Origin of the sequence: Synechococcus sp. BMK-MC-1, from assembly GCF_014279955.1 — a bacterium.
In the GTDB taxonomy this organism is placed as follows: Bacteria; Cyanobacteriota; Cyanobacteriia; order PCC-6307; family Cyanobiaceae; genus Synechococcus_C.
Genome location: NZ_CP047939.1, coordinates 1,615,892 through 1,669,922 on the forward strand (window position 1 = coordinate 1,615,892; position 54,031 = coordinate 1,669,922).

The window sequence follows — 54,031 nt, forward strand, 5'->3', positions numbered from 1 at the left end:
AGCCTGCGGGCCCTGCTGGCCGGTGCGGCAGGCGGAGCACTAGCCGCCGTGGTGGTGTGGATTGTCCTGACCCTGCAGGGATGGGTGTGGGGTTCGGCAGTGCTGGAGGGGTTGCCATCACAGCGTCCCCTGCTCTGGTGTCTGCTCTGGTGCAGCGGAATCGGCCTGGCCATCAGCCTGCTGCAACGGCACCGCCCCGCCAGCGCCCTGCCGGAAATGGTGGAGACCCTCACCGAGCTGCGCCAGTCTGATGGCCTGCAGACCAACGAGGGGGCACGCCAGCTGCTCGGCGGAGGGTTGGCGTTGATCGGCGGCGGCACCCTCGGCCCGGAAGCACTGATGACCCGGTTGATTGCGGTGGCCAGCCATCGCATCTGGCGGGGCGCGGACCGTGACCTGGTGGCAGCGGCGATGGCCGGGACGCTGGGGTTGTTCCATTCCCCCCTCGTGGGCGGGGCAGCGCTGGCCGGCCGGCGCTGGCAGCTGCTCTGGCGCTGGCTTCCAGCCACCCTCGGCGGTGTGGCTGGCTTCGTGGCATTCAGAGGATTGAGCGATCTAGGCGGCGGCCTGCGCGGGGTGCCCTACGACTGGCCCGTGGATCAGGAGCAGTGGCTCGGGGCCCTGGTCGCCGCAGTTCTGGCCGGACTCGTGGGTTGTTGCAGCGGTGTGCTGCTGGGTCGTTGGCGCCATTGGCTGCGGTCACTGTCTCTGCAGGAACGTGTTTGGTTCACCCCGGTGCTGACCGGTGCGATCCTCGGCTTCAGCCTCTGGGCCCTGCCACTGTCGGTGTTCTCCGGAGAGAACCAGCTCAAGCCTCTGGTGCTTGGCGCCTGGTCGCTGAGCACGGGCATGCTGCTGATGTCCGCGCTTTTCAAACTGCTGTTGGTGGGCCTTTGCCTGGAAACCGGCTGGAAAGGCGGGCAATTCTTCCCTGTGATCCTGGCCAGCAGCGCCCTGGGCATGGGGCTGCACGAATGCCTGCCCTTTCTCGGAGGCCTGCAGAGCTGGAGTTCCGGCGTTGTAGGCGGCAGCTTGTCTGTTCTGCTCAACTCGCCCCTGCTGGGATTGGTGCTTGGCCTCACGCTTCTTCAAGGCCATGGAGCCGGAGCGCTTGTGATCGGCTTGCTCGTGGGCCAGCTACTCCAGCGCAAACGCTGAATGGGTGTTGTTGCCGGGCTTATCGCAGCATTGGCCTGGACCCTGGCCAGCAGCCTCTGGCGGGGACTGGCCACATCCCTAAGCGCCCTGCAGCTCAATGGCCTCAAGAACGCCATCGCTTGCTTGGCGCTGCTGCCCGTGCTGATGCGTCTCCCTTGGCACCAGGAAGTCCCCGGCTTGTTGCTGCTGCTGATCAGTGGCGGGATCGGGATCTCGCTTGGGGACAGCTTTTACCTGGCTGCATTGCGGCGTCTGGGTACCCGCCGCACCCTCACCCTCGAATCACTGTCTCCTCTGGCCGCTGCCAGCGGTGGTCTGCTGGTGATGGGGGAACGGCTCTCAAGCCTGGCCTGGCTCGGCACGTTGATGGTCACCGTGTCCGTGGTGCTGGTGGCCCGGCAACAACCCCCGGATGGCACCAGCCAAAACGACCGAAGCACGCGCGCACAGATCACCGGGCTGACCATGGCCCTGGCGGCGGTGATCTGCGGCGTGACCGGAGCAGCGGTCTCCCGCAACGTACTGCTAACCACGGATCTGAACCCGATCCAGAGTGCCTCCGCCAGGCTGCTCGGTGGCTTGCTGCTGCTGCTTCCCTGGTTGCGATTCAATCGGGCGTTTCCGCAGCCACGCCCCAAAATTGCCCGTTGGCCACGGGTGCTCCTGGCCACAGGCCTGGGCACCATTCTGGGGATCCTTCTGCAGCAGGTGGTGTTGCAACGCCTGCCCTTGGGTATGGGCATCACCGTGCTCAGCACCGCACCAGTGATGGCGCTGTTGGTGGCCCGGGCGGAAGGCGATCATCCCCGCACCTCAGGATGGTTGGCCTCAGCGCTGGCGGTGGCGGGGGTGGCTCTCGCCGTGAGGGGTTAAGCCCCTACGGTTTTCGTAGATGACGAACCACCCATGACCGCAACAGCCACTTACCTCGGCGCCAATGGCTGGTGTCTCGATGTTGCAGGGTTTCGCGTGCTGGTGGACCCCTGGCTGGTTGGCCCTCTGGTGTTCCCCCCTGGCCCCTGGCTGCTGAAAGGTGAAATGCCCACGATGCAGCCTGTGCCTGAGTGCATTGATCTGCTGCTGCTCACGCAGGGCCTTCAGGATCACGCCCATCCGGAAACACTCTCGATGCTGAGCAAAGACCTGCCCGTGGTCGGGTCGGCCGCTGCGGCCAAAGTGGCGAAGCGGCTGGGCTTCACTTCCGTGGAAGCGCTCAACCCTGGAGAAAGAACAGAACGGGGCCCCTTGCAGATTCGCGCCACCGCCGGCGCTGCTGTTCCGGCCGTAGAGAACGGATACTTGCTCGACTGGCCTGGTGGGTCGCTCTACCTCGAACCCCATGGAGTGCTGGATTCCTCCGTGGACGAGCGCCCCGTGCAGACGGTGATCACGCCAGTGGTCGATTTAGGCCTGCCCTTGGTGGGCAACTTCATCACCGGCGCCAGCGTGATGCCGGATCTGATCAGCCGCTTCCAGCCGCAACAGGTGCTGGCAAGCACCACAGGCGGAGACGTGCGCTTCACTGGCCTGATTAGCAAAGCGCTGGAAGCCGGCGGTGTATCAGAAGCCAGCCCCGAGGTCACTGAAGGCTGCGCGCTGATCACCCCCACCGTGGGTGAAGCCATTCCCCTCGCCCCGAGCCCTGGCTAGAGCGAGAAGAACCGGAACAGAACGTCAATGGCGCTGGATCAAGCGCTCAGCCGACTGGAGATCCAAACCCAAGGTTCGGGCTTCACCCGCATCGATGGGTCGCTAAGCGAATGGATCCGCAGCACCCGGATGCAATGCGGCGTTGTGCATCTCAGTTGTCTGCACACCAGTTGCAGCCTCACCATCAATGAAAACGCCGACCCGCGGGTGCTGCTGGATCTCGCGGCCTGGATGGACGCGATCGTTCCCCAGGATGGCGCAGGACCTCTTGACGCCGACGGCCAACGTCGACGTTACCTGCATGACGACGAAGGCAACGACGACATGCCGGCCCACATCCGCACCGCGCTCACCCAGCAAACCCTGAGCCTGAGTGTGGAGAACGGCCAACTGCTGCTCGGAACCTGGCAGGCCGTGTATCTCTGGGAACACCGCTCGGCACCGCACCGGCGCACGATCGCCTGCCACCTCATCGGCGAGATGCAAACCAACGTGAGAGCCGTTGCCGACACCAGCACCAACCTGCAACGGCGTAACGGCGAAAAGCTGAATGAATTGGTGCAGGCCAAACACGTCCCGGAAGCCTGGGCGGAAGACGGCGGCGTGGACACTGACGTGGACCTGCTGATCGACCGCTTGCACGACATCGCCGACGACCCGCAATGACGACAACGAAGCCGACAGCCAACGCCACCCGCGTGCTCCTGGCCGGCCTGATCGGCAACGTGATGGAGTGGTACGACTTCGCGGTATACGGCTACTTCGCCACGGTGATCGGCCGTGAGTTCTTCCCATCCAGCGACCCTGCCAGCTCTTTGATCGGAGCCTTTGGTGCCTTTGCCGCAGGCTTTCTGGTGCGTCCCCTGGGCGGTGTGGTGTTCGGCCGCATCGGCGACCTGTTCGGTCGTCGCCGCGCCCTCAGCCTCTCGGTGATGGCGATGGCGATCCCAACGGTGCTGATGGGCGTGCTGCCAACCCATCAACAGATCGGTGTGGCGGCACCGATTGCCGTGGTGGTGCTGCGGTTGATCCAAGGGCTGTCCGTTGGCGGCGAATACACCAGCTCGATCATCTTCCTGAGCGAACAGGCACCCCAACGCCAGCGGGGGTTCTACGCGATCTGGGGCCTGTGGGGCTCCGTGCTGGGCATGCTGCTGGGATCGGGCTTCGGGGACTTACTCGCCCACACCCTGACCCCCGATCAGTTGGGGAGTTGGGGTTGGCGATTGCCCTTCCTGCTGGGGGCACTCGTGGCCTTCACCGGCATAGTGATTCGCCAGGGAATCGGTGCTGAGGTGATCGAACCGCAGGTGAAGGCACCGGTGCGGGAGACATTCGGACGGTACCGATTGCAGGTGTTGCAGGTGATGGCCCTGAACATCGCCAGCAGCGTGGGCTACTACGCCGCCTTCGTGTATGCCGTGAGCTATCTGGAAGACATCGACAAGCTCAGCGACGCCACGGCACTGAGCCTTAACACCGGCGTTCTTGGCGTCTTGCTTCTGCTCTACCCGATCGCAGCCTGGCTGTCGGATCGCATCGGGCGCAAACCGATGCTGATCAGCGGATCGGCCTTGATGTGTTTCGGTGCCCTGTCGTTTTTTGATCTGATGCACAGCGGGGATCCGCAGCTGGTGCTGCGCGGAGAACTCGGCCTCACCGTGGCGGTCGCCCTGCTCGCTGGCGGCAAGAATCCAGCCAACGTGGAACTGATGCCCGCCGCCGTGCGCTGCACCGGTCTGGCCGTGGCCTTCAACCTTGCCGAGGGTTATTTCGGAGGCACCACGCCCTTGATCTCCACTTGGTTGATCAGCCGCACCGGCAATCCCCTGCTGCCAGGCGCCTGGGTTGCGCTGGCAGGGCTGATCACCTTGATCACAGCAGTGTTCTTCACCCGCGAAACAGCATTCCGGCCCCTGGAGGGGACACGTTGAAAAGAGCCTGCTAGAAGAAAGCTATCCGTGGTTAGTGGCCATGAACCCCGATGGTGAGATCTGGCCGGTGGTGTTGGTGGCGGCGAGCGTGGTGGTGCTCTGGGTGATTCTCTCGGTCACCAGCAGCGGCACGTTTGAAGTGGTGGGTGCCGGCTGATGTGCCTTCTAGCTGCACTGGGATTGCTTGCGCCAAGGCTGATCCTGATTCTGCTGTGGGTATTCAGTCCGCTGTTTGTGCTCGCACCGTTCGCAGATCTGCCGATCCCCAACCCGATTCTTCCCCTACTGGGTGTGTTGTTTCTCCCCACCACAACCCTAGGTGTGTGCTTTGCGCAGGCCTCATTCGGAGGACTGGGCAGCTTCAGTGGCCTGCTGGTGGTGGCCATCGGCTTGGTGATCGATGCCGGCTTGATCGGCAACGGTCGGGGATTGGCCAAACGCTGAGCGAGCTCAGTTCGACCCCTGCCCGTCATCCATTGAGCGTCGCACCAGAAACTGCGTCAGCGACAACATGGCGATCAAGGCACCGGCAGCAAACAGAAGGGTCAAGGCTTAGGAACGCTCACGCATGAGTTGATTCAAGCGTGAGCGCATGCGCATGAATTGGGAACGCTCCCGTTCTTTGCGATCCACCCGACGCGATGACACCCACAACACCGTGCCTGTGGAGGCCAGGCCCACGGCAAACAGAGCGAGGGAAACGGCATCGGGATGATCGAGCACCGATCGTTCAGATATCAGACCATCAGCCTTGCATGAACATCTGGCGAATGGCGGTGAATACTCATTGACGAAAACGCCTTGGATTTGAAGGGTGTGCACAGTGATCGTGATCACCCATGGCGACAACGAACACGGGGCCGCGCAATGCCGGCTTGAAACCAAGTAGCAAGCCAGCTCGAAGAGCACAACAGGAGTACATCGAAGCCTGGATGCGCGACGACGACATCCAGCGACGCGAGCGCCTCCATCACATCGAGTACGACTGCTGATCAACAGCTACCCAAAGTCGCCAATCGCATAAAGGTTCATCTCCCATGCTCAAGCTCCAACGAATCCTTCCCTTTTTTTCAGTCTTTTTTCTGGCTTGCACAACAGCACGCACTGCCCACGCGGGATCAGCCACAGTCCAATCGGTGGATCAGGATGTGGCCATCAATCGCGCCATGGGCAAGGTTCCGGAGGGGAAAACAGTGACGGACACCTCCTGCCAAGACACTCAGGCCGGAGGGATCGGTGGAGAAACGCTGTACCGATGCACGGTGACCTGGGAGTAAAGGTCAAGAGGAAGAGTCGCTGATCCAGTGGAGTTGGTGCGATTCACAACTGCCTGTGCGCGCCAAAACAAGCATGGGAACGCTCATCACACCGCGCACAAACCGCTCCCGATACGCCCCCACAAGCTCTCGGTATCGGCTGGCAGTCCAGCCATGGTGATGACACTCCTGGCTTTGCCAGTAGTCGTGCAGAGCTCGCTGGCAGTCCTCCATGCCGAAGTCATGCCAGCAGAGCTGCTGTGCAACCAGCGGGTTCACACCATCGGCCAAAAGCCGGCGGTAGTGCATCAGCTCTGGAGCCTCCTCACGAGCATCGGGGGGAAGGACCGTTTGCAGCTGCCGAAGGGGGATGCGGTCGAGACGCAGCCAGCAGCGATCTCTCAAAAGCACAGGGAAACTCCATGACCACTCCGTCGCAGCTCGTCTCTCAGCCAGCACTGCTTGAAGGCCAAGTGCCTGAGCCTCCGTGAGACCGGCCAAGGGATTCTCCGGTGTCGTGCGTCGCCTCAAGCGTGAAGGCATGGTTGGAATGCAGTCGCCCTTGCGCTGTGGACCACAGCCCAGTGTGCTCCCAGGTCGCCGCAACCGTTAAGGGTTCGTTGGCAACAGCACGGCAAACCAGCGAGACGTGCCATTTGTCATGGTCACGGGGCAGGTGCGCACAACTTGAGCACAAACCACAATGGACTAACTTTCTACCCAGACTTGTGAACCTTGCTTCGCAAGAATGAAAGCCTTGCTCGCTATTGCACTCTCCCTCATATCCTTCGCACTAACCATGACCACACGAGTGAAGGATTCAAATGCATACACGACACACGTCGGCATGCGAGTCCCCCCGATGGAGACCAAGTGCATGAAAACAGGACAGTTTCAAACCGATGAGGGCAAGCTGCTAAAGGTTTTTCAGTGCCCGACACGAGCAGCCTAGATTGACAAGAGTCCCACCGAAAAACAAAGTCCAAAAAACACGAATCAAAAGGATGCGCTCAAAGAAAATGAGCTTTTGCAATGAATTTGCACTTTCGAAGCATGCCCAAGAATGGCAAAAAACTTAAATCATCCGGCATACATTTCGCGTCGGCATCCACACTTACTGGAGGCTAAGACTAGGCAGCAAAGACTGACATATCGCAATCATCATCAGCAGACAGGTCAGCAAACAACTGCTGTTCACCGACAGTATCGAGCTTGTAAAGAGCCATTGAGGCCTCATCCCAGCGACCGCCCTCAACCGCATCAATAAATTGCTGCATAACGAGCAAAGAAATCACGTCTCGGTCGATTGCTTGCATGGCCAGTTATCTGGTGACTGCGCCACTTTAACGATGACGCAAAAAAGAAGCCACAAGCAAACCGAAAGAAAATGGGCAAAACAAAGAGGTATAAAAACTACGCAAAACATACAACAGACAATGAATTCACCGGAATACGAACAAAGACCAAGCCAGTAGCAGCATGAAACAACTGCCACGGAAGCTTGACACATCTTGAACAAGGCAGCGAGTAAACTGTCTGAACTGATCTTGAGGTCATGAATTTAAAGCTTGCTGTGTTGAGCCTTCTTTGCTGCAGTACGACCACCAATAATCTTCTAGCTAATGAACTCAATGTGGCCTATCAATGCTTTGAGCGTGCAACCAACAAACCGGTGGCTGCAAGCAGCGTCGACTTAAGCACAGAAGAAGTGAGTTGCAAAAAAATCTCGGAGGAAAACGTCGACACGAAGGCTATAGAGCCAAAGGAGACCAGAAATGCAACAAACTATAAGAAAGAGCCGTGGGAAGACTTAGCGAAACAAACCCAAGAACAGGTCAATGTGTATCCACGCAACAATCCACTGGCAGCTCGCCGTGCCATTAATCTGGCTCGCGGATCCGTCATATCGTTCAACGGTGGTTTGAGAATTTACAGGCCAGGATTATGCATGTTTACGAGTGCAGTGGATAACCCATGCCTTACGCACGCCAGTGTTGAAGGATTCCAATTTCAAGTACCAGGCGGAGAGCCAGGATGGGAACAAATGAATCAAGAGCCAAAAACGATCACAAGAGTTTGGATCTCGGGTGATGGCAGAAGCATTTTAAACACGAGCACTATCACAAAAAAACAAGTCAATGAATAGTTCACGATACAGCGGGCATTAACTCAAAAAGCCAAGACAATCAGAAACAACAATCACATACTTTTACTACTCAGACTTGTCATACAGAAAAAGATCTAAATCAAAGTCTTCTCGCTCAAGCTTTAGCAAAGCAATGACCCAACCTTGTGCTGCGTCATACTCTAACCAGTCAATCATCTCTTGCTCGGCCTGAGTCTGCGGAGACCAGAGAGGTGGGGTGTAATCCGACATATTAGTAACCATTAGTGGTTCATTTCAAGGGTAACGAGAAAGAATCAATCACTACATTTAAACTAGAGACGATCGCTTTTGGAACAATCCGCGCACTAGCCAGACAAATTCATTATTACGACATAACAACTAAAAACTGTTGAAAACATGATGCACTCAACAGCATCCCTTCATGACTTTATTGGAGACCGATCATCGAGTAGTCGAAAAATTCAAAAGCGTCAACCTCAGACTCGAGTAATCTGCGGTACTCTTCAATCCATATCTGAATCTCGGTTGCGGCAACAAGAAGCTCGCCATACTCGAGATTAAAATCTTCTGAAGTCGACATGACAATCAGCTTTGTAGTCAGATTGTGACAACACCTAAAAAGACAGACGAAGACGCGAGCAAAACTGCGCTTATCACACAATGCGCAGCCAAAACCAGACAAAATCAAAACGAACAGCATAAGTTAATGGGCATACATCTAAAAAACAGCTAAACGACAGCATATAAAGCGCTGAAAACAACTCTTACAAAACAAAGAGTCCACGAGCGCATAAAAAAGTTGTAGATGATGAGTTTCCATCAAGCTACTATTTAGCAGAGGCTAGAATCCAATCAAAGGCAACGATGTCTAAAAACCAACAGAATTCCTTGAACTCATTGGTAGTGGCGCTTTTAGCGGTCGCTGTTATCATACTTGCAATCAAAGAGCCACGATGCGAAGAGACACCATCAAAAGATAGCGGTCCAATTCAGCAGAAAGACGAGAGGGTTAGACAACGCAGTACCCAACGCGAGTTACGAAAGTTTTGAACCAATCATTTTTTCAAACTCTGGTCAATAACAAGCGGCCTGCATAGGCACAATCGCAAAATTTTCTTTCATAGCTAAAAAAGAAGCAAGCCAAAGCGCTTTAAACTATGAAATATTACGCAAAAAAATATGGCTATTGCTATCTATAGAGCAACTCGTCACGATTTTTCGATGACAAAATCAATCCCCCTTTTCATCGCTTTCAAGGAATTTATCAGCAAAGGAAATGTTGTTGATCTGGCAATCGCAGTCATTGTTGCAGGCGCTTTTAAGGAAGTGGTCAATTCTGTTGTGACATTGATCATGACGAATGCATTAGAGCCGGCACTAGAAAAAGCGAATGTCTCTTCCATCGCTGAGCTCCCTGCCGGTCTGGTCCTTGTGGCTATCATCAATTTTATTGCGATTGCATTCGTTTGCTTCATTATCGTCCAAGCCATTGAAACTGCCAATCGCAAAAAGAAATCGGTGGAACCAGCCAAACCCGATCCTCAAGCACAACTAGCGTCTGCTATGACACATCTGACAGAGGTCATTGAAAGCAAAACCCTATAAGGCATGACGGGACTTGAACCGTCAATGAAAGCTTGATCGCAACCGTCAAAGCCGCAAAGGCAACACAAAACACAACTGCTACCAAAGGGTGACACTCAGCCCCTTGATCCATCTATTGACAAGACTCGTCGCCGGACCAATCAAGCAGCGCTATTGAAGAGATTCATGAGCTGATAACCTGCAAAGGTTTTTAACGCCAGAAGCAAGAAAACCAATCAGTGTCACCATCCATTCTTATGTTGCAATTAAAGCAGACTGAGAAGATAAGTTTCGGAAGGTTTGTGATCAATTCAACGCAATAAAATCCCAGGCAATAGGCTACCTGAATGAAATATTTTCGTTGACCAGAACAACATCTTTTTTGCCGAGAAGCCTCTGTAGTCGCTCAAGCAGCACGTTTTCACCTCAATCACATGGCAGACAAAAGCCAGTTGGGCAAGCAGGCAACGCCGCCATCTGCTCACCATTGTCTTTGACTCTTCTCACTGAATATTAACAATTCCAGTAGATGTTTTGACCAATATCCTTGTCAGAGATTGATCGTGTCGTGACAAGTGCATTGAAAGGGTTCGATCACACCAAATCCAGCTCAATGACTTTTCCTATGATGTTGATGCATCTGGTTGCTGTCAGCGTCATTGCTCCATGCCTGATAGCAGTTGGTCTCAGCCAAAAAGTGCATCGATGGCCTCCTAACGCTTCTGCATTCAAGCTTTGGTGAGCCTGCCGCTCTGCTAACGAGAAAGCAAGATAAAAAGGGTCTGATTGAAGTTGCGACTGCCTTTGTCGATCTCAGCGAATGGCCTGGAATAGTGATCCTTAGCTTTGACCTTCAGGGTGACTGAGCTTAGTGTTCATGTTCACCATCCTCAGGGTTTGGGCTTCCGACCGGATTGGTAGATGGTCAGGGTGTATTGGCCATCTCGGTAGAAGCGAAGGAAATCTTCTGTGGCCTGGCGCCTGAAGGTCTTGCCCTGCTCGGCGTAGGGGAACTTGAAAGCCCAGCGATTGGAATCGATATAGGCATTGCCTTGGAACTGGGAGAAATCGCAGCGGAATTCTTCAGTAGGGATGGAGGTATCAGCGCGGCTGAGTTCGCAGAGGGCGTCTTTGACTGTGTCGGCCTGAGCCGGCGTGTGCAGAACCATCAGGGCCAATGCTGCGGCTGCGGTGGTGACTGTGGTGCTGATCATGGGTGAGTGGGGCAATGGTGCGGGAAATTAGCGGTTGTTGTGTCATTGGATTGGTGCGGCCAGACACCAGCTGTGCTTGCAAGGCATCAAAGTTGTTGGCACACAGGGCCAGCACCAGCTCAATGAGCTTGCTCCCGCCTCGATGGTCTGGTCGAGCCTGGTGAGCGAAAAAGAGAGCAAACCATCAAGGGAAATAATCCTTTTGCTCTCAACTTGCTCCACCTGGGGTGTTGGGGTGTCCCACTGGCTGAAAACCGAGTGGAGCCAAGGAGACTCGAACTCCTGACCCCCTGCCATGCCATGCAGTCTTTTTAATCACTGAGACTGACTGCGATATCTAGAAAAAGCCCAGTCACACTAGCGATTCTCAAGGAACACCGCACAACTTGCGACAGCATGCTGGGGCAAGCAAGGGCAGAAAACACACTTGCGAAACACACTCATGACCGGCAAGCTCTGACCACCTGCAAAACCAGAAGGGGTTCATGGCGAAGGCGGCTCCGTGGCTGAAGAATCTGCGCTCCGTCGTTCGACGCAGCAATGGTCCTGGCTGGGTGCTGGAGGACCAGTACGGGCGCTTCAAAATTCAGAAAATTGAAGGGACGCGGCGCTCTGCCAGACGGCCGTCGATATCGACACCGTTACCCTTCGCACCCAGCAGCTCCGATGCCGTCACCGCACTAGTGAAAAAGCTGCGGGAAACAATGGCCGACCAAAACATCGGCCTCAAGGACGCCTATCAGCTGATTTCAGATAGTCCTGAGCTGACTGGTGAAGCCACCAACTGGAATGTGGTGGCGGATCGATACCGCAGCTTCCGGGTTGATTCTGGGACCGTGTCGGAGTCGAACTACAACACGAACGAGGCATACCGCATCAGGCGTGCCGTCGACCTCATAACGGCTCGCGCTGGTGCTGCGCATGATGCTGGCGCGCTGCTTCGCCTGTATACCGAACACCACCTCAGCACTGTTGCACCAGGGTCATCAGGCCGTAAACGCAACCTGCTGGATATCTGCCGCTTCCTGCGTTTTGCGGTGAAACGATGCGCCGCCGACAAGCTTTGGCTGCCTCCTGATGAGGAGGAGGTGAGACTCCTCATTGGTGTCCGGACAACGGCGAAGGAAGACACACCACCAGTGAAGCCAGAGGCACTGGTCAGGCTGCTGGACAGCCTTGAGGGCAATCCTGAACTGCACTTAGCCGTTGGGCTGGTTGCCTTCTATGGATTGCGTCCTGCTGAGTTGATGGTGTTGAGCTACGAGGACGGCAAGCTCAAGGTCGGCAACACAAAGCGGAACAGCAGAACAGCGGCAACACCTAAGAAGCCCCGAACCGCTCGTGCCCTCAACCTGAAAGAGCTACCCGGTGAAGGTGAACGCCTGGTGCAGCTGTGGCACAGCGGACTTGTAAAACTGCCGACCAGCATCCGCAACGCCAAAAATTTCAAGGACTGCGGCGCAGCCTTTGGCCAATACCTCGATCGGCATCCCTACTGGGGCGAAGTTCTCAAGGCAGAGGTCACAGGATTGAAGCCCTACAGCCTTCGTCATGGCTTCGCTTGGCGCAGTGCTCTCTACACGCCGATCGCCATCCGTACGGCAGCAAGGCTGATGGGCCATGACGTTCGCACTCATATGAAGCACTACGGCCAGTGGATCGACGACCAGGACATGGAAAAGGAGGTTGATGCAGCCAACATGGCCATGGCAATCAACTAATTAGTCAACTTAAAAAGTCAATCAGTAAAGTTTGTCTTTTGACTTCATCTAATTACTTTGACGTGGCCCCTGGAAATTGGTCCAGGGTGAATGAGAGTCCTCATCCGGCCAGACTGGGCCGGGGACTTCACCATGAAACGCATCCGCCACACAGCCGAGCAGATCATCCGCAAGCTCAAGATCGCTGAGCAGTTGATCGCCCAGGGCAAGACCGTCGCCGACGTCTGCCGCGCCATTGAGGTCACCCAGCCGACCTACCACCGCTGGAAACAGCAGTACGGCGGCATGCAGGCTGAGGAAGCCAAACGGCTGACTCAGCTGGAGAAGGAGAACGCCCGTCTCTAGCCGAAGGCTTCTCCGAAGGAGTAGAAGCTTCTGGCCGAGGCTGAGCTGGAGAAGGCAATGCTCAAGGAGTTAGCCGAGGTAAACTTCTGAGCCCGGATCGACGCCGCAGGGCTGTTGAGGCCCTGCGCGCCATGTTCCGGGTATCTGAGCGGTTCGCCTGCAGGGTGGTGGGTCAACACCGCAGCACTCAGCGACATGCCACCAAGGTTGTCGACATTGAGGAGGCCAAGCTGCGGCGGCGCCTCCGGGAGATCGCGGCCGAGCACATCCGCTGGGGCCTGCGGATGGCGTATCGCCTGCTCAGGCGGGAAGGCTGGCTGGTGAACCACAAGCGGGTGCACCGCCTCTGGCGAGAGGAAGGGCTGCAACGCCCGACTCCCCGCAGACAGAAGCGGGCCAGGCCTACCGATGGCTCAGTGCATCGTCACCAAGCCGAACACCCCCACCAGATCTGGGCCATGGATTTCCAGTTCGACGCCACCGCTGACGGCCGCCGGCTCAAATTTCTCAACGTGATCGACGAGCACAGTCGTCTATGCCTGGCGATCCGTGTCGGCCGGCGCTGCAAGGCCAAGGACGTGGTGGCGGTGCTGGAGGAGCTCACCAGCCTCTACCCCGCACCGACATACATCCGCAGCGACAACGGTCCTGAGTTCAACTGCTTCGCAGAAGCCTTGCGGCTACGCTCACGCCCTCAGGAAGTGGTGCCAGAGCAGCGGCACTAGCACCGCCTACATCGAACCAGGAGCACCGTGGCAGAAGCCCAGGGCTTGGCCAATCGCTGGCGCTGGGAGTACAACACACTCAGGCCTCATTCGGCCCTCCAGGGGCGTACGCCCCTGGAGGCAGCTCAACAAGGAGCTGCAGCATGATCACGACCACCCACTCTCATAAGCACTGGACCGATGAAGGGGGTCACGTCAGTTGTGCGTCGCCTCAAGCGTGCAGGCATGGTTTGAATTCAGCCGCCCTCAAGCTGTGAACCACAGCCCAGTGTGCTCCCAAACCGCCGCAATCGACCAGTTTTCCGCCCAGACTTTTGGACCTTGCATCGAAACAATGAGAGCCCTGGTTGCTTTTGCTCTCTCCCTCACAGTCCTCGTACTCACCCTGAGCACAGGCGTGAGGGGTTCGAATGCATACACAACACACATCGGCATGCGAGTCCCCCCGATCGAAGCCAAGTGCATCAAAACAGAACCGTTTCAAACCGATGAGGGCAAGCTGCTGAACGTTTATCGGTGCCCTCCTCGCGCAGCCTAGTTTGATGAGGAATCATGATTTGCCGAAAGTCAACGTTGCGAGCCATTTCTTCGGCGTAGGCATATCAGCCGCAATCTCACTCGTTGGCATTAACAACGCCCATTCAACGCCAGGTGAACAATGCAAAGGGACAAGGGGCATGACTGAATGCATCACCCCCTCCTCACCTGCAATGGAAAGTGAAGACATAGACGATGAACCATGCAGAATCTCAGAATAAGGAGGCTGGCATCAAGCGCTTCAGCCTCCCCGCTGTGACATCAACCGTTGCGCTGGATTGGCTCTCACCTCAATGTGATTGGCCGTCGACGCCCAGTTGGCAGCACGGCGGGTGTGAGGTGGATGGCTTTTATTGGACAGTTCTTGTCCCTGACATCGTTAACTCCGGGCGGGAGGAACAGGGTTCGATTTTAGTGTAGACCTCTTGGGGAGTTTTGCCTCCCAGAGAGCTGTGTGGCCTTACATGGCAGTACCTCCAAAGGAAGCGGGCCAGGTTGACTTCAGCCTCCCAGCCATCGTTGTAGGCATGCAGATACACCTCCTCATAGTTGAGGGTTCGCCACAATCTCTCCACCAGGATGTTGTCGTAGCAGCGCTTTCTACCTGACCAGCTGATCTTGATTGTCTCTTCCCGCAGCCTGGCCACGAAGTCAGAAGAGGTGAACTGGCATCCCTGATCAGAGTGGAAGATCTCCGGCTTACGGCCACCACTGAGGGCCATCTCCAATGCTTGCAGACAGAATTCCGTGTCAAGGCTGTTCGACAGCTTCCAGCTGAGTACGTTTCTGGAGAGCAGATCCACGATTGCCACCAGGTAGAGGAATCCTCTCTGCAGCGGGATGGTGGTGATATCGGTCGCCCAGATCTGGTCCGCTGCCCTGACTTGCTTGAGGTCCACCAGGCAGGGAAATCGCTCGGATGGCTCGCCTGGCACGGTGGTGCGGGGTTGTTGGTCAATCGCCTGTCAAACCTTGGCGGCGCATGAGCTTTCGCACCCGATCGCGGCTGATCGGGATGCCTTCTCTGGCCAGGTACTCGACCATCCGGCGGCTGCCACTGCACGGATCGTCCAGATAGAGAGCATCGATCCTGGCCATGATCCGCAGCGTCGATTCCCGCACCGGTGTCGGCCGGTAGTAATGCGTCGATCGGGGTAGGCCCAGCAGTGCACATTGGCGGCTGATGCTGAGCTCAGGGTGGTCTGGATCAACCAGCTTTCGCAGTTCACGGGCATCAGAGCAGCTGAGATTTTTTTTGAGCCACTCCAGTTCCATCTGGAGCTTGCCGATCTGCTGGAACAGCGCAGCTTCCTTGGCCTGGGCCTCCTCCTTGTCCTTGCTCTTCTTGCCTCGCGTCAACAGCTCACTGGCACCATCAGAGCAGCTGCTTCTTCCACTGGCTTACCTGAATGGGGTGGATCGCGTGATCCGCAGCGATCTCCTGGATTGTCTTGCGGCCACTGATCGCCTCCATGGCGACTCGAGCCTTGAATTCAGGACTGTGAGTGCGGCGCTTGCTCATGAGTGGGAGCCCCGTTTCAGGGGCGGTACCCCACCTCAGAGGTTAACGATGGGACCTGTCCAGAAAAACCAGACCAGCTCACTTGGCAGCGAGAGGCCTTTCTGAAACTGGATGCTGCTGCGCGCCATGACCAGGCTGGTATTTGTGTACCACTTTACTCCCCCCGGGCCGCCCGCTGCGGAGCGAGCTGGGTAATCGAGTCCCCGCAAGTGTTGACCATCTCCACGATCCAGGTGCTGAAGCGTCCCACGTACTTGACAATCAGGTTAAGTAGCAAAAGATGGGGGCACCCACCCAAAGGGTTGTCCTCTTCCATTTCTCAAATGAGATCACAATTGCTTTCCATTCGTTTTGGTACGTCAAAGCCTGTTCTCGTTCTCAGCTTTCTTCTTTGTTCGGTTTGTTCGGCTTTGCCTGCTCATGCTGAAATTGTCGGTGGCCCCAGTACTGTGCGCTACCGGGCCGGAGTGATTGCTTCGATCTGTACCATCACCGCGACAGATGGTGAACTTGGTGCTTCCACTAATCGCAGTGTGATCAGCTCCTCTGCTTCAGAGCTTTCCGGAGGCTTCTTTGGCAATCCAACGTTTGCCGCCATTGACGTGACCAGCAACATGGGTGCAACAGGAACATTGATTGCAACGACACCCACATTGACAGGGCCTACGGCGGCGACGACATCCCAGCTCCGGTTTCGCAATCTTTCCTTTGCTACCAACGCAACGGAGAATCTTGCGGCTGACGGAAGCCTGAAAACGACCCTGGACGTCAGGTTTGATGCTCCCGCTGGAGGGTTTAACAATGGTACTTACACTGCCACAGCTGTTGTAACTTGCAATCAGTAGTCAATTCTGCCGTGTTTCCATCATCCCCCGTGCGATTCCCTGCTGCTCTCATAGCCTCGGTGTGCACGAATTTATTCGTCTTTCCATCAGTCAGGGAAGCACGGGCTTTCTCTCTTTCGCCCATGACAATGGAAGCGGCTTCGGGAATCGTTCAGGTTGCGAACAAATCCAAGCGCTCTATTCAGGTTGATATCAATGTTTTTCCTGTCGTCATGGTCGATGGCAAGAAGACTGCGGCGTTAGAACCTTTACCGGAGAGCGAAATTCAGAGATTGATCCGGTTCAGACCGCATGGAGCTCGCGTGAGATCCAGTGCGACTCGCAACATTAAGTACACCATCCTAGACAAATCTGCGCCTTTCTACTTATGTGCCAGCACTCGACAAAACACCCTGCTGTTGCGCATCTGCTCTGCGCGGCAGGCGTTGCAGTAGCTGCAGTAGCGGTTTCGGCTTCCCCCGCTGCAGCTCAGATTTATCTAAATCCCCTTCAGCAGAACATGACCCGCTCGCGCGTCTCCATCGATATGGGTGACGGTCTGCGCTGCACATCGGATGGTGGATCGGTGCCTACTCTGTCCCTCTCGATGGGGGCTTATCCCGATCAATTTGGATCGGACAACACATTCTACGACCGCAGCACCGTAAGCCAGAGCTCGCTCCTTGGGCTTGTCAGTGTTCATGTGCCACTGAATGGTACTAGTCAGAAGTTTGACTGCAACGCCTTGTTGAAAGATGCCAAGATCCGCGCGAGGCTCGACAACCTCCGCGAGTTAGTGGATGAAAACATCATCTCTGACCAGCAATATCGCGCTGCTGTGCGCCAGCTCTACCAGCCGATTCTCGAGCCAACGCAGAACAAGGAGGATTCAACTGAGCTTTTAGGCGTCGGCAAGCGCGGGAGTCTGCGTGTCTCTGGGCGTGCCGAGCCGCCGCGCCGACTGACTGAGGTTGTGGCCACCTCTGGCGATGCTGAGCCTGTTGGCATCGCATCGGCCGAACCGGCGTCTTTGTCCTCTCCGCCCCCGTTGCCGCCATTGCCGGATGCAGTCACCACCCCTCCGCTCAATCGGATGAGGGATGCCCCTGCGATCGCTGCCAGTGAGTAAGCCCTGCGGCGTGGCAGCGGCGCTCACTCAATCCTGCTTCCTAGCGAATGCTAGGAACCCCTGTTAGGCCTCCTTATGCGGCTCCGCCTCGGCTGGCTGCTCACCGTTCTTCTCCAGCTCCGCAACCCGTCTCTCCAGTTCATCGAGTCGGTCCAGCACCGAGGCTTCTAGCTCTCGTGCAAAGAACTGCTCCAGCGCCTGGGCCACCAGAATGCCCGGAGGACAGTGCTGCGCGTCGGCGTGTTGCCGGAGCTGCTGGATCAGGTACTGATCGATCCGGACGTTGAGCTGTCCTTTCTTGCTCGTGCTCATGGCTTCAGGCTCCGATGGCGTCGAGCAGCTCGCTTTCACTCGCCTGAAGGTATTCGCCCAGGGAGCCAAGACTCCGGTGGCCGGTCAGAGCCTGGACCACATGCAGGGGGAGGCCGCGACCAACGGCATCCTGAGCCGCAGTGCGCCGGAAGGAATGCCGGCTCACCTCGCTGAGGCCGATCCGCTTACAGCTGACGCAGGGCTTTGTCGGCGGCCTGCCGGCTGAGCGGGCTGGTGGTGGTGTTCTGCCCCGGGAACAGCACACCTCGCTGGGCTTGGGCGCATGGCCGTGGATCGCGATCCAGGCTTGCCGGTAGGCGACAAGTTCGGCCTGGAGGCTCTGGCCTGGCGGCACCTGGCGGGTCGCCCGGGTTTTGGTGTTAGCGCGGCGATAGGTGATCTGGTTGCCGGCGACATCAGCCCAGGTGAGGCTGAGGGCTTCGTTGATCCGGGCTGCGCTCCAGCGCTGGATAGCCCAGAGGGCCCGGTAAGCCGAGGAAGGGGCGGCAGCAAGCAGGGCCTCGAATTGCTCCGGGGTGAGCGGAGCGGCTTTGCCATGGCGGTCGATCTTCACGGGGATTCCAGGCAGTAGCGCTAGTGAATGCTGGCAGGTGCTAGAGGTGGTGCGGTTGCGCTTTCGGCGGAAGAGCAACCGTTCAGTTCTGGCCTGGTTTGTTCCTGCTGCAATCTGGATCCGGCGCCTTCTTGATTCTCAATAATCGCCCCTTGTTGCGAGCGGCCTTGGTTGTTGGTGTGAGCCGTGGGCGGGGTGTCGAGGCTTCCGGGCTTTGGGCCCCAGTGGCCCCTGGCGGACTCTCTGGGGCCTGCTGGCCTCTGGTGCCACTCCAGGCTCTCTGGGCTTTTGCAAGGCCTTGTGGCCGATCTGATCGGCCTTGCGGCGTCTCCCGGCTTTCTGCCCCGCGCCTCGCTGTGAAGGTGGGCGTTTCTGGCCTGCCTTGTCAGGGGTGCCCCTGGATGGTTCGCCGTGGATCTGCGCCCAAAGCGCGCCTGCGGGGCTGGTGGCTGAAAAGTGCGCCCAAAAATGCGCCCGCGACCGTCTGAGGGTCCCTGGCGGTCTGACTTCCAGACACTAAAAAACCCCTCCTGGAGAGGGGTTTCACTCATGGAGCCAAGGAGACTCGAACTCCTGACCCCCTGCATGCCATGCAGGTGCTCTACCAGCTGAGCTATGGCCCCAATCCGCAAAGAAAGCCTTAGCCATCCCTACGTTGTGTCGAAGCTTACAACGCCACGAGGGCGAAGGGTTCCGCGCTACACCTGCCGCCACACGGCAGCCAGCTTTCCTTGCACCTGCACTTGATCAGCAGGCAGCTCGATCGGCTCATAGGCAGGATTGGCCGCCTCCAGCCGAACCACCGCACCATCACGGTGGAAATGTTTGAGGGTGGTTCCGCTGCCCGGCACCAATGCGCTCACGATCGTTCCTTCACGCAAGCGGGATGGCTCCGTGACGGGCTCCATCAGCACCACATCACCATCGGCGATGTGCGCATCCACCATCGAGTCACCGTTCACCGTGAGAGCAAACAACCCGCGGGTTTCCAGAACAGGAGCCAGGTCTAGCCGCTCCTGTACGTCATCAAAGGTTTCCACCAATCCACCAGCCGCGACAGCGCCCAGCACGGGAATGCCTGACGCCACACCCCCTAGCAACTGCAACGTGCGTGCCTGCCCCTCCTGCCAGGTGATCCATCCTTTTTGCTGAAGGTGACGCAACCGGCTCTGGACCGGCGCAGGCGAACGCAGGCCCATGGCCTGCATCATCTGACGGATCGAAGGGCTGTGGTGATGACTGCCGATGTAGTCAGCAAGCCATTCGTACAACTCCTGTTGAGCAGACGTGAGCGGCTCGGGGGATCCAGCGGGCACCGGCAATGCAAATGTTCGTCAATACATGTGTACCGGTGCGAAGCGAATCGCGCAAGGGCTCACCCAGGCGGCCGCAATGCACAGATCCACTGAACCTTGGCCGCGGTGCCATCCCGGCCCACGTAATCCACCCAAGCCCCCTGAGCAGACAAACGCTGCAAGCGTTGCTGGTTGCAGAGGGCACGCATCCGCACCAAACGAACCGTCCAGTTGTCGGCATCTTTTTTCTGGATCAATAACGCGCCATCAAATGCAACCCCCAGGCGCGTACGCGTGGGATCAGCGAGGTACTCCGCAGCGCGCAGCGCAGGGGTGTGCAATCCCTCCATGAACAGCCAGGGACGTGCTGGCAAGTCGCCGGACTGTGTGAGCTGCTCACGCGTTGCCGCCCACATCGGCGATTCCGTCTGGGGCTGCCAGGTTTCAGCTGGAGCTGGTGCGCCGAAGGCCAAAGCTGCCACCAGGGACGCAGCACCAACACGCAACATTGGCATCATCAAGGCACCTCTTGGTCTGGGGACGACTCGGTCCGTTGACGGATCAGCTCCGCCAGCATCTTGAGCTTGGCATTTTCCGACTCCGACGCCCGCGACGCCATCCAAGAGCTGGCAGCCTTGAGCTGGGCGAGCTGCTGAAGTAGCGAAAGGGCAGTTTCGCGCAGGGTTTCGAGGTCGTCGCACTCCCGAATGAAGCGGCCCCATTTCTCGGTTTCAAACGACTGTTCCAGGCCGCGCTCGAGGGGGTCGATGCTCACGGCTGCGACTCCATCTCCAGCATCGGATCAGGCTCTCCCTCACTGATCGCTTTCGCCCGACGGTAGAAGGCACTTTCGGTGTCACCGGAAGCCTCCATGGCCTCCATGATCCGCTTCCAGTTGTCCCGTTCCTGCTGGTCCATCACGAGCGCAGAGAGTGCCCAGACCCTAAGCCGATTCAAGTCGCCTGATGAACTCTGCGGTCACAGCGGCCACGGTGTGCCATTCCGCGTCTGTGGTGATCAGGTGACCGCTGTTCTCCAACCACTGCAGCTGCACAGAGGGAGAGCTGACCCGCTCACACAAACGATTCACACCGCGCACCGTGATCACCCGATCAAGACGACTGGCCATCACCAGCAAGGGTTGCCTCACTTCCGCCAGATGGCGGCGAGTGTCAGCAATCAGCTCCAGAACCTTCACGCTGCAGCGAGATGGCCAGCGGTTGTAGGTCCAGATGCGCTCAGCGGTGGTGGGATCCACGAAGTCATCAGCGGGCCGCGGAACCGAAGCCAGAACCTTGGCCAGCAACGGTGCGATCAGAGCACGGGGATCAGCGCTGATGATCGGTGGTGAATAGGTGATCACCCCTTGGATGGACGGTCGCCGCCGCGCCACTTGCAACGCCAGGATCGCCCCCAACGACAAACCACCCACCACCACGTTCTGGCCTTGCTGCTGCAAGCGATCGACCACGGCGTCGAGCTGATTGAGCCATTGGACGGGATCCACCGGCATCAGATCCTCGAGGCAGGTGCCATGCCCAGCGAGCAAGGGGCACTCCACCCCATAGCCCTCGCGCTGCAAAGAGTCGGCCAGCAGACCCATCTCAGCAGGTGATCCGGTGTAGCCATGAATCAACACCACGGTGGTGGACCCACCGGGCAAAACGATCGGATCGGGTGAGGCGCCCACGCCGTCAGAGTCCGCCCAGCAGGGCCGCCAGCAGCGCCTGCTGGGCATGCAAACGGTTTTCGGCCTGATCGAAGATCCGGCTTGAGGGGCCCTCCATCACACCGGCACTGATCTCTTCGCCGCGGTGTGCCGGAAGGCAGTGCAATACGATGGCGCGGGGATCAGCCTCTGCCAACAGATCCTCGTTGAGGCAGAAACCTTGGAAGGCCTGCTCACGCTCGGCCTGTTCCTGCTCTTGGCCCATGGACGCCCACACATCGGTGTAGAGCGCCTGCGCACCGCGCACGGCCTCCACCGGATCCGTGATCACACTGATCTGCGCACCGCAAACAGACAACGCACGCGCCTGGTCCACGACCCCAGGGAGTGGCTCAAATCCCTGCGGGCAACCAATGCGCACATTCACGCCGAGCAGGGCTCCACAGAGCATCAGTGAGTGGGCCACGTTGTTGCCGTCACCCACATAAGCCAGCGTCTGACCCTGCAGATCGCCGAACGCCTCCTGCATCGTGAGGAAATCAGCGAGGGCCTGGCAGGGGTGCTCGAGGTCGGTGAGCGCATTGATCACCGGAATCGAAGCCCAGTGGGCGTAATCCGCCAACTCCTGCTGGGCGAAGGTGCGGATCGCCAGCACATCGCAAAAGCGGCTGAGCACACGTGCGGTGTCTTCCAGAGGCTCACCACGTCCGAGCTGGGTGACCTGGGGATTGAGGTCAACGGTTTGACCACCAAGGCGAGCCATCGCCACCTGAAAGCTCACCCGGGTGCGTGTTGACGCTTTGGTGAAGATCAACCCAAGCACCCGATTGCCCAGATCAATGCGGCGGTCGCCGTGTTTGAGCTGAACGGCCAACTGGAGCAAAGCCGCAGTCTGCTCGGCAGAAACATCGGCCGAAGAAAGGAAGTCGCAGCCGCCCAACGCGGTAAGAGCTGCGGCGACACTGGTGGAGGCAGACGCCATGGCTGGACTTCAAACAGCTGTTATCAGGGACAAGTGGTGGATCCGTCAAGCCTCAGGCCGCAATGGCCTCAGGCATCACGCTGGCCGCCAGCATCTCCTTGAGGTCGTCGCCTTCGATCACTTCTTTCTCGAGGATCTTCTGGGCGATGGTTTCCAGAAGCGCCATGTTCTGACGAAGGATCGCCAGAGCCTGGTCATGGGCGTTGTCCACCAGGGCGCGCACTTCGCGATCGATCGCCTGGGCCGTGGCATCACTCACCGTGCGGCGCGGGTTGTTGCCACCACCAAGGAAACGCCCACCACCCTGTTTGTCGTAGGCCAGAGGCCCAAGGGTGTCACTCATGCCGTAGGTGCCCACCATCTGCTCGGCGATGTCCGTGGCCCGCTGGAGATCGTTGGCCGCTCCGGTGGTGATTTTGCCGAACACAATCTCCTCAGCAGATCGTCCGCCCAGGAGGGTGGCGATTTGTCCTTCCAGGTCTTCGCGAGAATTGAGGAAGCGCTCTTCGGTGGGAAGTTGCAGCGTGTACCCCAAGGCACTCATGCCGCGGGGAACGATGGAGATCTTCGCCACCTTGCTGCCCCCAGGCATCAGGTGACCCACGATCGCGTGGCCAACTTCGTGGTACGCCACGACCTTCTTCTCGTCGTCCTGCATCACCCGGCTCTTCTTCTCAAGACCGGCGACAACACGCTCGATCGCCTCGTTGAGGTCCCCTTGCTGCACTGAGGTCTGCTTGTTGCGAGCAGCGAGCAGAGCCGCTTCATTCACCAGATTGGCCAGGTCGGCACCGGCAAATCCACTGGTGGCCTGAGCGATGCGGTCGAGATCCACACCCTCAGCCAGCTTCACTTTTTTGGCGTAGATCTCGAGGATCGTTTTACGACCGGACAGATCCGGACGGTCCACGAGCACCTGGCGATCAAAACGTCCGGGACGCAACAACGCCGCATCAAGAACCTCGGGCTGGTTGGTGGCCGCCAGCACAATCACGGGCTTGTCCTTGGAGGCAAAACCATCCATTTCAGTGAGCAGCTGATTAAGGGTCTGCTCGCGCTCATCGTTGCCGCCGACCACACCCATCGAGCCCGAACGGCTTTTACCGATCGCGTCGAGTTCATCGATGAAAATGATGCAGGGTGCGTTCTTTTTGGCCTGCTCAAACAGATCGCGCACCCTGGCCGCGCCAGCGCCCACGAAGAGCTCAACGAATTCTGAACCGCTGATGATGAAGAACGGCACACCGGCTTCGCCGGCGACGGCCTTCGAAAGCAGAGTCTTGCCTGTTCCAGGAGGACCAACCAACAGCACACCCTTGGGAATCCGAGCCCCGATCTCCGCATAGCGCTCAGGGGTCTTGAGGAAGTCGACGATTTCGGTGAGTTCGTCTTTGGCCTCATCCACACCCGCCACGTCGGCAAAGGTGACCCGGGATTGCTCATCGGGCACGTACACCTTGGCTTTGCTCTTGGTGAAATTGAGCGCTCCCTGGGCCCCGCCAGCGCCCATGGAACGGCGGGCAAAGAACTGCAGCACCAAGATGAAGATCAGCGGCGGCACCACCCAACTGAGGATCGTGGTGAAGATGTTGGGTTTCTTCGGCGGTGCTGCTGCGAATTCCACGCCCTTGCTCTCCAGGCGCTGAGGAAGATCCATGTCGAAGATCGGCGTCGTCGCCAAAACAGACGGTGCACCTTCTTCGGCTTCGGCCAGCTCGTAGCGGATCTGATCCTGCGTGATGTAAGCGCGCTTCACGGCGCCATCATTCACTTGATCAATAAACAGTGAGTAAGGAACCCGAGGCACCTGCTGCATGCCCTGGTTGGGCAGGAAACTGCTGATCAGCAGAAGCACCCCGAAGCCGATCAACACAAGGTTGATGATTCCAAAGCGGCGGTTGGGGCGATTGTCGTCCTCGCGGATCGGCATGTTGCGGGTCCCGATGATGCACCCAAACTAAGGCTCACTTTTGATCAGCGTCCGTCCGAGTGGGTTGGGAGAACCGTACGAGGGATGAGCGTCAGAGGCTCGCCTGCGCGAGCGATCCGGGCCATCCTCGGCCTGAGCAACCCCAAACACGATGCGATCGGAGTGGCGGAGCAAGCGACGGAGGGAACGGATTTATGAACTGCTGCTGGGCCTCTGCCTGCTGGTGCTGACCAGCTTTGCCTTTCCCAGGGTCACCTGGCTGGGAAGCCTGGGCTATGCCCTCATCGCCCTGCTGCTGACGCAGTTGGTGATGATCCGCAAGCCAGTACTCACCCTCCAGGACCGCCTGTACCAAGGGCTGGGGCTCGTGGCGCTGTCGGCTTTGCTGCTGTGGCTGCTCACCCCGGTGCGCTGGGAAACCAGCGGCGTGCCGCTGGTGTTGAGCTGGGGAGTCCTGGTGGGGTGGAGTGTGATCCGCCTGGTGGAACGCCTGGCCAGCGAACGGCGGGTCACCGCCGCCATGCTGATGGGCGCTGCCGCGGGCTACCTGTTGCTGGGGCTCACAGCAGGACTGGTGATGAGCGCAGTGGAAACCATTCAGCCAGGCAGCTTCGAACCCCTCGACATTCCAATCACAGATGCCGCTGGCCAGAACAACACGGTGCTTGTGTCAGCGCCGGTGTTTGCTCAGATCAATTACTTCGCCTTCATCTGCCTCACCACCGTTGGCTTTGGAGACATCAACCCCGAGCTTCCCCTGGCCAGGATGCTCGCCGTCACCACAGGCATTGCCGGACCGCTCTACCTGGCGGTGGTAATGGGGGTGCTGATCGGGCGTTACGCCGGTGACCGCGAAATCGAAACCCGCCTGGAACAACACAATCCCGATCGACGTTGAAGACAAACAGCTGCGCTGTGGTGAGACTTCCAGAAGACCGACGCCGACCGTGCCGAGCTTTCCGTCTTTTCTGCTGCAGCAACGCAATGGTCCCGGCCAGCGGGATTACCGGGTGCTGCTGGCTCTGACCCTGCTGGTGCTGATCAGCTTCGCCTTTCCGCCCCTGAACTGGCTGGGCGCTCCCTGCTACTCCCTGATCGCCCTCTGGTTCACGCGGGTGCTGGGCAGCAGCGGCAACGCCCACCCCTGGAGCGACCGGCTGTATCAAGCGCTGGGGCTGTTCGCGGTGGTGTCGCAGTGGATGTGGCTGATCACACCGGTGAAGCTGGAGAGCAGCGGCATCCCCCTGGTCACCAGCTGGTGCCTGCTGGTGGGCTGGAGTGTGATCCGGCTGGTGCGGGCCCTGGCCAGCGAAACCAAGGTGAATGAGCGGGTGCTGATGGGAGCCGCTGCGGGATATCTGCACCTGGGCCTCACCGCCGGTCTGGTGATGGGGGCTGTGGAAACGATTCAGCACGGCAGCTTCAGGCCGCTGACCATGGCCTCGATGATGGAACTCAGCTCCGACAGCGTGCTGATGGTGAGCAGCTCGTTTGCGGAGATCAACTACTACGCCTTTGTGTGTCTCACCACCGTGGGCTACGGGGACATCAATCCCGTTCTGCCACTGGCCCGAATGTTGAGCATCGCCACAAGCATCATCGGCCCCCTCTATCTGGCGGTGGTGATGGGCGTGCTGATCGGTCGCTTCAGCACGGATCTGAAAGGGGACTGAAGGTCGCCTGCAGCAACAGATCGTCGGCAAGGCACTGCTGCTGTAGGCCCTGCAGCTCAAGCACCTCGTTCATGGCCTGGAAGCCCAGAGTCCCCAGAGGGGTGCGCGCCGGCTCACCGCCCAGCAGCTTGGGTGCAATCACCGCCGCGATGTCCTGCACACAACCCTGCCGGATGGCGGCAGCGGCAAGCCTCGGGCCGCACTCCCAGAGCACCCGATTGCAGCCCCGTTGGGCCAACACGGCCATCAGCGCATCGGGCTCGCAGGCCTGCAGCTCCTGCCGCTGCACACCGACAGCGTCCAGACGGCTCCTCGCGTCCGCCGGCGCGTCCAGGCCGTGCACCACGAGGGTGGGAGCAACGGATTGATTCCAGAGCTGAGCCTGATCGGGCAAGTCCAGGCTGCGGCTCAGCACCACCCTCAGCGGTTCGGGGCTGCGCAAACCCCGGCTGGTGAGCAGGGGGTCGTCGGCGCGCACGGTGCCGCCTCCCACAATCACCGCATCACACTGAGCCCGCAAACGATGCACCCAGCTGCGGGCGCTGGGACCGCTGATCCACTGGCTGGCGCCATTGGGCAAGGCCGTGCGGCCATCGAGACTCATCGCCCACTTGAGAAGCCCCCAGGGCCAACCGGTGCGCACGCGGTGCACGAAGGCACGGTTCTGGTGGGCCGCTTCAGCCTCAAGCACCCCGGAGATCACATCCACTCCGGCATCGCGCAGCCGTTGCAAACCACCGCCGGCAACACGAGGGTCGGGATCGGTGAGGGCCACCACCACCCGCGTAATGCCGGCTTTGATCACCGCGTCGGTGCAGGGCGGGGTGCGGCCGTGATGGCAGCAGGGTTCCAGGGTGACGATGATCGTGCCACCGCTGGCGGCAGCACCGGCCTGGGCCAAAGCCCCCACTTCGGCATGGGGTTGACCGGCCCGGGCATGAAACCCCTCCCCCACCAGCGCGCCGGAGGAATCGAGCACCACGGCGCCCACCAGGGGATTGGGGCTGGTGTGGCCATCGGCCAAGGCCGCCAGCGCCAAGGCCCGGCGCATCCAGGGAATCCAGCGCTGATCCGGATCAGCGACCGCCCTCATGACCCAAGAGGCTCCATCTGCACCTCACGCCACTCGCCCACCACATAGGGGGGGACGGGCATTTCGTTGAACACACCGGGAAGGAACAAGCGCAGCGGGCGGTTATTGCTCAGATCGTTGAGCAGGGGGTCGAGCGCAAATTCCGCCGCAGCCTCCCGTCCGTCAGTGGCCAGCGCAGGATTGTCGAGGGTGATGTCGTCGAGCTGCCACTCCTTCACGCCGGCCTGCACGAGCAGGGGGGAGGGATGCTCGAGGCGCAGTTTGCCGGGGTAGCCCACGATGCGCAGCACCACAGGGTTGCCGGGCTGGCCGGTGCGATAGGCCACCGCCTGCCAACTCTGATAATCGAGATCGCGCAGGCTTTCGAGGCTGCGCAGCATCGGTGCCCCGTTCTCATCCTGGTGTTCATGCACCTGGGCATTCACCGCCGTGGGTGTGAGCAGCAACAGCGTTACGGCAACCAGCAGCGTGCAGAGCAGACGACGCAACGCGAGCATGAATCAAGCGCGAACAGTGCTTCCATGATCGAGCATCAGCCCCTGAAAGCGGGATCCCTGCTGGACCCACGCCTGCCCGCCTGCGGCACGGCCTTGCGCGAGGTGGACGACATGACCTTGCCCGGGGAGCAGGACGCGCAGCTCAGCTTCGGGCCCGGGACACTGCGTTACTACGTGATGCGCATCCCCCGCAGACCCCTGCGGATTACGGCGATGACCCGCCATGTGAACGCCACCCAATGCCTGAGTTCGGCTGAAGCACGCCCCTTCTGGCTGCTGCTGGCTCCACCAGACACTGAAGGGCCTCTGCTCGATGCCTCAGCGGCCTGGCTGCTGCGCATCGAAGCCGGCGAAGGCATCAAATTGCATCTGGGCACCTGGCATGCCGGACCGTTGTTTGCTGCCGACGCCGCCTCCTTTTTCAACCTGGAGCTGAGCGACACCAACCAGAACGATCACGAAACCCTGAAGCTCGATCGCCCCTTGCAGGTGTCGTTGAACTGACTACCCCCGCTCCGCCCCAGGAATCCGTTGCCAGTCGGTGTGCGTCGCCCACAGTCCCCAGATCGCCATCGCCCGCAGGTAGTGGCAAGCCCGGAAGGTGTTCACCGCGGTGATTGCCTCTGGCGTGCGGAACTGCAGACCACCGCTGTACACCTGATCCACCACCGCTGAGCAGATCGCCTCGGCGGTTTGGCCTTCACCCATCAGGCGGTAGTAGCTGGCAAGGCCGAAATTGATGCCCGTCCACACCTCCAAGGGGTGGGTGCCATTGGGATCCAGGGGCGTGCCATCGCGGCGCAGGCCATTGGCCACCCCGAGGCTGCCGCCTTGGAACTTCTCAAAGCAGCTCTCCTTCACGGCCTTGAGCGTGCTGCGGCTGTTGGCCTCACTCACCACCGGCTCCAGCCCCAGCAGGCGCGCATAGAAATCACCACAGAGCTGATCGGCCATCACCACCGGCGTACCGCTTTCGGCATCGATGTCGTAATACTCGCCATTCCAGAGCAAACGATCGAAGTTGCTGCGCGATTGCTCAAGCCAGGCGCTGAAGGTGTGCTGATCGCTGCCCGTGTCCAGCCCCAGCTCCTGCTGCAATCGTTGGGCCATGGCCAGAGCGGCTTCCAGCGCAGCGATCCACAACGCCCCGCAGTAGGCACTCACCCCCTTCAGCGGCCAGTCGTCGAAGGTCTGATCAGGAGCACCTCCGTTGTCGGGCAAGCCGTCGTTGTTCACATCAAAACGCTTCAGATAGTGCAAGGCCTGCACCGCCGCAGGCCAGCAATCGGCCAGGAATGTGAGATCTTCGCCGGTGGGTGCCAGCTTGAAGGTGCGCCACACCTGGAGCACAAAGTCACTGGCGAGGTCTTTCCAGAGATTGCAATCCTGATACGCCGTGTAATTGGTGGCATCAAAGGGCACTTCGTTGGGAGCCCCCAGGTCGTGCGGCGTGGCCCCCTCCACCTTGCGATCGGCTTCCACACGGCCGCGCCCCTGGGTGAAATACCAACCGATCGGCCGCTGGGTAGCATCCGCCGCCGGGATCGCTCTGGCGAAACTGCGCAGCACGGCCTTGTCGAGCTCCGGCCAGAGCTGCAGCAGGGCAAAAGAACCGTAGAGCCGCACATCCAAACTTTCATACCAGGCGTAGTCGAGGCACTCGAGCACGCCGAAGCGGCCGTGGGGATCCTTGCTCGATGCCGCGGTCCAGAGGCTTCCGCCACTGGCCAGGTCGTAGAGCTCATTAAACAGAGCCATACGCAAGGCTTCCGGCAGCTCCTTGCGCGCCAGCACCGGTGCCTGCCAGGCCTCGATCTGCTCACGCCACTGGCGCCAGTCGCGCAGCGCTTCCGCTGCCAACGCCGCAGCATTGCGACCATCGGCTCCGAAGAAATCGGTATAGCGGCGCAGATCACGCACACCGGTCGCGAAGGCGGTAACCGGCAGATCCCAGCTGATCGCAATCGGGATGTCGCGCGATTCCCCAGGGGCCAGGGTGAACGTCAAAGCGATCGCTGCGCTGGCTTGCTCGCCCGCACGGCTGGAGCGATCGTTGTTGCTGTTGGGAATGCGGCCCTCCGCAGCGAACGATTGCCAGAGCTCCTGGCCATCGCCCGTGGGGTCCCAGCGGCTGCAGCGCAGCACTTCAACGCCCTCCAGGGCGTCCGGCACCGCCAGACACCACTGACCCTGGCCCTCGCCGATCGGCTCACTGCGCTGGCCCTCCAACACGATGCCGCGCACACCCTCTTGATCCAACCAACGGTTGCGTTGTCCTTCGCCCTGGCCGATCGCCGGCGCGTAGTTGTGCTCCGGGCTGCCGTCGTCGCGGAAGTGCACCTCTGCCGAGGGGTCGGTGTTGAAGAACCAACCCACGGTGTTGCGCCAACTCAGCAGCAACGACAGATCCAACGGTTGATCGCTGGGATTGCGCAGGGTCCAGCGGAACACGGCCACCGGGTAACTGGTGCGTTGGTAGTCACCTGGAAGAATCGGGCTGAACGCCTCGCAACTCACCTCGGCGTCGTACACGCCCTCGTAACGGGTCCAGCTCAGGGGATAGCGGGCGGCGTAGGTGCCGGTGCTGCGCTCCGGCGTGCTGGCGGGATACCAATCCCAGGCAGCCAGGGGCTCAGCGCTGTTGGGGCGTGAGGCATCCGCCTCGGGCTTCACGGCTAAAGCGTGGGCCCGTTGGCTGCTGCCGTTGCTTTCGAACAGGGCGAACTGGCAGTCGGGGATCGTTCCATACCAGTGCTCTCCACCATCGAGGTGCCAGAGGTTGAAGTCACCGCGGGAGCTGCGGCCGATGCAGCCAGCACCAAAGCCCCCCAGGGGCATGCCGTGCCAGGGGCCGTCATCGAGATTGCTGGCGTAACGCACCGTGTAGGGCTGATCCCAGCCCAAACCGAACGGCCGGCTCCAACTGGCCTCAGGAGGCGTCCAGGCCTGCGGCCGGGAACTGCGGCGCAGGAGCGAGCGCAGGGCAGACAGACCGAAGGGAGCCATGAAACGGCGGAAGGTCGCCCCAGATTGCCAGACCTTGTCAGACAAGCCAGGGGATGGCTACCAGCAGAGCAGCAGGCTTCAGCACGTTTTCATGAGCGCGCACACCTCCGCCGACCTGATCCTGCAGGGGGGCACGCTGATCACCATGAATCCAGCCCAGCCTAGAGCTGAAGCGATGGCCATCCGCGATGGGCTGATTCAAGCCGTGGGATCGCAGGAGCAGGTGATGGCCTGCCAAGGGCCGACAACCCAGGTGGTGGACCTGGCCGGGCACACGCTGCTGCCCGGCTTCATCGATGCCCACGGGCATTTCAGCAATGCCCTGATGGTGGTGGACTGGGCCAACATCCAGCGGCCGCCAGCCGGTCCGGTCACGGACATCGCCAGCCTGCAGCAGGTGCTGCGCGATCACCTCACGGCCCATCCACTGGCAACAGGACAGTGGATGGTGGGCTACGGCTATGACCCCGATGGACTTGCCGACGGCCGTGGGCTCGACCGGGCCGACATCGACCCCATCACGCCCGATAACCCCGTGATGCTCATTCACAACTCCAACCACGGTGCCGTGCTCAACAGCAAAGCCCTGGAGCTGGTGGGCTACGACGCAGCCACACCGGATCCGGCCGGCGGGGTGATCGTGAGGCGGGCGGGAAGCCAGGAACCTGCAGGCCTGGTGATGGAAACCGCGTTCATCCCCCTGTTCGTGCAAATGCCGAAACCCTCTCAAGAGGCGTTGCTCGAGCGGTTTGCCGCGGCTCAGGCCCTTTACACCTGCAAAGGCATCACCACCATTCAGGAGGGAGCCACCACCGCAGCCGATCTGACAATGTTGCAGCGGGGAGCCTCAGAGGGGCGACTGCTGGTGGATGTCGTGTCCCTCCCCCTGGTGCTGGAGGTGCCGAAGCTCCTCAGTGAGCGCTTTCCCGATGGGCATCACCACAGCCTCGAGCTGCCCGAAGCCGCGCGGGATGCCTTCGGCACTTATCACAACCGGTTCAAGCTGCAGGGCATCAAGTTGCTCCTGGATGGTTCTCCTCAGGGGAAGACCGCGTTCTGGAGCGAACCCCTGCTCACCGGGGGACCGAACGGTGAAGCCAACTGGCGGGGGCAACCGATCGTGCCGCCGGAAGAATTGAACAAAGCCGTGGCCACTCTGAGCCGCCAGGGCATTCAACTTTTCGCGCACTGCAACGGCGATGCCGCGATCGCGATGATGATCGAAGCAGTGCGCAAGGCCGGTCTTCAGGCAGACCAGGACCACCGCACGGTGATCATCCACTCCCAGTTCATGGCCCCCGGTCAGCTGGAGGAGTACGTGGAACTCGGCCTGCATCCCAGTTTTTTCACGGTGCACGCCTTTTTCTATGGCGATGTGCACCTCGCCAATCTGGGAGCCGATCGCTGCAGCCGCCTCAGCCCCATGGCCTCCGCCATGCGCCTGGGCCTGCATTGCTCCAACCACAACGACTTCTCGGTGACACCGATTGAGCCGATGCGGATGGTGCAGACCGCGATGCAACGGCGCAGTCGCAGCGGAACCGTGCTGGGTGAGGGGGAGCGTGTGAGCGCTGAACAGGCGTTGATGGCTCTCACCCTCGAGGCCGCCTGGCAGCTGCGTGAGGAAACAAGCAAAGGCAGCCTTGAGGTGGGCAAACGCGCTGATCTGGTGGTGCTCGATCAAGACCCCACGACCGTCAATCCAGACGACCTCAATGGCATTGAGGTGATCGCCACTATCAAAGACGGAGCCTGCGTGCATGGCTCCTTCTGAACTGCAATCCCTTCTGGGGTTACCGACCACCCTGGTGGGGGGCTATCTCGGCGCCGGAAAAACCAGTCGCATCAACCGCTGGCTGGAGAATCCCGCCCATGCCAACACAGCCGTGCTGGTGAATGATCTGGGCTCGATCAACATCGACGCCCAACGCCTGCGCGCAACCCATGGCCAGGTGATCGAACTCACCCAGGGGTGCCTCTGCTGCAGCCTGCGCGATGGCCTGGGCGAGGCCCTGCTGCAACTGGCCGTCGTACCCAGGCGGCCGCGCCGATTGCTGATCGAAACCAGCGGCATGGCCCTGCCCCTGCGGGTGGGGGAACAGGTGAGGCTCTACGGCCTGCACCTGGAGAACATCCTTCTACTCGTGGACCTGGAGCGGATCGAGTCCCTCTGGCATGACCGCTGGGTCGGCGACCTGGTGCAGCGCCAGTTCGAAGGAGTGGATCTCATCGTGCCCACAAAAGTGGATCGCCTGGATCCCGCGGAGGTTGAGCGGCGTCAGCGCTGGCTCCAGGAGCACCTGAAAAGCTTGCGCAGTTGCAAGGAGCCAGCACCGTTCCATCCCGGCGCCGAAGCCTTGGTGGAAAGCGAATGCTGGCAGCGGCAACATCCCATCCCACGGCAGGTGCTGCTGCAATGGTTGGCCTCCCTCGATCCGGCACTGTTGCGGCTGAAAGGAGAGGTGTGGCTGGAAGAGCAACCCGGCGGCCCCCTGCGCTTGGACCGGGTCGGCGAGCGGGTGCAGCTGGATCAATCGCCACAGCGACCCTGGCGTGAGGGGGAGTCGCGCTGCAGCCGACTGGTGGCGATCCGTCGCAGCGGTTCCCAACAACAGCACTGGCCATCCGAGGAGATCACAGCCAATCCCATGCCTGTCTGTCCATGAGCACGTCAACGCCAACGCCCCTGAGCGTGTCCGCGCTCACCGTTCCCTATCTGGGCATCCTGGCCAGCCTGCAGTTGATCGATCCCAGCGTGGCCAACATCGCCCTGGTCAAGGCCAGCCAAGCGATGGACATGCATGGAGCGACCCTGGCGCTGGCAGCCAGCACCTCAACCCTGGCGCAAGCCGCCACCGTTCTGGTGATGGGGTTTCTCGGAGATCGCCTCGGACGGCGGCGCATCCTGGCGGCCTCCCTACTCCTGACGATCGCGGGCAACAGCATCACCGTGCTGGCCCCGGACACGGGCCTGTTTCTGGTGGGGCGGGCGTTCACAGGCATCGCCCTGGGCTCCGTGCTCGCTGCAACATTTGCGGCCGTTCGCTTCGTCAGCACCCCGCAAACCCTGGGCCGTGCCCTTGGGTTATGGAATCTGCTGATCATCATCGGCTTCATCCTTGGCTCCTTGGCGGGAGGCACCCTGGCCAACTTCAGCTGGCGACTGGCGATGGCGCTGGTCCCTCTGATCAGCGCTCTCTGCCTGCTGGCCCTTCCCGCACTGGTGCCGCCAATGCCTGCCAACCGGGAACTGCGCGCCGATGGCCCCGGCCTGGTGAGCATTGCCGCTGCCATGGTGCTGTTTCTCTACGGCGTGAGCCAAGCCGTGTCTGGGCTGACGCGCGTGGAATTCTGGCTGCCGACCGTGGCGGGCCTGGTGCTCTTCGCTGTGCATTACCAGCTGGAACGACGCAGCAGCCAGCCGATGTTTCCGCCCGGGCTCTATGAACGGGGACTGTTTGCCGCCGCCGTGGTGAGCGGGATCGGCTGGAACTTCGCCCAGTCGGTCGTTCAACTGCAGACCAGCAATTTCTGGCAGGTGGTGCAGCGCTTCAGCACCACCCAGGTTGCCCTTGGCCAACTGCCACTCCTGATCTGCTTCGGTGGCGGCGGCATCGTGGCCGGACGGCTGATGCGGCCGGGACGCCGCATGCTCCAGCTGATGGGCTGGGGGAGCCTGGTGTTGGTGGCTGGGGTGGCGCTGCTGGGAGGCATTCGGGCCGATACCCCCTATCCCATGCTGCTGCCGGCACTGGTACTGGTGGGCGTGGGGCTGGCCTTCGTGGCCGTCCCCCAATCAGCCCTGTTTGTGCAGGAAGCTCCATCCGACAGTTTCGGAGCTGTCACGGCCTTCCGCACAACCACAGGCCAACTCGGATTCGCCCTTGGCCTGGCAGCCAGTGGCGCGATGGTGAGTGGATTCGGATTCACCGATCTCCGCCTGAAACTGCTCGAAAACGGTGTTTCTGAAGGGGATGTGGCTGCTGCCATGCAGCAGGTGAAGCAACTGCTGCGAAGCGGAACCAGCTCAGGCGCAGGCAGCGCAGGATCAGCGTTAACGGAGGCGATCGGCAGGTCCTATGCCCAGGGCTTGGCTGGAACCCTTTGGGTGGTGGCCGCCATCACCGCCCTACTGCTGATCATCAGCCTGTTGCTGCTGATCATCGGCAGAGAGCAGCAGCTCCTTGATCAAGCTGGCGTCGACTCAGCATCCAGGCCCTAGGGATCGGGCCTAGGGATCCGAACGCTGCTCATCATCGAGCAACGCGTCGAGGGTGACCGCCGTACGCACCAGAGCCTGATACTTCTGAAACACCCGCTGGTTGCGCTCCAACCAGCGGGCCGCCACAACAGCCCCTTCACCTGTTGCCGAGCCCGCCAGTCCTGCAGGCCCCTCGCCATCCATCAGCTCGAGGTCGTCCTCCCGGGCGATCAAGGCCAGCAGCAATTCATGCAGACGCTGACGGCGCGAAGGCTGCCGTGAATCAATCCCAGTCATCACCGCATTGATTGCGCACGTAATCCTCCCGCAACTCGCGAAAATCCTTGGTTTGGCGCGCCAGGAGCGCACTGGCCTCCTCCGCCTGCTGCGGGTTGTCCCCTGAAGCCTGAGACGCGGCGATCAGCATGCGGTTGCGCGCCATCGACGCACCAAGCGTGTTCATCAAACGCTTGATCAAGCCGCAATCATCCACCGCTCGCGCTGGCGTCGGCACCAATAACACCACCAGCACTGCAAGGACGAAGGACTGGACCACAACCGTGTTGACGTCTGGGCGCCAACGTACCGCCGACTGGCGCATTGATCCCACCTGTGCAGATCTACTGCCACCAGCACGATCGTTGGTCATGGTGACGACATGGAGGCGTTGACACCTCCGCCACCCCAAAAACCCATGCCCAATCAGCGTCGCGCTGCGGTGCTGGCAGGCCTGTCAGTCCTGCTTGGCAGTTTCAGCGCACCCGTGGTGATGGCCGAAGAGCTGTACAGCCTGGACACCACCTGCAGAACCGGCGATCGATCCTTTGCCTGTCGCGTGCAGGCGGTCAACGTCGACGACACCACCGAATACCGCCATCAGTTCGGCTCCCGCACCGTGAGCTATCGCGTGATCGAAGATCCCTTCGTGCGCATTGAGGGCCGAGGCAGCAACGCCGAGCCCTGGATCTCGGTGAAGAACGCGTTGATCAACTTCAAAACAGAAGAGTTGTGCTTCAACGATGAGGCCTTCTGCGTGAAGAACCCCTCATTCCTGGCCGACGTTCTGATCAACAGCGGTGATGCCATGCAGGGCCGAACCCGGGTGGGCATGGCCTTCGCTCCCAATGGTCGCGTGGACGTGGCCTGTTTTGACAACGGTTGTGACCGCCTCAAGGAGGCCATCAAGCAATGACAAAAACCATCCGAAACCGCTGCACACGACCGATCGCAGGATGCCTCGGCCTGCTCCTCTCCCTGCAACCCGCGGCCGGCCTGGCCGCCCTCTCCAGCGACGACGCCATCCATCAGGAGTCCGCGCAAGAACAGCTCCTGAGCCAACGCCGCGGTGGTGGGTCTAGAGGTGGTGGGTCCAGAGGTGGTGGCTCGCGCAGCAGTGGCTCACGCAGCAGCGGATCACGCAGCAGTGGTCGAACCGGCTTCAGCTCCTACAGCGGCAGTCGTCAGACCACCCGTCAAACCACCCGTGGCAACCGCCAAAGCACCCGCCAGGGCAATCGCAGCACGCGTCAGGGCCAAGTGCGCAGCAACAGCGGCACACGCCAAAGCACCCGTCAGGGCAACCGCGATACCCGCCAGACCACGCGCGGCAGCAACATCGATGCCCGCCAGCAGGGACGGACGGACCGCACCAACAGCCGCCAGAACAACCGCACGGATCGCGTCGATCGAAGGGCCGATACCCGCCGTGATGTGGTCAACAACTGGGATCGTTATGGCAAGGGTTGGTACAGCAACAACAACTGGACCAACAACCGACCCTGGACCTATGGATGGTACGGAAGCTCCTACTACAACAACTGGGGCTGGTATCCCGGTCAGGCGGCGGCCTGGGGCCTGGCTGGTCTGGCCACTTTTGGCGTGATCAACAGCCTCGTGACATCAGCGCAAAGCAATGAGGTGAGCTACATCGAGGTTCCCGACTCCGATTACTACCTCTATTACCCAAGCGTGACCGCCACGGGCGATGTGGTGACGTTTGAGGTGAATGACGGGGGAAGCACGGTGCGCTTCAGTGCCGACTGCCGCCAGGGGACACTCAACGGCGCCACACCGCGCAATGCCGATGAGGCACAACTGCTGAACGCCGCATGCCAAGTGGCCTTTGGTCAATAACGGTTCAGGAATGCGGCGGTTGCTGGGCGATCAGCTCCTGCAATCGCTGCTCCGCCGCCGCTTCCAACTGCACAGGAGAGGGGCGATAGGTCCTCGCCTGGGTCGCTCGCGCCTGAATCGCCGCTCGGGCCTGCTGCCAGCCAGCGATTCCGAGGTTTCGATAAATCCTCTCCACCGTTGTGATGGGCGATGCCACCAGATCGGTATAGGCCACCTCCACCAACCGCCCAGGTGGGATCTGGGCACGGGACGCCGTAAAGGCGCCCATCAGCTCAGCGTGGGCCGCCACGGTTTCCTCAACCTGTTGCAGTTGATCGGGCACAGCCTGAAATCCCATCAGCCCCCCCAAGCGCTGCTTCACCTGCACCAGGGAGCGAATCGACGCGATTGGATCGCGCTTGAGCAACACAAAACGAGCCTTGGGATACAACTGCAAGAGCAGGGGAATACGTGCTGTGTGGGCTGAATTTTTGATCACGAGATGGGTCTTCCCTGCCCCGTCGTGCAACCAGGTGAGCTTGGTGAACCTCGCAAGCTCACGCCGGAAGGCTGCCGTGGAGGCCAGCACATAACGGCGAAAACATCGGGGATAACAACGCGGGAACGCCACTCCGGCCATGTTGGTGTCCAAGGTGAGCCGCACCAAACCGAGTTCGTCCTCCTGAGGATCCAGTGCAGACCAAGGCACCGCATCGATCGGGCGATGCGCGCTGATGATCCGATTCAAGAAGCCCACGATCCAAGGCTTCAACAGGAGGCCCACCTGCGGAGCCACCGTTAAGGCATTCCTCGCCGTGGCCGCAGCTGGATCCGACGCCAGCAGTTGATGCAGATAAGTGGTGCCGCTGCGCCAATGCCCGATCACCACAACAGGATCATCAGGTGGCTGAATCGTCGCCAAACGCCTGGAGTACAGAGCTGTCTGGAGCCAGGCCAAAGGTTCGAGCAGCAACCCAGAGAGAACAGGGATCACAGCGTTCAACCCACAACGCCAGTGCGGTTTGTAGAAGCGAAGCGCCTGGGCCAAGACTGAAGGCCTGATGCATCCCCCGGCGACAAACTGATCGGAACAACGCTGGAGAGGGTGCATTCAAAAAATTGACACTCAGCAGGCCAGCAAAAGCCTTAGAGAAATTACTCTACGGATAGACAATTAGGTCGATGCGCAGCAAGGACTACCGCCAAGAGCATCTCGAGAAAGTCATAAGACTTTCTTTAGATCAACCTTATCGCTGGTCTGCTCCGTTCAAATCCGCTACCGAACTGGCTTCCCACCTGAAGCGCCTCGGCAAAACGTTTGAGGCCATTCAACTTAGCCAAGGGCGATTATCAGGCCGATTCAGTTACGCCAATTTCGACTCAATCACCATTCTTGAAATCAGCAGCAATCAATGCTTGCTCTTGAATGGAGATCGCGGGCCCGACTGCATGAGCTTTTGCCTGGAATCATCGGGAGTGGCCGATGAACACAAAACGCATACGCTACCTGTACCCAAATATTCAATCAACGGATTCAAATCAAACCTGAGAGAATCACACTTTCAACTCACAGCAAACACCACAACCTATTTTGCAATCACGTCAGCCTTTAAAATTAACACCATCCTGGACCAACACAACGCAGAGGCTTTAAAAGAACAATTCCTAAATTGCAATAGCGCTCAGATCACCCCAAGCAAACACAAAAAGCTCAAAATTTTACTTCAGGAAGCAATCAGCGATTCAACCACTCACCATTTTACTCGACAACAAACAGGAAACACAATAATCAAGCATTTTCTAGACTTTTTTGCGAGTACGAAAGAAATTGAATGCCATCCATTTGAATTAACGCAACGCCAGTTATTGGTCAAAGACTTGATCCAACTTGGCTTCAATCGCGGAAGCGAAAAGCTAAATCTAGACTCTATCAGCAAACAACTTTATTGCTCCAAACGAACCCTCATCCAAGGCACAAAAGATGCCTTCGAAATGGGTCCAATGGAGTTGATGAAAATCATTCGTCTTGAACAGGTGAATTGGATGCTGCGTAGCGAAGAAGCGAGAAGCAAAGCCACGCTTCGCAACGTTACAGATATCGCCCAACACTTTAATTTTCACAGCAGAGGTCATTTTGCCAGGGCCTATCAAAACCTGTTCGAGGAAAGTCCTAGCCAAACATTGCAAGAGAATGGAACCTGACTACCCTCCCGTTGGGAAAAGGAACTGAACCTGAGCGCGGAACGTCCAATCTCCAATCAGAGTTTGACCGGCCACCTCTGGCTTAACTGCATTGTAATAGGCACTCAGCGATGCATTCACAGGTTGCGTCCCTAAAACGAAAACACGACCAACACCAGCCCCGACCGGAACAGTCCAACCTTTGTTTTCAGCTTGATTCCAGTTAGCAGTAATGATGGGGGAGCTGGTGAGGTACCAACCCTTCGGCAGGTTGTAATTCAGAAAAGGTTGAATCAACATCTTGTTCACATCGCGACCAGCTTCTCCTGAAAACGACCAGATATTATTGATCAAACCACCGGCAACAATTGGCCCCTTTGTATAAACAAGAACACCTGTCGGCCCTGCACTCCAACGCTTCGAGCTAAGGCGATTGTCAGTTGCCGATGGAATCACCATCGTTGGCCCAACGCCAACGGTGAAATTACCCTTCAGTGTTGGCACGAAGAAGACCGAGGGATTGATATCCCCCAACGACTGAATGGATGTACCCCGAGCCCATGGCTGAGAGATGAAGGGAACAATCGTGCGTGTTACCAGCGTCAACCCCTCACTCACCTTAAAGGGAATGACAGGCTGCACATTGACAACATTTTGCGTTTGATTCGCCTTGAAGTTGGTGCGATAGGGGGGAAGAGCAGGATCAGGAGATGGGATTGTGACATTTGGAGCCCACTGGGTTGAAGGCGTGGAATTCCATTGAATCGGAAGACTGATCAAGCTCGCAATTGGATTCTGCGCTGCCTTGGCGAGAGAGCCTTCTTCCTTCGCCTTCGATTCTCCAGGGGTCACAGAAACAGGCTCATTTCCTGTACCAGACTGAGACTGATCTGCACCATTCTGAGCAATGGTTGTTTCAGCCAAGTGCAGGGGTGTGAAGTCAAAACCCGCTGGGTCTGCGACGAGTGGCTGGTCAGGAACCTGCGCTCTTGCAGTGAAACCTTGCGAAGAACCCAGCAAAGCAACGAAAACCGACGACAAAATTTTGAACTGCAGCGCCGTCATCGGTTAGAAAATTAATCTAGTGCACTTTATAGGCTAGATGCCTTAGCGCATGGGCAGTAAAGCCCCATACTCCGCACGAACGGGATCATCCAGACAAAAAGCATTGTCCAAACTCCATAGCTTTATTTAAAGATGAGTTCAGCGTTTACAGAGTGATTCTTCAATGATTTGTTTTGCTTGCCTGAACGATCGCCACAGTAGTCGCCACGCAGGAAGTAAGCGTGAGTTGATAGCGCTGCTGATAGGCAAGGCTGTGTTGAGGAACCGTTTGGACATGCAATGAATCGTTCAGATACTTCCTCTTAATGGGGTTTTACCCCAGCTCAGTTCATGGAATATCTGTGAGGACGAATATGGGGCTATGCAACAGCAAGCTCTGGCACAGGCTCTTGGTTGACAGGCATCATCAAGACCAACCAAGAAAAAGGGGATGGCTCAACATGGAGCCATCCCCAGAGACTGAATCAGTAACACGCATCCTTAACCCTGGGCTGCATCCGTGTCCTTGGGGTAGATCTGAAGTGTCACCTTGTCAATCTGACCGCCATAGGCACTGTAACGACGAGGTCCAATGGTTTTAACCGTGACCGCAGAGCCACGATCAAGACCAACATCAGCGCCTTCATCAATGGAAAAACGCGATGCAATCGTCTTCTCAAGGCGGCCTTCAGCGACCACCTCGCCGTTGAGTTTCAAGCGAAGATCTGCACCTTTCCCAGTGCCACCGCCGTCGTAGTCGAGTTCAAAACGGATTTCGGATTTACCAGCGGGCAATGGCTTGTTGCTCGTCAGGGTGAGCAGTTCTCCCATGTAGTTATAGGTATAGGAAGGCTTGTTTTTTTCAACGTAAAGCGACCAACCACCGAATCGCCCTCCTTGGGAGAAGATCACGCCATCTTCTTCGCCTCCTTTCACATCAACAAGGGCCGTCACACTATTGGAGACGTTCTTGACATTGAGAATCGAGTCTTCGACCATGTTCCAAGCATATGGATATAAATCCATCGACGTGCGATCACCTAACAGGGTGGGCCGACCTGCAACAGATGGGACAAGACGCTCGAGCAGGCGGTCATCCAGGGGCAGCACCTGATTCTCAATGGCCTCTTCCATAAACTTCTTCTTCAAGGCCGCAAGGCGTTCAGGCTCCTGACTAGAAAGATTATTCGAGAGACTGAAATCCTTTGTGGTGTCGTACAGCTCCCAACCATCATCTGCCGCAACGGTGTTCATTCTTTTGGGCGCCATCCAGGGATACATGATGGTCGTCCGAGCCATCCAGCCGTTGTGATAGATACCTCGGTTGCCAATAATCTCGAAATACTGCGTATTGTGCTTTTCTTTGGCATCTGGATTATCAAAGGTATACAACAGGCTGGTTCCCTGCATGGGAATCTGCGGGATACCATTAATTGTTTTGGGCATCGGCAGATTGGCCGCTTCAAGAATCGTGGGGGCGACATCATTCACATGCGAGAACTGAGTGCGCAAACCACCAACTTTTTTGATGCGCTTCGGCCAATGAATCACTGTGCCATTGCGTGTTCCGCCGAAATCACCGGCGACTTGCTTGGAAAGTGCAAAAGGTGAATTAAAGGCAATCGCCCAAGCCATGTGGTACATGGGGTAGGTGGTTGGACCACCCCATTCATCAAGCTTCGCCTCCTGTTCGTCAGGCGTTTCTGCAACACCATTGAGGTAGTGGTTCCAATTCCAATGACCAGTCCTATCCCCCTCAACACTGGCGCCATTGTCACCAGTGATATAAATCACCAAGGTGTTGTCGAGCTCACCAAGATCTTCAATCGCCTGAATCAAACGGCCTGCTTCGTAATCGGAGTGCTCCGTGAAAGCAGCAAACACCTCAGCCTGGCGCGCATAAATTTTCTGCTGCTGGGGGGTGAGGCTGTCCCACTTGGGAATACTGTCTGGCGCCTTGGCCATCTGCGTACCTTCAGGAACAATCCCAGCCTTGATCTGGTTTTTTAGATTGCGTTCCCTGAGAACATCCCAGCCCTCGTCAAACTTGCCTTTATATTTGTCAATCCATTCTTTGCCCACATGGTGTGGGGAGTGGGCACCGGCTGAAGAATAATAGATGAAAAATGGTTTATCAGGCTTGATCGCTTTCTGTTGACGAACCCAACCGATCGCCTGATCAGTCATGTCTTCGGTGAAGTGATACCGATCTTTCTTCGGTGCATCGACAACGGTGACACCATCGTGGATGGTAGGTTCCCACATGTTGTCTTCCGCCCCAACGAAGCCGTAAAACTTCTCAAATCCTTGACGCGTTGGCCAACGGGTTTGAGGGCCAGCAGCCGTGGTTTCACGGCCTGGGGTTTCATGCCACTTACCGAAGGCCGCTGTGTTGTAACCATTGAGTCTCAGAATTTCTGCAACCGGCACGGCATAATCCGGCACAACGGTTGAATTACCTGCATAACCCGTCGCGATCTCTGGAATGGATCCCGTGTTCACCTTGTGGTGATTACGACCAGATTTCAAGGCTGCCCGCGTTGGGGCACAAAGGGCTGTGGTGTGGAACCTGTTGTAGCGCAGCCCATTGTCGGCCAGCTTCTCCGCCGTCGGCATGTTCACCACACCGCCGAATGCGGAAGGAGCCGCGTAGCCCACATCATCCAAAAGTATGATTACCACGTTGGGTGCATCGGCTGGTGCGGTCACCTCCCACTGTGCGGGCAATGGCACCTCTGAAGGCAGAACTTTGGTGACCTTTTCAGGCCTTGGCTCAGCGATGGGGAGATTCGTCCGATCGAAGACACCTGCTTGAGATTGCCCCTGCTTCATGCAGGCAATCGTCAAGCTTGTCGCAAGCAACACACCCCCTCCAACGGTCAGACGGCGGATCAAACGGGGGAGATTGATGTGATCTGTCATACCTTGAGGTTCTTCCAGCAAATAAGTCCTAGGACTGCCAACTTTTTAACGCTGGATTGACGGAGAGGGTTCGAGCACCGCTCAACTGCGCACGATCGGGATCACCAGTATTGAGCCCGATCGTGGTCTCCCCAACCCATTGATCCCATCTGTGCAAGTTCTCTTCCCAGACGGATTCAGAGATTGAAACAGCCGGTAGTAATGAACTGTCCGCTCACGCTCGACTCACTCCTTACCCATGGGCAACAGCAACACTTCACCAATCGATGGCTCGATTCTGCCGTTTCCTGCAAAACCGTCGGGCAGCAAGGCTGGGACGACGATGCAGGAGTCAACGTATAGCCCACTACCCGATCCCAAGAAGCTTCCAGACGACGCACCCAACATTCTTGTGGTGCTAATTGACGATGCCGGTCCTGCAATGCCGGAATGCCTGGGTGGCGAAATTCATACACCTACACTTCAGGCGATCAAAGATGGTGGTGTGGGTTTTAATCGCTTCCACACCACAGCGATGTGCTCACCAACACGCTCGTCGCTGCTGTGCGGTCGTAACCACACCTTCGTAGGCAACGGCCAGATCTGTGAATTCGCCAACGACTGGGACGGTTATTCAGGGCGTATTCCTGAAAGCTGTGCACTGCAGGCGGAGGTTCTGCGCAATTACGGATACGCCACCGGAGCATGGGGCAAATGGCACAACACGCCCTCCAATGAGACCACGGCTGCAGGTCCATTTGAAAACTGGCCAACGGGTCTTGGTTTCGAATACTTCTACGGATTCCTCGCAGGTGAGTGCTCTCAATATGAGCCACATCTGGTGCGCAACACCACAGTGGTGTTGCCACCGAAAACAGCAGCAGAGGGATATCACGTCAGTGAAGACCTGGCTGACGACGCTATCAACTGGCTGCAGACCCACAAAGCTCTCCGCCCCGATCAGCCCTTCTATATGTACTGGGCATCAGGAGCCTTGCATGGTCCTCACCATGTAAATAAGGAATGGGCTGACAAGTACAAGGGCAAGTTCGACGGGGGCTGGGACGCGTATCGCGAAAAGGCATTTATAAATGCCAAGGCCAAAGGCTGGATTCCAGAGAACGCCCAGCTCACGCCACGCCACCCCCGCTTGGCAGCCTGGGATTCCATCCCTGACGATCAGAAGCCCTTCCAGTCACGTTTGATGGAAGTGCTGGCAGGCTTTGCCGAACACACCGATCATCAAGTTGGCCGCATCGTCTCAGAAATTGAACGGTTGGGCTACGAGGAAAACACACTCGTTGTTTACATCTGGGGTGACAATGGCTCCTCCGGAGAAGGCCAGGACGGCACCATCTCCGAGCTGCTGGCTCAGAACTCCGTCGCCTCGGAAATTGAGCAGCACATCGAGGTCCTCAATGAACTTGGCGGACTCGATGTGCTCGGTTCCCCCCTGGTCGACAACATGTATCACGCAGGCTGGGCTTGGGCCGGCAGTACGCCTTACCAAGGTATGAAGCTGCAAGCCTCCTACCTCGGCGGCATCCGCAATCCGATGATGGTCAAATGGCCCAAGGGCATCAAGCCAGATCCAAAGCCGCGGTCGCAGTTCCACCACTGCAACGATCTTGTACCAACGATCTATGAGCTAGTAGGGATCACTCCACCCAAAATCGTGAATGGGGTTGAGCAGGATCCAATCCACGGCACCAGCTTCGCCTATGCCTTCAATGCCCCGGATGCACCAGGTCAGCTCAAGACCCAGTTCTTCGACATCATGGGTTCTCGCTCGATCTATCACAATGGTTGGATGGCTGGGGCCGTAGGGCCCCGGCTGCCCTGGGTGAAGGGCGTCGACCCCGACATCCTCACCTGGTCACCCGACACCGATGACTGGGAGCTCTACAACCTCGACGAAGATTGGAGTCAGGGCAAGAACCTGGCAGATCAGCACCCAGAGAAGTTGCAGATGCTTAAAAATCTGTTCCTGGTGGAATCGGCCAAATACAAAAACCTGCCGATTGGCGGAGGCCTCTGGACCATCATCTTCCACCCAGAGCTGAAGGTTGCCCCGCCAGCAACATCCTGGGAGTTGCCAGGCACCATCACACGTATTCCGGAACCCTGTGCTCCACGACTTGGTTGCCTCAACAACAAAGTCACGATCGACATGGAGATTCCAGAGAAGGCCAGTGGTGTGCTCTACAAGCTCGGTGCCAATTCAGGCGGTCTCACCTTGTATATGGATCAGGGGATTCTCATCTATGAGTACAACCTGTTCATCATTGAACGCACCAAGCTGCGCTCTGCTGAGCCACTGCCGGCCGGACGCCACAAGCTGGAGATTGTCACCCAGCACACCGACGACAATCCAAGAGGCCCGCTGTCAATCAAGGTATCCATCAATGGCACCCAGGTGATCGACGGAACTGTGCCGAGGGTTGCAGCTGTGCTGTTTACTGCTAATGATTGTCTGGATGTCGGCCAGGCGCTTGGTTCTCCTGTTTCGCTCGATTACCACGAACGTGCGCCATTCAAGTTCAACGGATCCATTCACACCATGCACGTGGAGTATCTCGAATAGCACAAAAACACATATTTAATGGGAGCAACCATCAAGACCCTGGAGCAGGCTTCGTCAAGAAGCCTGCTCTTTTTCTTTAAGTTCAAGGCTCAAAAAGTAGTTCAGAAATGTACGCACCAGCGCCACAGCACCCAGCTGAATCAATGCCGATGCCTCGCGACTAATTGTGGTTTGAACCACATCAGCGCCAAGTTGAAACTCAAGTGCCAGCGCAACCCACCCACCAAACGTCAAACGGGCCGCTGTCAACGGCCCTCGTTGCAAAAGGCGCGGCGGGATGGCTCGTAGGCGAAGTGGTCCCCCAGGGCAAAAAACCGCAATAAGACCAACAGCAACAGAAAGAATCGAAAGGTATTCGAGAATCAAGCGCAATCCCTCTGCTGAATGTGTCAGAAGATGTTCAGCTAATCCCATGAATAATCCAATACAGGTTTGGGGTCATTGTGAATCGAAAAACAAAAATCGTCGCTTTCCTAAAAGCAGAACACAACAAACTTGCACAATCAGGATCATTCCGAGATGACGTGATCTGCAGGCGCTTCTACTTTAAAGAAAGTATTTCGGCCCACCGCAGCGGATGAGCAATGCCAATACGGAACTGGCCAAAACGCGCAATCGAGCCGCAGCAGAACGCACAACCCTGGCGTGGATCCGAACCGCTCTTGCCTTGATCAGTTTCGGATTCGGTCTCGACAAAATCATCGATGCCATTCGAGATGCAGGGGGCGACCCCAACTCCAGGCATGACATCGGTGTTCAGCTGATGTCAATGGGATTTATCGCAGTCGGAATTTTCACACTGCTGATCGCGATCCGTCAGCACAAACGCGAACTGTTGAGGCTGCGCAGCGATCCTTACCTCTACCGCGACGATCCATCACTTTCGATTGCCACCGCAACAGCCGTGCTTGGAATCGGAGTGATGGCCTTTCTGCTGCTGTTATCCAGCTTGATCTGAAGTCACCACCTTGCTCGAATCACTCCTGAAGCCCCCTTATTTCAATGTCCATCCTGATTTCTCTGGCCCTTTTCTTCATCATGGTGTCTCTGGGACTCAATCTGCCCAGCTTGCAATTTGACTTACTTAAACACAGACCCGCTCTAATTGGTCGTGTATTACTCGCCACCTGCGCAGCCATGCCCCTGGCAGCATGGCTGCTGCTAAAAACCCCCATAGGACAAGGGCTGTCGCCAGCGATCGCAACAGCAGTGATGCTGATGGCAATCTGCCCGAGCGCCCCGATGATCGCCTTGAAGAGCAGGAAGTTGGCGAACAACCCTGAACTGGCAACAAGGCTGCAATTCTGGTCAGCTTGCGCTGCCATCATCAGCGTTCCGTTGTGGATCTCTCAGTTGCCAGCTGAAACGGGCGAAACCATCTGGAGCGTCAACGCCAAGGATGTCGCTCGTCAAGTCTTCACCGTGCAACTCTTTCCATTACTCCTCGGCGTGTCATTGCGGCGTTGGTGTGCAGACTGGGCTGAACGCTGGAATCCAATTGTTCAGAAATTGAGCAACATTCTTCTATTCGTGCTCCTAACCCTAATTCTGGTCGTGGCATTGCCGAAAGTATCGCCAATGCTGATCGATAACCTAAGAGGAGCACTCCTGATGCTCATCCTCACCTGGATCGGCCTTGGGCTTGGGTATGTCGTAGCAGGAAATAACCAAGTCGAGCGCAGCACACTGCCCTTGGTGCTTTCCATGCGTAATCCAGGGCTTGCATTGCTCATCGTTCAAGGCATGGCCCCCAACGCCATCGATCTCAAAGCAGCGATTGTGGGCTACGTCGTCATTACTGCAGTTGGGACTGCACCATTCATGAAATGGCGCAAAGCAACTACAACACAAGCATGACCAAGCGAAGAACATACCAGCAGATTCATGCACACTGATTTAAAGAAAGAAGCCGAGCTCACTTTGAAGCCTCGTCGAGGAGCTGACATTCAGGCTCTATTCGTCACTGCCTCGGCTGGTTATCTCACCACCCTGATAACGCCATTATTCCCATCCTTAATCATAAGCTGCAGCTTGTTAATCACATTGAGCAGGCTACGCAATCGTTTACGCAAACCAATTCTCTGGTGGTCTGGCATCGGATTATGCACAGGAAGTTTCCTTGGCACAGCTTCGACGATGGTCAACAATGTTCTCGAAAGTGGTACTAGTCCAGCCAATACTCCGTGGGAACGCCTTGTATTTGTCATCATATTAGGGATTACAGGCTTTTTTTCAGGTAGTCGCATTGGCATCAACCCTGACGCAGTAGAAGGCCGCACGATCGGGGACATGCTTCGCGCACTCAGTGGAACTTTTACCGGCGTATTCGGTGTCTTAGTTGCCATCGGATTTGTGTTTGGAGGCCTAGACGAGGCACGAATGCTCTCAAGCAGACTCACTACCTCTTTAACAATCATCGTGCTTGGCCTACTTGGCCCTGGATGGATCAGCCACCGAATCAGGATCCGCCAACACCATAGTCAACATCAACAAGATCCCACCAAATAGTCATCTTTAACGAATTAAGCAGCAACCATTCCAACACCACACATATGCATGATCAACTCAATCTTTATCGAATCGCTGCTGCTATAGAGCTGATCACAGGCGTAACGCTGCTCTTGCTTCCGGGCTTCATCTTCGAGATGCTGTTCCAAGCCCAAGCAAATGGCGCGGAACCATATCTAGCCCAGCTCTATGGTCTGGCCTTGATCGGACTCGGCGTGGCCTGCTGGAGCCAGCCCTGTCCAATGTCGGCACAACGAGGGGTCACGATCTACAACGTTGTCGCGGCTCTGCTCTTATTCGTTCTAATTGCTAAGGCGATCTCGGGTGGACTCATGGTTTTGGCGGCCGCTTCCTTGCACCTCGTGCTCGGTGCGTTGATGATCATCGATCAGCTGAAACAGCGATCAAACTGAATCGGCTGCGCAACGAAAACCCATGTGACACGTTGCGGTGTCCGTTGTCTGGCCCATCAATGCAGCCGGCCGGAACCGATGGCAATAGTTTTCTGCACACAAAAACGACCCGCCTTTGATGATCCGCCGTTCCTGCTCTCCTTTTGGAACAGGGAACAACGTCGACGTCCACTCCCAAACGTTGCCGCACATATCGACCAATCCGTAGCCATTGGCAGGAAAACTGCCGACAGGAGAGGTCCAGAACCAGCCGTCGGTCTGCTCATTAATCCAAGGGAACGGACCTTGCCAGACATTCGCTAACCACTGGCCTTTGGGGGTCATATCCGAACCCCAGGCATACTCCTGCCCAACGAGGCCGCCCCGAGCCGCCACTTCCCATTCATCAGCCGTTGGCAGGCGCTTTCCTGCCCATTCGGCATAAGCCACTGCATCCTCATAAGCGAGATGCACCACCGGATGTTCCATGAGATTGTCGATGGTGGTATCTGGTCCTTGGGGATGCCGCCAATCCGCACCTTCCACCAAGGCCCACCAAGAAAGAGGTTGGCTGCGATCGACGCTCGCTGGAGGCGGTGTGAAGACTGCCGATTCAGGACGTTGCTGCTCTGGAGGCAGGTTGGGATACAGCTCAGGATCAGGCGGCTTTTCAGAGACCGTCTGATAGCCGGTATCGGCAACAAACCGAGCAAACTCGGCATTCGTGACAGGCGCCACATCGATCACAAACGACTGCAATTGAATGGATCGAATTGGAGCCTCTTCTGGATAGAAAGACTCTGAACCGACGCGATACGTCCCGGCAGGGATAAAAACCATCTGACCGCGCTCATCACTCATGCTCATAACAAGATTCAACAAACTCGATGAATTGAATCCAATGACTCAATTGATCAGAATAAGTCTGCAGCAGTTTGAGGTTAGCCGTCAATAGAGTCATCACAGTGTTTGATGTTGCGCCATCGCCGCAACCACAATCATCGAAGGGAGTCGCTGGGCAGCAAGGTCAAATACCGACAGGAATAATTCTGCACAAATGGGATCACTTTCAGAAGCAGTACCTCCAAACCGTCCCTACCGTTTGCAGGATTCAACTTCTGCTGCAATGCGCGCTTTACCCTTGGCCCTCCTTGCAACGCTGAGCGTCCTGAGTGTGGAGGTTGCAGCGAAGCCACAATACGAAAGCACTGCTGACGAGGGGAACGCAACTGATCTCAGCACACCACTGGTGCTTAGCCAGGCTGAATCAGTCGACAGTGAGGAAGAATCTCAGGAAGATGAGGAAGACTCCTGGCGGGTGTATCTCGATCTCTACGCCTTCTTGGTGCCCACCACCTACACAACCACAGAGGTGAATGGCAACAGAACGAACTCAGCGCTTCCACTGTCGGATGTCATCAACACACTGGATGAGGCACTCACCTTTAAAGCCCAGGTGGAGTACGGCCGCATCGGATTCATGGCCGGTGTGTACCACGGCAGCCTGTCAGACAGCCAATCTGCTTCCTTCTACAACGAAACCAGCAACCCCTTACGCAACCGACTGGATCTTCCGAGTCGCCTTCGAAAACGCACTCTGCGCGTCGAAGGCGATCTGGATCTGGAGGTTGATGCCAATCAAACAGTCGTCGATCTGGCCTTCCGGTACCGGGGTGGAGCGATTCAAAAACCACGAATGGAGAAAGGCAGCAGCAGTTTCATTGGCCTGGTGGGAGCCCGAATCATCGATGCCAACATTCGCACCAACTTCACGCTGAACAACGAATCAACCCTCTCCGTAGAGGGACGACGCGTCAACAGAGAGCTAACCCGTGAGCTGAAGAAATCCTCAAGTGAGAGTTACGGCAACACCTGGGCGCAACCGCTGATTGGTGTCTTTGGCACCTATGCCATCAGTGAAGACTGGCAAGCCTTTGCCTACCTCGATGCAGGCGGATTCGGTCTGAGCGGAGAGCAGGATCTGAGTGGAACCGCGCAGGCAGGCATTGCCTATGCCCTGGGGAACTCAGCTCAGATCTCCCTTTCCTACAAGTATTTCGGCCTTGATTACGCCGGAGGCGGTGGCAACTCCTACAGCGTTGATCAAAGCGGCGTGAACCTAGGCCTGCGCTGGCTATTTGATTGATTCAGCCACCGTCACAGCCGTGCGGGAGCCACTGGCAATGGCTCCTTCAATGAATCCGCGCCATCCCTGGGCATGGTCGCCAGAGGCAAAGAAGACATGGCCTTCCTGACGAGGCAATTCATCATTGAAACGAGCCACAGTTCCAGGCCGGTAGGTCGCCCAACTCCCTTGGGACAGATTATCTGCACCCCAGTCGTGCCCGAACGTGGACAGTAACTTCACGCCGGGGATGAACTCCTCCAGCACCACTTGCCACTCCTGAACCGACTTGTCCAGAGCTCCAGATTCCAGACTGAAACCAGCCAGCACGGAGTGCTGTTCTCCTCGTTTGTAGGTAAAGCTGCCGATGAGCGGTGAATCAGTGGAACGCGACAAGGTCATCACCGCACCAGGATCACCTTCCACTTCAAAAAACACTTTGTATCCACCGCCAACGTGCTTAAGCCGGGAGGCTTCCAACTTCACATCAGAAAGAGGTGGTTCAAACTCCACGCTGTGCAGCACATTCAACGGAATGGTCACCACGGCGCGTTTGGCCATCACCTGTTCCCCCGACTCTGTGGTGACACAAACGCCCTCACTGGATTGCTGAACGGATCTGACAGGCGTATTCAACGCCACATCAAACCCACCGTCAGCAACCATCGCCTCCACCAGAGCACCCGTGCCATGCGTGAACTTGTAACGGGCAGCGGTGTCGTTGAACAGCTCGTAATTCCAACCGGTGAGCGACCAGCAGCGCATCATCTCCACATAGGAGCCATTCTGCGGTTGATTCATGCAGAGGATCTCCAGAAATCCACCAATGCTGGTGCGCTGCAGGGGCGTGAGATCAAGTGCGTTCAGACGATCAGCAACGGTCAGGCCATCACGTTCACACACCGCATCCCAGCAGTGGTGAACGTCGTAGGGACGCTCCCAAACGCCCTTCGCTTCAGCGAAAAAGCGTTGAAAACCCTCCACGAATTCACCCAGCTGCGCCTCCTGCAGCTCCTGAACCTGGCCGTCAATCTTGATCGCCACCCGCTCGGCAACACAGCCTGGAGTCTCCTGCACCTCGAGGCCATAACGCTCCTTCTCGGCCCATACGAAGGGTTGGGTCCAATGCACCCAGGTGCCGCCAAGCTCGACATGAAAGCCATTGCGATCGGCACTCCAGGTGCGCCCACCCAAGCGGTCACGGGCTTCCAAGACGAGCACATTGAAACCCCGTTTTTGCAGATCACGGGCTGCTGTGATTCCGGCGAAACCACCGCCAATCACAACCACATCAACAGATCGAGCCATAGGACATTGCGTTGGATAAGTGTGCGAAACAGTCAGAGCGTGAGCATGACGTCAGTGGAGAGCCATGCCTGCCATGGTCAGGTTTTTTCAATCGCTCCCAGCTTCCAGGAGCGGTCAAACCACTCCTGACCTGGCCCGTAAAGACGGAAGATGCCGAACCAACCCTTTCCTGGAACCGTCTTCACCCAGTTGGCCTCTTTGCCAGCAGGGGCTTCAGGGCCGAAATACAGATCAATGCTGCCGTCGGCATTCTTGGCCATCTCGGGATTGCGCTTGTTGTTTTTGCTGGGGTAGGGCATCTCCTTGCTCTGCAACATGGAGCGGGTTTGCGGGTCGTAAACAACAAACGACCAGAACCTCTTCGCAGGGGGATTGGCAGGGATGTTGAGTTTGTAGGTTTTGGAGCCATCCAGATAGGCACCACTACTGTCCCGAGAACTGAAGGCGTACTGCGAACCCACACCAGGAAGTTCCAGCACCATCGCCGGAGTATTCACTGTGGCGAGATAGAAGAACAGGGTGCGTCCATCCATGTCACGCCCACCTTTGCCGCCATTGACGACATAGTCATGGTTTCCGCCTGGGAAGCCGGTTTGCCAGTAGCCGGCTTTACCGGGATAGATATAGGCCTTGGGATCCTGCGGAGCAAACAGAATCGAACGTGCCGTGGCATTACCGATGGCAACTGCTTCAGTCAGCAGTGCTTTTTGTTCCTTCGATGGCTTAAACGGCTTCCCTTTTTGAATACCGATTGCTGAAGCCATCCCCAGGAGTTCAGGAGAGAACACCTCCGAGGGCTCACGCTGGATCACATCATTGAGTTCTTCGTAGAACTTGAAGTCATTGGCATGGATCGTGTTCACGTCTGAACCGGTAAGGTTCGTGAACGTGTTGGCAGGCGGGTTGTTCCTTTCAGCGAAGGGATACACCTTGAGGCCATTCATGAATGCCGCTTTTGCTGTATCGGGCTTGCCTTGCTGATCGAGGAAGCCCCGAAGGATCAGCCAGTTGATCTTGCTCGGGGTTCTGGCCACGAAATAGCCCTCCGTGCTAGCCGGAGCTTCCTGACCAGGACCAAGGATCAAATACTTGCCGCCCTTGCCTTTATCTGGACCAGGGCCGCCCATATCTACAACAAAACGGAAGAAGGCATCATTGACAGTTCCAGGCCCTGTACCCGGGGGAACTTCCACCACAACAGGACCTTCACTGAGATCCAAAAAGGCTGAGGCGTACACCGTGTCGGTGTTCCCAGTGAGCCAGAGGGATGTGGAGCTCATCAGCTCTTCGAACAACCCGATGTCTCGATTCGGCTTCAAGCCATAGCCATCACGGTGACCGACATAGAGCATCTCGAGGGATGCTGCAGGAATGAAGTTCAGGAATGTCTGAACACCACGGCCAAGGTCGACCTGACGGCGTGCCTTGCGCATGGTTTCATCATCGGGGAAACCATCGAAATAATTGAATGTGCCGATTCGGGTTTGAACCGAATCCGGCGTCAACACATCCCCAGGGATTGGCGTGTTGTAGCCCTTGGGAATGAGGCTGTTGGCTTTGAGAACAACCCCACTTCCGGCTACGAGCAGAGCGGAAGCGAGAACAAGCTGAAGGCGGGTGAAGCGTTTCATGGGAGAGCGAAAGGTGGGAGAAATTTCAGGAATGACAGGGCTCACTTGACCTGCTCGATGTCGTTGAGCTGCCAGGTTTTGTCGAACCAAGGTTGAAGCGGGCCATAGAGACGGAAGACAGCGAACCAGCCCTTACCAGGAACCGTTTGAATCCAATTCGCTTCCATACCTTTCGGCGCTGAGGGGCCGAAATAGAGATCAGTGGTTCCGTCAGCATTCACAACCATGTCTTGATTGCGCTTGCTGTTCTTACTGGGAAGAAGCTGATCGGTCTGCAGCTCAGACC

Annotated in this window: 59 protein-coding genes, 1 tRNA gene and 1 pseudogene (2 of these 61 cut by a window edge); 31 read left to right on the forward strand and 30 right to left on the reverse strand. The window is 57.9% G+C overall.

The window, feature by feature from the left end:
- The 7 genes in view from SynBMKMC1_RS09055 to SynBMKMC1_RS09080 are tightly spaced (at most 34 nt apart) and all read left to right on the forward strand, a layout consistent with a single transcriptional unit that may run on beyond the window.
- Positions 1-1,158: the 3' portion of a chloride channel protein gene (locus SynBMKMC1_RS09055; protein WP_186471484.1), read on the forward strand. It extends 45 nt beyond the left edge of the window; the window shows 1,158 of its 1,203 coding nt (coding positions 46-1,203); its start codon lies off the left edge, out of view; its stop codon occupies positions 1,156-1,158.
- Complete coding sequence (locus tag SynBMKMC1_RS09060; RefSeq protein ID WP_186471485.1) at positions 1,159-2,031, forward strand: EamA family transporter; 873 nt, start codon at positions 1,159-1,161, stop codon at positions 2,029-2,031.
- A 33-nt stretch (positions 2,032-2,064) separates the two neighbouring features.
- The gene (locus tag SynBMKMC1_RS09065) at positions 2,065-2,808 is read left to right on the forward strand and encodes an MBL fold metallo-hydrolase (RefSeq protein ID WP_186471486.1); all 744 of its coding nucleotides are present in this window, start codon (positions 2,065-2,067) and stop codon (positions 2,806-2,808) included.
- 27 nt (positions 2,809-2,835) lie between these two features.
- On the forward strand, positions 2,836-3,474 hold the full coding sequence (locus SynBMKMC1_RS09070; protein ID WP_186471487.1) for a secondary thiamine-phosphate synthase enzyme YjbQ: 639 nt from the start codon (positions 2,836-2,838) through the stop codon (positions 3,472-3,474).
- Positions 3,471-4,742, forward strand: coding sequence for an MFS transporter (locus SynBMKMC1_RS09075; RefSeq protein WP_011933563.1), 1,272 nt, complete (start codon positions 3,471-3,473; stop codon positions 4,740-4,742). The genes SynBMKMC1_RS09070 and SynBMKMC1_RS09075 overlap by 4 nt, the downstream gene beginning before the upstream one ends.
- Positions 4,743-4,776: 34 nt before the next feature.
- Entirely contained in the window at positions 4,777-4,899 is a 123-nt protein-coding gene (locus SynBMKMC1_RS14705) for a hypothetical protein (RefSeq protein WP_255486138.1), read from the forward strand.
- Complete coding sequence (locus tag SynBMKMC1_RS09080; RefSeq protein WP_186471488.1) at positions 4,899-5,186, forward strand: hypothetical protein; 288 nt, start codon at positions 4,899-4,901, stop codon at positions 5,184-5,186. Before SynBMKMC1_RS14705 ends, SynBMKMC1_RS09080 begins: the two co-directional genes overlap by 1 nt.
- Positions 5,187-5,294: 108 nt before the next feature.
- Here SynBMKMC1_RS09080 and SynBMKMC1_RS09085 read toward each other — a convergent pair whose 3' ends face one another.
- A complete protein-coding gene (locus tag SynBMKMC1_RS09085; protein WP_186471489.1) occupies positions 5,295-5,465 on the reverse strand; it encodes a hypothetical protein in 171 nt (56 codons plus the stop codon).
- A gap of 116 nt (positions 5,466-5,581) precedes the next feature.
- Here SynBMKMC1_RS09085 and SynBMKMC1_RS09090 point away from each other — a divergent pair, with 116 nt between their 5' ends.
- Both SynBMKMC1_RS09090 and SynBMKMC1_RS09095 read left to right on the forward strand, forming a co-directional pair.
- Positions 5,582-5,734, forward strand: a complete 153-nt coding sequence (locus tag SynBMKMC1_RS09090; protein ID WP_186471490.1) for a hypothetical protein — start codon at positions 5,582-5,584, stop codon at positions 5,732-5,734.
- Between the two features lie 45 nt (positions 5,735-5,779).
- Positions 5,780-6,019 carry a hypothetical protein gene (locus tag SynBMKMC1_RS09095; protein ID WP_186471491.1) on the forward strand — a complete coding sequence of 80 codons (240 nt, stop codon included), beginning with the start codon at positions 5,780-5,782 and terminating at the stop codon, positions 6,017-6,019.
- A 3-nt stretch (positions 6,020-6,022) separates the two neighbouring features.
- On the opposite strand, the gene SynBMKMC1_RS09100 is transcribed toward SynBMKMC1_RS09095, so the two are convergent.
- Positions 6,023-6,541, reverse strand: coding sequence for a hypothetical protein (locus tag SynBMKMC1_RS09100; protein WP_186471492.1), 519 nt, complete (start codon positions 6,539-6,541; stop codon positions 6,023-6,025).
- Between the two features lie 587 nt (positions 6,542-7,128).
- Positions 7,129-7,314, reverse strand: a complete 186-nt coding sequence (locus tag SynBMKMC1_RS09105) for a hypothetical protein (protein ID WP_186471493.1) — start codon at positions 7,312-7,314, stop codon at positions 7,129-7,131.
- 239 nt (positions 7,315-7,553) lie between these two features.
- Between SynBMKMC1_RS09105 and SynBMKMC1_RS09110 the strand changes: the two genes are divergently transcribed.
- Together SynBMKMC1_RS09110 and mscL are read left to right on the forward strand one after the other, a co-directional pair.
- On the forward strand, positions 7,554-8,144 hold the full coding sequence (locus SynBMKMC1_RS09110; protein ID WP_186471494.1) for a hypothetical protein: 591 nt from the start codon (positions 7,554-7,556) through the stop codon (positions 8,142-8,144).
- Between the two features lie 1,203 nt (positions 8,145-9,347).
- On the forward strand, positions 9,348-9,731 hold the full coding sequence (gene mscL, locus SynBMKMC1_RS09115) for a large conductance mechanosensitive channel protein MscL (RefSeq protein WP_186473407.1): 384 nt from the start codon (positions 9,348-9,350) through the stop codon (positions 9,729-9,731).
- A gap of 869 nt (positions 9,732-10,600) precedes the next feature.
- On the opposite strand, the gene SynBMKMC1_RS09120 is transcribed toward mscL, so the two are convergent.
- On the reverse strand, positions 10,601-10,924 hold the full coding sequence (locus SynBMKMC1_RS09120) for a hypothetical protein (RefSeq protein WP_186471495.1): 324 nt from the start codon (positions 10,922-10,924) through the stop codon (positions 10,601-10,603).
- A gap of 485 nt (positions 10,925-11,409) precedes the next feature.
- On the opposite strand from SynBMKMC1_RS09120, the gene SynBMKMC1_RS09125 reads away from it, so the two are divergent.
- Together SynBMKMC1_RS09125 and SynBMKMC1_RS09130 are read left to right on the forward strand one after the other, a co-directional pair.
- Positions 11,410-12,645 (forward strand): hypothetical protein, encoded by a 1,236-nt coding sequence (locus tag SynBMKMC1_RS09125; RefSeq protein ID WP_186471496.1) that lies wholly within the window; start codon positions 11,410-11,412, stop codon positions 12,643-12,645.
- Positions 12,646-12,777: 132 nt separating this feature from the next.
- Positions 12,778-13,862, forward strand: a pseudogene (locus SynBMKMC1_RS09130) (IS3 family transposase).
- A gap of 740 nt (positions 13,863-14,602) precedes the next feature.
- On the opposite strand, the gene SynBMKMC1_RS14540 reads toward SynBMKMC1_RS09130, so the two are convergent.
- Genes SynBMKMC1_RS14540 through SynBMKMC1_RS14550 form a run of 3 tightly spaced genes read right to left on the reverse strand, consistent with a single transcriptional unit; the run spans position 14,603 to position 15,774 of the window.
- Positions 14,603-15,187 carry an IS3 family transposase gene (locus SynBMKMC1_RS14540; RefSeq protein ID WP_222930354.1) on the reverse strand — a complete coding sequence of 195 codons (585 nt, stop codon included), beginning with the start codon at positions 15,185-15,187 and terminating at the stop codon, positions 14,603-14,605.
- A gap of 19 nt (positions 15,188-15,206) precedes the next feature.
- Positions 15,207-15,611, reverse strand: coding sequence for an IS3 family transposase (locus SynBMKMC1_RS14545; RefSeq protein WP_222930355.1), 405 nt, complete (start codon positions 15,609-15,611; stop codon positions 15,207-15,209).
- Between the two features lie 16 nt (positions 15,612-15,627).
- Positions 15,628-15,774, reverse strand: coding sequence for a transposase (locus tag SynBMKMC1_RS14550; protein WP_222930356.1), 147 nt, complete (start codon positions 15,772-15,774; stop codon positions 15,628-15,630).
- 302 nt (positions 15,775-16,076) lie between these two features.
- On the opposite strand from SynBMKMC1_RS14550, the gene SynBMKMC1_RS09140 reads away from it, so the two are divergent.
- Both SynBMKMC1_RS09140 and SynBMKMC1_RS09145 read left to right on the forward strand, forming a co-directional pair.
- Positions 16,077-16,619, forward strand: a complete 543-nt coding sequence (locus SynBMKMC1_RS09140; RefSeq protein ID WP_186471497.1) for a hypothetical protein — start codon at positions 16,077-16,079, stop codon at positions 16,617-16,619.
- 499 nt (positions 16,620-17,118) lie between these two features.
- Positions 17,119-17,727 (forward strand): hypothetical protein, encoded by a 609-nt coding sequence (locus SynBMKMC1_RS09145; RefSeq protein WP_186471498.1) that lies wholly within the window; start codon positions 17,119-17,121, stop codon positions 17,725-17,727.
- A 63-nt stretch (positions 17,728-17,790) separates the two neighbouring features.
- On the opposite strand, the gene SynBMKMC1_RS09150 is transcribed toward SynBMKMC1_RS09145, so the two are convergent.
- Together SynBMKMC1_RS09150 and SynBMKMC1_RS09155 are read right to left on the reverse strand one after the other, a co-directional pair.
- Positions 17,791-18,039, reverse strand: coding sequence for a hypothetical protein (locus tag SynBMKMC1_RS09150; protein ID WP_186471499.1), 249 nt, complete (start codon positions 18,037-18,039; stop codon positions 17,791-17,793).
- A gap of 4 nt (positions 18,040-18,043) precedes the next feature.
- On the reverse strand, positions 18,044-18,613 hold the full coding sequence (locus tag SynBMKMC1_RS09155) for a site-specific integrase (RefSeq protein WP_186471500.1): 570 nt from the start codon (positions 18,611-18,613) through the stop codon (positions 18,044-18,046).
- A gap of 195 nt (positions 18,614-18,808) precedes the next feature.
- On the opposite strand from SynBMKMC1_RS09155, the gene SynBMKMC1_RS09160 reads away from it, so the two are divergent.
- Positions 18,809-18,973, forward strand: a complete 165-nt coding sequence (locus SynBMKMC1_RS09160; protein ID WP_186471501.1) for a hypothetical protein — start codon at positions 18,809-18,811, stop codon at positions 18,971-18,973.
- A gap of 190 nt (positions 18,974-19,163) precedes the next feature.
- On the opposite strand, the gene SynBMKMC1_RS09165 is transcribed toward SynBMKMC1_RS09160, so the two are convergent.
- The 8 genes from SynBMKMC1_RS09165 to ftsH all read right to left on the reverse strand — a co-directional run bounded on the left by SynBMKMC1_RS09165 (position 19,164) and on the right by ftsH (position 24,489).
- Positions 19,164-19,236 (reverse strand) — tRNA-Ala (locus SynBMKMC1_RS09165).
- Positions 19,237-19,311: 75 nt separating this feature from the next.
- Positions 19,312-19,935: a transcriptional repressor LexA gene (gene lexA, locus SynBMKMC1_RS09170; RefSeq protein WP_011933578.1), complete on the reverse strand. Its 624-nt coding sequence runs from the start codon at positions 19,933-19,935 to the stop codon at positions 19,312-19,314.
- 53 nt (positions 19,936-19,988) lie between these two features.
- Positions 19,989-20,423, reverse strand: coding sequence for a hypothetical protein (locus SynBMKMC1_RS09175; protein WP_255486143.1), 435 nt, complete (start codon positions 20,421-20,423; stop codon positions 19,989-19,991).
- 2 nt (positions 20,424-20,425) lie between these two features.
- Positions 20,426-20,683, reverse strand: coding sequence for a hypothetical protein (locus SynBMKMC1_RS09180; RefSeq protein ID WP_186471502.1), 258 nt, complete (start codon positions 20,681-20,683; stop codon positions 20,426-20,428).
- Entirely contained in the window at positions 20,680-20,826 is a 147-nt protein-coding gene (locus SynBMKMC1_RS09185) for a hypothetical protein (protein WP_186471503.1), read from the reverse strand. Before SynBMKMC1_RS09185 ends, SynBMKMC1_RS09180 begins: the two co-directional genes overlap by 4 nt.
- Positions 20,827-20,851: 25 nt before the next feature.
- Positions 20,852-21,598, reverse strand: a complete 747-nt coding sequence (locus tag SynBMKMC1_RS09190; protein ID WP_255486144.1) for a carboxylesterase — start codon at positions 21,596-21,598, stop codon at positions 20,852-20,854.
- A gap of 4 nt (positions 21,599-21,602) precedes the next feature.
- Entirely contained in the window at positions 21,603-22,559 is a 957-nt protein-coding gene (gene argF, locus SynBMKMC1_RS09195) for an ornithine carbamoyltransferase (protein WP_186471505.1), read from the reverse strand.
- Positions 22,560-22,611: 52 nt separating this feature from the next.
- The gene (gene ftsH / locus SynBMKMC1_RS09200; protein ID WP_011933587.1) at positions 22,612-24,489 is read right to left on the reverse strand and encodes an ATP-dependent zinc metalloprotease FtsH; all 1,878 of its coding nucleotides are present in this window, start codon (positions 24,487-24,489) and stop codon (positions 22,612-22,614) included.
- 151 nt (positions 24,490-24,640) lie between these two features.
- Between ftsH and SynBMKMC1_RS09205 the strand changes: the two genes are divergently transcribed.
- Together SynBMKMC1_RS09205 and SynBMKMC1_RS09210 are read left to right on the forward strand one after the other, a co-directional pair.
- Positions 24,641-25,387, forward strand: coding sequence for a potassium channel family protein (locus SynBMKMC1_RS09205; RefSeq protein WP_186471506.1), 747 nt, complete (start codon positions 24,641-24,643; stop codon positions 25,385-25,387).
- 49 nt (positions 25,388-25,436) lie between these two features.
- The gene (locus SynBMKMC1_RS09210) at positions 25,437-26,162 is read left to right on the forward strand and encodes a potassium channel family protein (protein WP_186471507.1); all 726 of its coding nucleotides are present in this window, start codon (positions 25,437-25,439) and stop codon (positions 26,160-26,162) included.
- Here the strand turns inward: SynBMKMC1_RS09210 and ribD are convergent.
- Both ribD and SynBMKMC1_RS09220 read right to left on the reverse strand, forming a co-directional pair.
- Positions 26,137-27,255, reverse strand: a complete 1,119-nt coding sequence (gene ribD, locus SynBMKMC1_RS09215) for a bifunctional diaminohydroxyphosphoribosylaminopyrimidine deaminase/5-amino-6-(5-phosphoribosylamino)uracil reductase RibD (RefSeq protein WP_186471508.1) — start codon at positions 27,253-27,255, stop codon at positions 26,137-26,139. The genes SynBMKMC1_RS09210 and ribD overlap by 26 nt on opposite strands.
- Positions 27,252-27,752: a DUF3122 domain-containing protein gene (locus SynBMKMC1_RS09220; protein ID WP_186471509.1), complete on the reverse strand. Its 501-nt coding sequence runs from the start codon at positions 27,750-27,752 to the stop codon at positions 27,252-27,254. Before SynBMKMC1_RS09220 ends, ribD begins: the two co-directional genes overlap by 4 nt.
- A 24-nt stretch (positions 27,753-27,776) precedes the next feature.
- Between SynBMKMC1_RS09220 and SynBMKMC1_RS09225 the strand changes: the two genes are divergently transcribed.
- Complete coding sequence (locus tag SynBMKMC1_RS09225; RefSeq protein ID WP_186471510.1) at positions 27,777-28,256, forward strand: ureidoglycolate lyase; 480 nt, start codon at positions 27,777-27,779, stop codon at positions 28,254-28,256.
- Here the strand turns inward: SynBMKMC1_RS09225 and SynBMKMC1_RS09230 are convergent, their stop codons facing one another.
- Positions 28,257-30,758 (reverse strand): GH116 family glycosyl hydrolase, encoded by a 2,502-nt coding sequence (locus SynBMKMC1_RS09230; protein ID WP_186473409.1) that lies wholly within the window; start codon positions 30,756-30,758, stop codon positions 28,257-28,259.
- A gap of 91 nt (positions 30,759-30,849) precedes the next feature.
- Between SynBMKMC1_RS09230 and SynBMKMC1_RS09235 the strand changes: the two genes are divergently transcribed.
- The 3 genes from SynBMKMC1_RS09235 to SynBMKMC1_RS09245 are packed head-to-tail and all read left to right on the forward strand — an operon-like array spanning position 30,850 to position 34,980.
- Entirely contained in the window at positions 30,850-32,532 is a 1,683-nt protein-coding gene (locus tag SynBMKMC1_RS09235) for an amidohydrolase (protein ID WP_186471511.1), read from the forward strand.
- Entirely contained in the window at positions 32,519-33,424 is a 906-nt protein-coding gene (locus SynBMKMC1_RS09240; RefSeq protein WP_186471512.1) for a GTP-binding protein, read from the forward strand. The genes SynBMKMC1_RS09235 and SynBMKMC1_RS09240 overlap by 14 nt, the downstream gene beginning before the upstream one ends.
- Entirely contained in the window at positions 33,421-34,980 is a 1,560-nt protein-coding gene (locus tag SynBMKMC1_RS09245; protein WP_186471513.1) for an MFS transporter, read from the forward strand. The genes SynBMKMC1_RS09240 and SynBMKMC1_RS09245 overlap by 4 nt, the downstream gene beginning before the upstream one ends.
- Before the next feature lie 9 nt (positions 34,981-34,989).
- On the opposite strand, the gene SynBMKMC1_RS09250 is transcribed toward SynBMKMC1_RS09245, so the two are convergent.
- Together SynBMKMC1_RS09250 and SynBMKMC1_RS09255 are read right to left on the reverse strand one after the other, a co-directional pair.
- Positions 34,990-35,256: a hypothetical protein gene (locus SynBMKMC1_RS09250; RefSeq protein WP_186471514.1), complete on the reverse strand. Its 267-nt coding sequence runs from the start codon at positions 35,254-35,256 to the stop codon at positions 34,990-34,992.
- On the reverse strand, positions 35,243-35,515 hold the full coding sequence (locus SynBMKMC1_RS09255; protein WP_255486146.1) for a hypothetical protein: 273 nt from the start codon (positions 35,513-35,515) through the stop codon (positions 35,243-35,245). The genes SynBMKMC1_RS09250 and SynBMKMC1_RS09255 overlap by 14 nt, the downstream gene beginning before the upstream one ends.
- Positions 35,516-35,653: 138 nt before the next feature.
- On the opposite strand from SynBMKMC1_RS09255, the gene SynBMKMC1_RS09260 reads away from it, so the two are divergent.
- Positions 35,654-36,151: a hypothetical protein gene (locus SynBMKMC1_RS09260; protein ID WP_186471516.1), complete on the forward strand. Its 498-nt coding sequence runs from the start codon at positions 35,654-35,656 to the stop codon at positions 36,149-36,151.
- Entirely contained in the window at positions 36,148-37,092 is a 945-nt protein-coding gene (locus SynBMKMC1_RS09265; protein WP_186471517.1) for a hypothetical protein, read from the forward strand. Before SynBMKMC1_RS09260 ends, SynBMKMC1_RS09265 begins: the two co-directional genes overlap by 4 nt.
- Positions 37,093-37,096: 4 nt before the next feature.
- Here the strand turns inward: SynBMKMC1_RS09265 and SynBMKMC1_RS09270 are convergent, their stop codons facing one another.
- Positions 37,097-38,182 carry a sulfotransferase gene (locus SynBMKMC1_RS09270; RefSeq protein ID WP_186471518.1) on the reverse strand — a complete coding sequence of 362 codons (1,086 nt, stop codon included), beginning with the start codon at positions 38,180-38,182 and terminating at the stop codon, positions 37,097-37,099.
- Positions 38,183-38,253: 71 nt separating this feature from the next.
- On the opposite strand from SynBMKMC1_RS09270, the gene SynBMKMC1_RS09275 reads away from it, so the two are divergent.
- Positions 38,254-39,273 carry a helix-turn-helix domain-containing protein gene (locus tag SynBMKMC1_RS09275; protein ID WP_186471519.1) on the forward strand — a complete coding sequence of 340 codons (1,020 nt, stop codon included), beginning with the start codon at positions 38,254-38,256 and terminating at the stop codon, positions 39,271-39,273.
- On the opposite strand, the gene SynBMKMC1_RS09280 is transcribed toward SynBMKMC1_RS09275, so the two are convergent.
- Both SynBMKMC1_RS09280 and SynBMKMC1_RS09285 read right to left on the reverse strand, forming a co-directional pair.
- Positions 39,274-40,317, reverse strand: a complete 1,044-nt coding sequence (locus tag SynBMKMC1_RS09280) for a neuromedin U (protein ID WP_255486148.1) — start codon at positions 40,315-40,317, stop codon at positions 39,274-39,276.
- 480 nt (positions 40,318-40,797) lie between these two features.
- Positions 40,798-43,218, reverse strand: a complete 2,421-nt coding sequence (locus tag SynBMKMC1_RS09285) for an arylsulfatase (protein ID WP_186471520.1) — start codon at positions 43,216-43,218, stop codon at positions 40,798-40,800.
- A gap of 322 nt (positions 43,219-43,540) precedes the next feature.
- On the opposite strand from SynBMKMC1_RS09285, the gene SynBMKMC1_RS09290 reads away from it, so the two are divergent.
- Entirely contained in the window at positions 43,541-45,781 is a 2,241-nt protein-coding gene (locus SynBMKMC1_RS09290; protein ID WP_255486149.1) for an arylsulfatase, read from the forward strand.
- 54 nt (positions 45,782-45,835) lie between these two features.
- Here SynBMKMC1_RS09290 and SynBMKMC1_RS09295 read toward each other — a convergent pair whose 3' ends face one another.
- The gene (locus SynBMKMC1_RS09295) at positions 45,836-46,195 is read right to left on the reverse strand and encodes a DUF1622 domain-containing protein (RefSeq protein ID WP_186471522.1); all 360 of its coding nucleotides are present in this window, start codon (positions 46,193-46,195) and stop codon (positions 45,836-45,838) included.
- Between the two features lie 163 nt (positions 46,196-46,358).
- Here SynBMKMC1_RS09295 and SynBMKMC1_RS09300 point away from each other — a divergent pair, with 163 nt between their 5' ends.
- From SynBMKMC1_RS09300 to SynBMKMC1_RS09315, 4 genes are read left to right on the forward strand one after another with little or no spacing between them, the layout of a single operon-like run.
- Complete coding sequence (locus SynBMKMC1_RS09300; RefSeq protein ID WP_186471523.1) at positions 46,359-46,739, forward strand: YidH family protein; 381 nt, start codon at positions 46,359-46,361, stop codon at positions 46,737-46,739.
- A gap of 44 nt (positions 46,740-46,783) precedes the next feature.
- Positions 46,784-47,638 (forward strand): bile acid:sodium symporter family protein, encoded by an 855-nt coding sequence (locus tag SynBMKMC1_RS09305; protein WP_186471524.1) that lies wholly within the window; start codon positions 46,784-46,786, stop codon positions 47,636-47,638.
- 27 nt (positions 47,639-47,665) lie between these two features.
- Positions 47,666-48,289: a hypothetical protein gene (locus SynBMKMC1_RS09310; RefSeq protein ID WP_186471525.1), complete on the forward strand. Its 624-nt coding sequence runs from the start codon at positions 47,666-47,668 to the stop codon at positions 48,287-48,289.
- Between the two features lie 44 nt (positions 48,290-48,333).
- On the forward strand, positions 48,334-48,702 hold the full coding sequence (locus SynBMKMC1_RS09315; RefSeq protein ID WP_186471526.1) for a hypothetical protein: 369 nt from the start codon (positions 48,334-48,336) through the stop codon (positions 48,700-48,702).
- Here SynBMKMC1_RS09315 and SynBMKMC1_RS09320 read toward each other — a convergent pair.
- Positions 48,694-49,548, reverse strand: a complete 855-nt coding sequence (locus SynBMKMC1_RS09320) for a formylglycine-generating enzyme family protein (protein ID WP_370593913.1) — start codon at positions 49,546-49,548, stop codon at positions 48,694-48,696. The genes SynBMKMC1_RS09315 and SynBMKMC1_RS09320 overlap by 9 nt on opposite strands.
- Before the next feature lie 382 nt (positions 49,549-49,930).
- Between SynBMKMC1_RS09320 and SynBMKMC1_RS09325 the strand changes: the two genes are divergently transcribed.
- Positions 49,931-50,827 carry a hypothetical protein gene (locus SynBMKMC1_RS09325; RefSeq protein ID WP_255486150.1) on the forward strand — a complete coding sequence of 299 codons (897 nt, stop codon included), beginning with the start codon at positions 49,931-49,933 and terminating at the stop codon, positions 50,825-50,827.
- On the opposite strand, the gene SynBMKMC1_RS09330 is transcribed toward SynBMKMC1_RS09325, so the two are convergent.
- From SynBMKMC1_RS09330 to SynBMKMC1_RS09340, 3 genes are all read right to left on the reverse strand, one after another.
- Complete coding sequence (locus SynBMKMC1_RS09330; protein ID WP_186471529.1) at positions 50,816-52,114, reverse strand: NAD(P)/FAD-dependent oxidoreductase; 1,299 nt, start codon at positions 52,112-52,114, stop codon at positions 50,816-50,818. The genes SynBMKMC1_RS09325 and SynBMKMC1_RS09330 overlap by 12 nt on opposite strands.
- A gap of 77 nt (positions 52,115-52,191) precedes the next feature.
- A complete protein-coding gene (locus tag SynBMKMC1_RS09335; protein ID WP_186471530.1) occupies positions 52,192-53,745 on the reverse strand; it encodes a DUF1254 domain-containing protein in 1,554 nt (517 codons plus the stop codon).
- A 41-nt stretch (positions 53,746-53,786) separates the two neighbouring features.
- Positions 53,787-54,031: the 3' end of a DUF1254 domain-containing protein gene (locus SynBMKMC1_RS09340; RefSeq protein ID WP_186471531.1), read on the reverse strand. Its footprint extends 1,345 nt past the window's final position; only the last 245 of its 1,590 coding nucleotides appear in the window; its start codon lies off the right edge, out of view; the stop codon is at positions 53,787-53,789.

What these genes read in the sequence shown, in the direction of transcription:
- SynBMKMC1_RS09260 (WP_186471516.1), top strand. Translation starts at nt 35,654, where the DNA reads ATGCCCAATCAGCGTCGCGCTGCGGTGCTGGCAGGCCTGTCAGTCCTG.
- SynBMKMC1_RS09205 (WP_186471506.1), top strand. Translation starts at nt 24,641, where the DNA reads ATGCGATCGGAGTGGCGGAGCAAGCGACGGAGGGAACGGATTTATGAA.
- SynBMKMC1_RS09185 (WP_186471503.1), bottom strand. Translation starts at nt 20,826, where the DNA reads ATGGACCAGCAGGAACGGGACAACTGGAAGCGGATCATGGAGGCCATG.
- SynBMKMC1_RS09270 (WP_186471518.1), bottom strand. Translation starts at nt 38,182, where the DNA reads ATGCACCCTCTCCAGCGTTGTTCCGATCAGTTTGTCGCCGGGGGATGC.
- SynBMKMC1_RS09265 (WP_186471517.1), top strand. Translation starts at nt 36,148, where the DNA reads ATGACAAAAACCATCCGAAACCGCTGCACACGACCGATCGCAGGATGC.
- SynBMKMC1_RS09090 (WP_186471490.1), top strand. Translation starts at nt 5,582, where the DNA reads ATGGCGACAACGAACACGGGGCCGCGCAATGCCGGCTTGAAACCAAGT.
- SynBMKMC1_RS09330 (WP_186471529.1), bottom strand. Translation starts at nt 52,114, where the DNA reads ATGGCTCGATCTGTTGATGTGGTTGTGATTGGCGGTGGTTTCGCCGGA.
- argF (WP_186471505.1), bottom strand. Translation starts at nt 22,559, where the DNA reads ATGGCGTCTGCCTCCACCAGTGTCGCCGCAGCTCTTACCGCGTTGGGC.
- SynBMKMC1_RS09275 (WP_186471519.1), top strand. Translation starts at nt 38,254, where the DNA reads ATGCGCAGCAAGGACTACCGCCAAGAGCATCTCGAGAAAGTCATAAGA.
- ribD (WP_186471508.1), bottom strand. Translation starts at nt 27,255, where the DNA reads ATGAGGGCGGTCGCTGATCCGGATCAGCGCTGGATTCCCTGGATGCGC.
- SynBMKMC1_RS09250 (WP_186471514.1), bottom strand. Translation starts at nt 35,256, where the DNA reads ATGACTGGGATTGATTCACGGCAGCCTTCGCGCCGTCAGCGTCTGCAT.
- SynBMKMC1_RS09285 (WP_186471520.1), bottom strand. Translation starts at nt 43,218, where the DNA reads ATGACAGATCACATCAATCTCCCCCGTTTGATCCGCCGTCTGACCGTT.
- SynBMKMC1_RS09150 (WP_186471499.1), bottom strand. Translation starts at nt 18,039, where the DNA reads ATGAGCACGAGCAAGAAAGGACAGCTCAACGTCCGGATCGATCAGTAC.
- SynBMKMC1_RS09110 (WP_186471494.1), top strand. Translation starts at nt 7,554, where the DNA reads ATGAATTTAAAGCTTGCTGTGTTGAGCCTTCTTTGCTGCAGTACGACC.
- SynBMKMC1_RS09295 (WP_186471522.1), bottom strand. Translation starts at nt 46,195, where the DNA reads ATGGGATTAGCTGAACATCTTCTGACACATTCAGCAGAGGGATTGCGC.
- SynBMKMC1_RS09120 (WP_186471495.1), bottom strand. Translation starts at nt 10,924, where the DNA reads ATGATCAGCACCACAGTCACCACCGCAGCCGCAGCATTGGCCCTGATG.
- SynBMKMC1_RS09290 (WP_255486149.1), top strand. Translation starts at nt 43,541, where the DNA reads ATGCAGGAGTCAACGTATAGCCCACTACCCGATCCCAAGAAGCTTCCA.
- SynBMKMC1_RS09125 (WP_186471496.1), top strand. Translation starts at nt 11,410, where the DNA reads ATGGCGAAGGCGGCTCCGTGGCTGAAGAATCTGCGCTCCGTCGTTCGA.
- SynBMKMC1_RS09310 (WP_186471525.1), top strand. Translation starts at nt 47,666, where the DNA reads ATGCACACTGATTTAAAGAAAGAAGCCGAGCTCACTTTGAAGCCTCGT.
- SynBMKMC1_RS09220 (WP_186471509.1), bottom strand. Translation starts at nt 27,752, where the DNA reads ATGCTCGCGTTGCGTCGTCTGCTCTGCACGCTGCTGGTTGCCGTAACG.
- SynBMKMC1_RS09095 (WP_186471491.1), top strand. Translation starts at nt 5,780, where the DNA reads ATGCTCAAGCTCCAACGAATCCTTCCCTTTTTTTCAGTCTTTTTTCTG.
- SynBMKMC1_RS09230 (WP_186473409.1), bottom strand. Translation starts at nt 30,758, where the DNA reads ATGGCTCCCTTCGGTCTGTCTGCCCTGCGCTCGCTCCTGCGCCGCAGT.
- mscL (WP_186473407.1), top strand. Translation starts at nt 9,348, where the DNA reads ATGACAAAATCAATCCCCCTTTTCATCGCTTTCAAGGAATTTATCAGC.
- SynBMKMC1_RS09240 (WP_186471512.1), top strand. Translation starts at nt 32,519, where the DNA reads ATGGCTCCTTCTGAACTGCAATCCCTTCTGGGGTTACCGACCACCCTG.
- SynBMKMC1_RS09300 (WP_186471523.1), top strand. Translation starts at nt 46,359, where the DNA reads ATGAGCAATGCCAATACGGAACTGGCCAAAACGCGCAATCGAGCCGCA.
- SynBMKMC1_RS14550 (WP_222930356.1), bottom strand. Translation starts at nt 15,774, where the DNA reads ATGAGCAAGCGCCGCACTCACAGTCCTGAATTCAAGGCTCGAGTCGCC.
- SynBMKMC1_RS09080 (WP_186471488.1), top strand. Translation starts at nt 4,899, where the DNA reads ATGTGCCTTCTAGCTGCACTGGGATTGCTTGCGCCAAGGCTGATCCTG.
- SynBMKMC1_RS09225 (WP_186471510.1), top strand. Translation starts at nt 27,777, where the DNA reads ATGATCGAGCATCAGCCCCTGAAAGCGGGATCCCTGCTGGACCCACGC.
- SynBMKMC1_RS09075 (WP_011933563.1), top strand. Translation starts at nt 3,471, where the DNA reads ATGACGACAACGAAGCCGACAGCCAACGCCACCCGCGTGCTCCTGGCC.
- SynBMKMC1_RS09320 (WP_370593913.1), bottom strand. Translation starts at nt 49,548, where the DNA reads ATGAGCATGAGTGATGAGCGCGGTCAGATGGTTTTTATCCCTGCCGGG.
- SynBMKMC1_RS09065 (WP_186471486.1), top strand. Translation starts at nt 2,065, where the DNA reads ATGACCGCAACAGCCACTTACCTCGGCGCCAATGGCTGGTGTCTCGAT.
- ftsH (WP_011933587.1), bottom strand. Translation starts at nt 24,489, where the DNA reads ATGCCGATCCGCGAGGACGACAATCGCCCCAACCGCCGCTTTGGAATC.
- SynBMKMC1_RS09305 (WP_186471524.1), top strand. Translation starts at nt 46,784, where the DNA reads ATGTCCATCCTGATTTCTCTGGCCCTTTTCTTCATCATGGTGTCTCTG.
- SynBMKMC1_RS09315 (WP_186471526.1), top strand. Translation starts at nt 48,334, where the DNA reads ATGCATGATCAACTCAATCTTTATCGAATCGCTGCTGCTATAGAGCTG.
- SynBMKMC1_RS09335 (WP_186471530.1), bottom strand. Translation starts at nt 53,745, where the DNA reads ATGAAACGCTTCACCCGCCTTCAGCTTGTTCTCGCTTCCGCTCTGCTC.
- SynBMKMC1_RS09145 (WP_186471498.1), top strand. Translation starts at nt 17,119, where the DNA reads ATGACCCGCTCGCGCGTCTCCATCGATATGGGTGACGGTCTGCGCTGC.
- SynBMKMC1_RS09060 (WP_186471485.1), top strand. Translation starts at nt 1,159, where the DNA reads ATGGGTGTTGTTGCCGGGCTTATCGCAGCATTGGCCTGGACCCTGGCC.
- SynBMKMC1_RS09280 (WP_255486148.1), bottom strand. Translation starts at nt 40,317, where the DNA reads ATGACGGCGCTGCAGTTCAAAATTTTGTCGTCGGTTTTCGTTGCTTTG.
- SynBMKMC1_RS09105 (WP_186471493.1), bottom strand. Translation starts at nt 7,314, where the DNA reads ATGCAAGCAATCGACCGAGACGTGATTTCTTTGCTCGTTATGCAGCAA.
- SynBMKMC1_RS09175 (WP_255486143.1), bottom strand. Translation starts at nt 20,423, where the DNA reads ATGCCAATGTTGCGTGTTGGTGCTGCGTCCCTGGTGGCAGCTTTGGCC.
- SynBMKMC1_RS09100 (WP_186471492.1), bottom strand. Translation starts at nt 6,541, where the DNA reads ATGCCTTCACGCTTGAGGCGACGCACGACACCGGAGAATCCCTTGGCC.
- SynBMKMC1_RS09070 (WP_186471487.1), top strand. Translation starts at nt 2,836, where the DNA reads ATGGCGCTGGATCAAGCGCTCAGCCGACTGGAGATCCAAACCCAAGGT.
- SynBMKMC1_RS09245 (WP_186471513.1), top strand. Translation starts at nt 33,421, where the DNA reads ATGAGCACGTCAACGCCAACGCCCCTGAGCGTGTCCGCGCTCACCGTT.
- SynBMKMC1_RS09235 (WP_186471511.1), top strand. Translation starts at nt 30,850, where the DNA reads ATGAGCGCGCACACCTCCGCCGACCTGATCCTGCAGGGGGGCACGCTG.